Here is a 57671-nt window from a genome sequence, read left to right as displayed (position 1 = left end):
TTCCACGACGAGAAAACTCAAGGCTGTTCATCTCTGTCTGGTGGCATTTGCGGGCGGGCCAGATTACCCTTGGAGAAAGTATAGCCTGTTTCGACAACACTCACCCCGAACTTGTTCCTCAACCGGTCGATGGCATTCTCGGCGACGGCGCGTTTGGTGGCCTGTGTGTCCACAAGATCGGGCGGATCGGCCCGGTCGCTTGAAGAAAGTTCGCTAACGCCAATTCCAAGCAGACGAAATTTCGTTCCATCCAGCTCTTTTTCAAGAAGCTGCAATCCATGGCGAAAGATTCTATCTGCAAGTTGGGTGGGGTCGGAAAGCTGGCGATTGCGGGTACGCAATTTGAAATCGCGGGTTTTCAGCTTCAGGACGACGGTGCGTCCGGCTATGTCACCAGCTTTTAGTCGCCGGGATACTTTTTCGGCAAGTGCGCGAAGCACCGGAACGAGATCATTTGCGTCCGACAGGTCGTTGTTGAAGGTCGTCTCGGCCGAGACGCTTTTCATGTCGTGATCAGGCTCGACCTTGCGGCTATCCTGTCCTCGCGACAGTCGGTACAGACGCTGGCCCATGGTGCCATAGGCTTTCATGAGCGTTCCTTCCTCCATCGTCTGGAGTTGGCCAATGGATCGGATTCCGTCACTTTCCAGTTTGGCTGCAAAGGCCTTGCCGACGCCCCAGATCGTGCTGACCGATCGGTCCCGCAGAAAGGTTAATGCCTCCGCTTCGCCGATAACAGAAAAACCGCGGGGCTTTTCGATGTCTGATGCAACCTTGGCCAGAAATTTGCAGTAGGAAAGTCCTATTGAGGCGGAGATGCCTATTTCGTCCTCAACCCTTTTGGCAAAGCGCGCCAGAACGATTGCGGGCGGCGCTTTGTGCAGTCGCTCGGTGCCGCTCAAATCCAGGAATGCCTCATCGATAGAGAGTGGCTCGACGAGGGGCGTCAGGTCACGCATCATCTGCCGTACGTCGCGACCGACGCGCACGTATTTTTCCATATTGGGTTTGATGACAACTGCGTCCGGACAGGCTTCCAACGCCTTGAACATGGGCATGGCGGACCGCACACCATGAATACGGGCGAGATAGCAGGCAGTCGATACGACGCCGCGCTTCCCCCCGCCGATGATGAGGGGTTTGTCCCGTAACTCCGGATTGTCGCGCTTTTCGACCGAGGCGTAAAATGCATCGCAATCAATATGGGCGAGGGAGAGCCTGTAAAGCTCGCGATGGCGAAGAAGACGCGGACTGCCGCATGCATGGCAACGCCTGCCTGTATCCGTCTTTTGCGGCGCAAGGCAATCGCGGCATACACCTTTTTCCGGACTGTTAGGGGCAGTGGTGTCAGCCATGAGGACGAACCGTCTGATGAACATAAAAGGAACATCCTTTTATAGCATCGAAAGGCTGAAGCGCCAACGGCATATAGGTCCTGCAGGTTCTTACACTTGACATTGCCGGGAATATCACCAAGTTTAGTGCCATGAACAACCGTTTTGCATCCATACTCCATCGGGTTCATCCGATCACGGGATAGCTACCCTCGAGTTCTGCCTAGCGCAGGGGAACTCCGGGGGACGGTACGCCGCTTGTCCAAAGCGGATTTCGAATAAGCGCTTTCTCCAAAATCAATCTGAACAGCTTCGTGCATAACAGCACGGAGATTTATTACCTTTCAACAGCAGTGAGCACTCGCCATGAGCGGAAAGAATCGCAAGAAGCCCAATATCGTCGTCAGCGAAATCGACTATGAACGCCTGATGGGGTTGGCCACCAATGTTTCGGAACGTCTCGAGGAGATTGCCGAGGAACTGATGGCCGAGCTCGACCGTGCAAAAGTCGTGCCTGCAAAGCGCTTGCCGCAGGATGTGATCCACATGGGCTCTACTGTCGAGTTTCGCTCCAATGACGGACAGCAGCGCCGGGTGACGCTCGTATATCCTGGCGAAGCGGACATTGCGCAGGGAAAGATTTCCATACTCACGCCAATCGGCACCGCGTTGATTGGCCTTGCACCGGGCCAGTCAATCTCCTGGACGGCGCGCGATGGCAAGCAGCACGAATTGAACGTGTTGTCGGTTTCGAATGAAGTCGAGGTTGCTACAGCAACTCCTGCTGCTGAATGATCAATAAGAAAGCCCGGCTTTGCCGGGCTTTGTCATGCGGTGGTTGAGCACACTCCTAGAGGTGCTGGTTCAGACCGCCAGGCAGGTGCGTGAGGGCTTTGTCTATTGTTGCCGGATCTCGTCCTGCTTCCTCGCAGTAGCGCAACAGTGTCGGTTCATGAGACAGGAAAAATTGCAGTACTCCCGCGAGAAAGCCGGGCTCAAGCGCGGCCTGCCGGATGGACGTCGCTTCGATGCCGGTCAGGGCGAGAAAGCGAGGCAGCAGGTCCTTGTCTTGCGCCAGCCACGCTAAAGCTTCAATAGCGATCGCTTCCGCATCCGCCTGACTCATCAGCGTTTTCATGTGGTTTCTCCGCTTTTTTCGTTGTCTGGCCGAATGTGTAGCTGCCGCTCCGTCGAGGAACAATGGAATTATTTGCCTTTCATCAATGAAATGAGGTTAAACTGATCGTGGTCTGAAAGTGGAGAACTTTCTAGTGGTCTATTTCGGTCCATTGTCAGATAAGAAGATCGAGAAAATGCCGGTTTGCTGCAGGGAATAAGACCAAGGAATATTCGATGCCGAAAAGCGTAATGATTGTCGAAGACAACGAACTCAATATGAAGTTGTTTCGCGATCTAATCGAAGCCAGCGGATACGAGACCATCCGTACGAGAAACGGGCTTGAGGCGCTGGACCTTGCGCGAGAGCATCGACCCGACCTGATTCTGATGGACATACAGCTTCCGGAGGTATCGGGGCTGGAAGTCACGAAATGGCTGAAGGACGATGATGAGTTGCGGCATATTCCGGTGATCGCCGTAACGGCATTTGCCATGAAAGGCGACGAGGAGCGTATACGGCAGGGCGGCTGCGAAGCCTATATATCCAAGCCGATTTCGGTGCCCCGCTTTATAGAAACAATCAAATCCTATATGGGCGACGCTTAGCGGAAATCAGGGCGGGGGCATCATGACTGCAAGAATTCTCGTCGTTGACGATGTGGATTCCAATGTAAAGCTCCTCGAAGCCAGGCTGCTCTCCGAATATTACGAGGTCGTTACGGCCCACAGCGGGCCGGAGGCCATAGAGATTTGTCTGGGCGGACAGATTGATGTCGTCCTGCTCGACATATTAATGCCGGACATGGACGGTTTTGAAGTCTGCCGTCGTTTGAAGGACGATCCCCGCACATCCAACATCCCTGTTGTCATCGTAACGTCGCTTGATGGTGCGGAGGACAAGATCCGCGGTCTCGAAGCTGGTGCCGACGACTTTCTGTTCAAGCCCGTCAGCGATCTTCAGCTTATGTCGCGCGTAAAGAGCCTGGCGCGGCTGAAACTCGTCTCTGACGAGCTCTTCCAGCGAACGGGCACCGTAGCGGACGCAGAGGTGGAGACGCTGCTGGCAAGCAAGATGGGCGGGAATTATGCCGATAAGGATGAGGTGGCTCGCATTCTCATCGTCGATGAGGATGAACTGGCGGCCGCGCGCCTTCGTCTCATTCTTGGAGAGACTTATCGCGTGGACGTGGCCAGCGATGCGAACACAGCCCTGATCCGGGCGATAGATACCGATTACGACAGCATCGTCGTTTCAGCCAATTTCACTTACTATGACCCGCTGCGTCTATGCTCCCAGTTGCGAACTATCGAGCGCACACGGCTGGTGCCGATCATTCTTGTCGTGCGGGAAGATGAAGGGGCGCTGGTGGTGCGCGCACTGGAACTGGGCGTAAACGACTATCTCATGCGTCCGCTTGAGAAGCTGGAGCTATTCGCACGCTTGCGAACGCAGATAAAACGGAAGTGCTATAACGATCTCTTGCGGCAAAGCCTCAATCGCACGATTACCATGGCAGTGACGGACAGCCTGACGGGGCTGCATAATCGCCGCTATCTGGATACGCATATGCCGGTCCTGCTTACACGCGCCATGGGGCGCGAGCGGCCATTGTCCGTCATCATGCTCGACTTCGATCACTTCAAACGGATCAACGACCAGTTTGGGCACGATGCGGGCGACGATGTCCTTCGCGAGTTTGCGGCACGCCTGCGCAAGAATATTCGCGGCATGGATCTTCTATGCCGCTACGGCGGAGAGGAGTTCGTCGTGGTGCTTCCAGACAGCGATGTGGAGGCCGCAAGAGCCGTCGCGGAGCGAATCCGGACGGCCGTATCGGAGGCGCCTTTTTCTGTCGCCAACGGCAAGCACAAGGTCAATTTGACCGTTAGCATGGGCATCGCCGGATTGAGGCTGATAGGGGACAGCGCCGAAGCCCTTTTCTCGCGAACTGATGCGGCGCTCTATCAGGCGAAAAAGGGAGGACGAAATCGCATCGTCTCCTCGGCTGCCTGAAAGTTGAACATGGGCAGAAAACGAAAAAGCCGCCTCGAAGGAGACGGCTTTCTATTTCAATCGTCTTGTCGATGACGACCTGAAACGAATTACTTGATCTTCGTTTCCTTGAACTCGACGTGCTTGCGCGCAATCGGGTCGTACTTGGTCTTTGTCATCTTTTCCGTCATCGTGCGGCTGTTCTTCTTCGTTACGTAGAAGAAGCCGGTGTCAGCGGTCGACAAAAGCTTGATCTTGATCGTCGTAGCCTTGGCCATATCGAATTACCTGCTCTGTATCTTTGCCGGAGCATGATCTTGCCGAAAACCGGTTCCCAATTCTCGGGATCATGCTCAATGGATGGAAACCTCCAGCGATTCCGGTAATCTCATCCGGCAGCGGAAATTTGGCGCGACACTACGTATTGGCGGCGAAAAGTCAAGCCCGCTTCTTCCGCAAAAGCAGCCTTCCTGCTGCAAAGAGTGCATATGCGGCAAAAAACACACCGAGAGTCATCGGGAATCCCTTCGGGCCCATCATGTCCATGCCAACGCCGACGGCCTGCGGTCCGGCAAGCATGCCGATGGCATAGCAGAACACGAAGGCGGCATTGGCGGACGCCAGTTCCCGCCCCGTCAGTTCGGAACCCAGATGCGCGAGGCCGATCGTATAGAGGCCCGCCACCACGCCGCCCCAAAGGAACAGGATACCCGCCATGAGATACCAGTGCTGCATGAGATAGGGCAGTGCGATCATGCCGATGAGGCCGGTGGTGGCGCAGAAAAGCAGAAGCTTGCGGCGGTCTGAAATGCGGTCGCTGACAATGCCAAGCGGAATCTGCATCAGAACATTGCCAAGCCCGATCATCGTAAGCAGCAGGGCCGCATCGGCCTCAGGATAACCTATACGCGCGCCGAAGACTGGAAAGAGGGCGAAGCCACCGGTTTCAACAGCGCCGAACACGAAGACGGCCATGGTCGCTGTCGGTACGGCAAAAATGAAGGGCAGAAACGGGACGTGTTCACCTTCCTCGAAATCGGGGCTGTCACGCCAAGCGATCGCAACCGGTATGAGGGCGATCATGATGATGGCGAAGCCGACATAGAAAGGCAGTCCTCCCGTACTGCCGATCTTCGAGAACAGCCACGGTCCGAGCGCAAAGCCCAGCGAAAGCGATGTGGAGTAGATGCCGAGTACCAGGCCACGTTTTTCAGGCGGCGCCGATGCGTTGATCCAGTATTCCGACAGAACGAAAAGGACGGTCAGCGCGAAATGCAGAACGATGCGCAGCGCAAACCAAGCCCAGAGGGGCTGAAAGAAATGGAAGCCGAGAAATGCCCCGCTTCCAATGACAAGCATAAGGAAAATCGCCTTGACCACACCCAGCCGCGCGGCAATAGGCGCGGCAAGGGGGGCGGCAACGATGGAGGCCAGGCCCGCAACAGCGGTATTGGCTCCAATCAGGCTAGCAGAATGGCCACGGCTTTCCAGAAGAACGCTCAACAGTGGAATGCCCAGGCCGATTGCTGCACCAACCGCGCTGATTGTGGCGATGGCTGCAGCGAGCGAACGCCAGTGCAACTGGCCCTCTGCCGGCCCGCCGCCTGGTTCTTGCGGGACAAGATCGGCGGATTGGATTTCTTGATTCATGGAGTTCAGATCACTTCGCGGACAAAGCGGCCATGCCGCTTGCAATATTGTACCACCGGCAAGGTGGCGGGCAGTTCAGAGTCGGCATTTGTCAGAAGCGCGCGCGCTTCTTTCAGGATTGCCTGGGTGATATGGGCCACATCGAACCTGTCGATTTGATCGATCGAAACCCAGTCCAGATCTTCCAGTTCCCCACTGGGAACGAGCGGTTGTCCATCAAGTTCCGGTATATGATCGCGGAAGGCGATAAAAAAGCGGGTATCGAAACGGCGAACATTGTCTGGCGGCGTAACCGCGCGGGCAAAGTAGCGCAGGCTGCTGAGCGCCGGTATCATGCCATTGTCGAAAAATGCCGACCAGTCGCTATGTGCAGGCAAGGTAACCGGTGTCGATGCCGCTTGCCCTATGCGAAGGCCAGTTTCCTCGAAAGTCTCTCGGATGGCGCATAGGCCGAGTGCCCGGGCGCGGCGCAGCGACGCACGGGCTCCCATGCCGGCAAGCAATTTGGCAACATCATTGTTGTGCAGTTCTGCTGTCGCGCCGATAGCGCCATCTATCGGATCTGCCCGGCCGCCTGGAAAGACGAATTTGCCCGGCATGAAGGCAAGGCTGGCGTGGCGTCGACCCATGAGAATGCGCGGCTTGCCCCCCGACCGGTCGACAAGCAGCAGCGATGCCGCGTCACGCGGCCGCAAAGCTTTTCCGGCTTTGATTGGCGAGGATGGAAGCTGAACCATGGCGGTCACGGTGACGTTTAGGTCACGTCGCCATATTCGCCGTCACCCTTGCCTCCAAAACCGTGCATGTACAGCGCCCATTGCAGCCCGATGGTTGCGCCTTTGATTGGCTGCAAAAGCAGCAGCGACATGATCACGGTCAGGGGGCCCCAGATCGCCATATGAGCCCAAAGCGGAAGATTGGTGGTTGCTTCAACGCCCATGAAGGCACCCACGACCACGTGCCCTACGATCAAGATGGTCAGATAGGCAGGAAGATCGTCAGCACGTTGTTCTGTGTAGTCTTCATCACACACGGAACATTGCGCCACGGGTTTCACAAAGGCCCGGAACAGTTTTCCTTCACCGCAATGCGGGCAACGTCCGCGAAATCCGCGCCACATGGCTTCGCCCAAAGGGCGTTTCGGGTGGGCCGCCTTGGGGCTTTCCCCTCCGAAAACCTGTATATTCTGCGCGGAATTGGCCTCTAGCGTGCTCATCAGCGACCTCTTCTCTTCTGACGCGGGATGCCCGCGGGTTTACCCCTTCGTCCACGCATCGTCCGGCTTGCCTTGTGATGCGAGCGGGTCGCCATCGGCAGAGGATGCGGTTCCGAAACCATCTCAAAACGAAGCGCACCCGCCACGGGGAGCGCTTCCACAAGCCGAACCGTCACTGTATCGCCCAAACGGAAGCCCTTGCCGCTCCGCTCACCGGCAATCGCATGGTTCGCTTCGTCATATAGATAGTATTCATGACCCAAAGTTGAAATGGGCACCAGCCCGTCTGCGCCATATGTCGCAAGGTTCACGAAGAGGCCCGCTCTCGTCACCCCGGTAACGCGTCCCTCATATTCATCACCGAGATGTGCGGCGAGGAAATGAGCGATAAGACGATCCACCGTTTCGCGTTCGGCCAGCATGGCGCGACGCTCGGTCGAGGAAATCAGCGCAGAGATTTCCTCCAGATGCGCTTCTTCATCGGCGGTGAGGCCATCGTTGCCGAGGTTCAGGGCCTTGATCAGAGCGCGATGAACGATAAGGTCGGCGTAGCGGCGGATCGGCGAGGTGAAGTGCGCATAGCGACGCAAATGCAGGCCAAAATGCCCGATATTGTCGGGGTTATATTCTGCCTGGCTCTGTGTGCGCAACACCACCTGGTTGACTAGTTCCTGATGATCAGAGCCCTCGACGGCCTCAAGAATCCGATTGAATTGCGCCGGCTGCAACTCGGCTCCCTTGGCGAGGCTCAGGTCCAGCGTCCTCAGAAATTCACGCAAGGTTTCCTGCTTTGCAAGCGCTGGGGCGTCGTGAATGCGGAAAATAAGCGGCTGGCGGCGCGCTTCCAATGTTTCAGCGGCGGCAACGTTCGCCTGAATCATGAACTCTTCGATGAGCTTGTGCGCATCGAGCCGTTCGGGAACGATGACCTTGTCGACCTTGCCGTCGGGCGTGAGCAGGATTTTCTTTTCCGGCAGATCGAGTTCCAGCGGTTCGCGCGCGTCACGCCCCCGCTTCAGCACGGCATAGGCGTTCCACAGCGGTTTCAGTATGCTGTCGAGAATAGGCGAAGTCTTGTCATCCGGCGCACCGTCGATCGCGGCCTGCGCCTGCGAATAGGCCAGCTTCGCCGCCGATTTCATCATGATGCGGTGAAATTTGTGCGATTTCTTGCGTCCGTCGGCCGCAAAAACCATACGGACCGCAAGGGCAGGGCGGTCTTCCAGTTCACGAAGCGAACAGAGATTGTTTGAAATCCGCTCTGGCAGCATCGGCACGACGCGGTCCGGGAAGTAGACCGAGTTACCGCGTTTTTGGGCTTCGCGGTCGAGCGCAGAATCGGGACGGACATAGGCGGCGACGTCCGCTATAGCCACAATGACGATCTGGCCTCCCGGATTCTCGGGGTCCTGGTCCGGCTCGGCGTAAACAGCATCATCATGATCCTTGGCATCCGCCGGATCGATGGTGAGAAGTGGAATATCGCGCCAGTCTTCGCGGCCATCCATCGTGGCTGCGGTCGCAGCTTCTGCTTCGCTCAGCGCTTCAGCCGGGAAAACATGCGGGATTTCATGCTCGTGGATGGCAATCATCGACAGGGCTTTTTCGCTGTCGATCGAGCCTACCACCTGCCGAACCTTGCCGCGCGGCAATCCCTGACGCCGGGAGGAAATCAGGTCGACTTCAACAAGATCACCGGCTTCCGCATTTTCCAGATGGCCCGGATCGAGCTGCACTTCCGGCTGCTTGCGGTTTACCGGGTCAAGCCGCCATTCACCATTGCCGAGCTTGCGCACAATACCGAGCACCGCATTTGTTCGGTGCTCGAGACGCTTCATCACTCGCGCGGTATAGTCCGGCCCGTCACGATCTTCATTGCGGAATATTTTGGCTAGAACGCGATCCCCAACGCCGACGGCCGGGCCGCCTTCAGACGCTTTGTTGAGCCGGGTGCGGCGGATCAGGATGGCGGGTGGCTTGCCATAACCTGCTTCATCCCATTCCGACGGGCGTGCGAGCAAACCGCCATCTTCGTCGCGTCCGGTAATATCAAGCACAGTGACGGCAGGTAGCGCACCGGGGCGAGATAGCCTGCGGGCGCGTTTTTCAACAAGGCCCTCGTCAGAAAGTTCGCGCAGAAGGTCTTTCAGATAGACCCGCGCATCGCCCTTGATGTTGAAGGCTTTCGCCAGTTCCCGCTTTCCCGCCCTGTCGGGATTCTCCTCAATATATTTGAGAACCTCTTCGCGGGTCGGCAGAAACGCGTGGGGATCGCTCTTGCCCTCGGCGGATTTTGCTTTGGCTGCACGCCGTTCGGTCCGCGCGGAACGACCGGTATCGGATTTGGAAAAACGGCGTGCCAATTGTTACTCCTCTGCCGCCTCGGCCTTGGATTTGGCTTTCGGCTTGGCTGTCGACTTGGCTTTTGCTGGCGCTTTCTTGGCCGCAGGCTTCTTTGCAGCAGCTTTCTTTTCCGTGCTGGCCGAAGCTTTGCGGGCAGGGGCTTTCTTGCTCTTGGAAGAGCCGGCTTTTTCCGTAATCAGCGCCAGTGCTTCTTCCAGCGTAACGCTCGCCGGGTCCTTGCCCTTCGGCAAGGTGGCGTTGACCTTACCCCAATTGACATAAGGTCCATAGCGCCCGTCGCGAACAGTGATTGACCCGCCGTCTGGATGGTCGCCAAGCGTCGCCAATGCTGCCGGAGTAGAACGGCCACGACCGCCACCCTTCGATTGCTTGTCGGCCAAAACCGATACCGCACGGTTAAGACCGACAGAGAAAACCTCTTCGGCATTTTCCAGATTGGCGAAAGTGCCATCGTGGCTGACATAGGGCCCATAGCGACCAATCCCGGCGGAGATCATCTTGCCGGTCTCAGGATGCTGACCAATATCACGCGGCAGCGACAGAAGCGCAACGGCTTTCTCATGATCGAGCGCATCGACGGTCCAGCCTTTCGGGAGGCTGGCGCGCTTGGCTTCCTTGCCTTCGCCGCGCTGGACATAGGGGCCGAAACGGCCTGTCCGTGCAGTGATTTCCTCACCGGTGAACGGATCTTTGCCGAGCGATTTCGGTTCATCCGCAGCCGCGGCTTCGCCATTGGCGTCACCGCCGAGCTGGCGCGTATATTTGCATTCCGGATAATTGGAACAGCCGACGAAAGCACCGTATTTACCGAGTTTCAACGACAGGGTGCCCGTGCCGCAGGTCGGGCATGAGCGAGGGTCACTGCCGTCTTCGCGCGCCGGAAACACCAGCGGTGCCAGCTCTTCGTTCAGCGCATCGAGAACATTGGTAACGCGCAGTTCCTTGATGTCATCGACGGAGCCGGAGAAATCGCGCCAGAAATCGCGCAGCACATCTTTCCACGAAAGCTTGCCGTCGGAAATGAGATCGAGCTTTTCCTCAAGGTCAGCCGTGAAATCATATTCCACATAACGCTCGAAGAAGCTTTCGAGGAAGGCCGTAACCAGACGCCCCTTGGGCTCTGGAATAAGCTTGCGCTTGTCGATCGTGATATATTCACGGTCACGCAGCGTGGCCAGCGTGGCGGCATAGGTCGAAGGACGGCCGATGCCCAGTTCTTCCATCTTCTTGATGAGCGAAGCTTCCGAATAGCGCGGGGGAGGCTCGGTCGAATGCTGCGTCGCATCGATCTTTTCGCGTGCCAGGGCTTCGCCTGAACGAATTTCCGGCAGCTTTGCGCTATCCTCCTCGTCGTCTTCTTCCTCGCGGTGATCCATATAGGCAGCGAGAAAGCCATCGAACCTGGTGACCGATCCATTGGCCCGCAGGAGGGCCGAACGCGAGCCATTGACCGCCTCGATGTCGACCGTGGTACGCTCGATATCGGCGGCCTGCATCTGGCTTGCGATGGCGCGCTTCCAGATCAATTCATAAAGCCGTGCCTGATCGTCGTCGAGATAGCGGCGCACGTCCTTCGGATGGCGGGAGAAATCCGTCGGGCGGATGGCTTCGTGCGCTTCCTGCGCGTTCTTGGCCTTGCTGGAATAATAGCGAGGCTTTTCCGGCACATATTTCGCGCCGAAGCTCTTGCCGATTGCATCGCGGGCCGCATTGATGGCTTCCGGCGCCATCTGCACACCGTCGGTACGCATATAGGTGATCAGGCCGGCAGTTTCGCCACCGACATCGACGCCTTCATAAAGCCGCTGCGCCACCTGCATCGTGCGCGATGCGGAGAAACCGAGCTGGCCGGATGCCGCCTGCTGCAAGGTTGACGTGGTGAATGGCGGTCCGGGATTGCGCTTGGTCGGCTTTGCCTCAACGGACAGCGCCTTGAAGCTTGCGCCTTCAAGCATGGTGCGAATGGCGGTTGCCTGTTCGCCATTCTTGATATCGAGCTTGCCGAGCTTCTTGCCGTCAACAGCCGTCAGGCGGGCAGTAAAACTGTCATTGCGCGGTGTCTTCAACAGCGCGGCAATGTTCCAGTACTCCTCCCGAATGAAGCGCTCGATCTCGGATTCGCGATCCGCGACGAGACGCAGCGCTACTGACTGAACGCGGCCAGCCGAACGCGCGCCCGGCAGTTTGCGCCATAGCACGGGCGAAAGCGTGAAACCGACGAGATAGTCCAGTGCGCGGCGCGCCAGATAGGCGTCAACCAGAGGCTCATCAATATCGCGTGGATTGGCAATGGCATCGAGAACAGCTTTCTTGGTAATGGCATTGAATGCCACACGCTTGACCGTCTTGCCTTTGAGCGCCTTCTTCTGGTTCAGTACTTCGAGCACATGCCAGGAAATGGCCTCACCTTCGCGATCCGGATCGGTTGCGAGAATGATGCCGTCGCTGTCTTTCAACGCTTTGACAATATCTGCAAGACGTTTGGAGGAATTGCTATCCACCTCCCACGACATTGCAAAATCTTCATCGGGGCGAACCGAGCCGTCTTTAGCTGGCAAGTCTCGCACATGACCGAACGAGGCCAGAACCTTATAGTTCGAACCAAGATATTTATTGATGGTTTTTGCCTTGGCAGGCGATTCGACAACAACGACGTTCATTTAAAGCAGCCCAGATTCGCGTCCCATGGAGACAAAATATCTCCTCTCCGCGAGAAATTCGTTGCCTTCACATGAACAGCAGGCAGCGTTTGGTCAAGAGCAGGACGACAAAAATAACGAAATACAACTTAAGATTGCTGTTAAGTTGAGTGTAACCAGTAGTAGCATGAAATGAAACAAAGAGCGATTTATCTCGCGGGGAGATAGGTATGGGTGATACAACGAGTTTTCCAGATATGGAAGACGATGACGATGTACAGAGCGCGACTCGGCACGAGACGCTGACATATATCGAGCAGATGCTGGAGCAGCTCAATTTAATGGCAAAGAATACAGATTATCTGTTGCTGTCCTATATGATCGAGATGGCTCTTGTCGAAGCGCGAGAGGCACTTCACAACGAAGCCAAGACATAAGAGGCTATTCCAGAGGGACAAGGGCGGCCTGATTACGGGCATATCGGTGCAGCCTCCCGGCCAGGTCCAGCTCCAGAAGAATGAGCTGGATAGCACCGGTATCCAGACCCGTATGGCGAACCAGCGTGTCGATATCGGTCGGCACGGGGCCAAGTGCATCAATAACAATGTCCCGTTGTTCCTCCGTCGCAATCGGTTGATAAGATTCTGGTTCTTCCATGGCCGGAGACAAAAGATCCGGTTGTGTCGGCATATCCGTTGGATACGCACTTGAACCGGCCAGCGGCCGGAGCATCTCGATAACGTCGTTTGCTTCCGTTACCAATGTTGCGCCTTGTTTGAGAAGCAGGTTCGTGCCGCGCGCACGAGGATCGAGCGGTGAGCCCGGCACAGCGAATACTGTACGCCCCATGTCGCCGGCCATGCGTGCGCTGATAAGCGAACCGGATCGTTCGGCAGCTTCGACGACGATCAATCCCAGCGAGAGCCCTGCAATGATGCGATTGCGACGGGGAAAATCGCGCGAGCGAGGCTCCGCGCCCATCGGCATTTCGCTTATGAGTACGCCACCCTCTTCCGGTATGGCGCGATAAAGGGGCAGGTTTTCGGGTGGGTAGGGGCGATCAAGCCCGCCTGCCAACACGGCGACGGTTCCTGTCTTCAAGCTTGCGCGGTGGGCAGCGGCATCGATGCCGCGGGCAAGTCCGGAAATAACAGCAAACCCGGCTTCGCCAAGATCATTCGCCAAGCGTTCGGTGAAACGCGCGCCAATTACCGAGGCGTTCCGGGAACCGACAATTGCAACGGGAGGCTTGTTGAAAACAGCGGCGTTTCCCTTAATCGTGACCAGCGGGGGTGGGGCCTCACAATTTTTCAGCTGTGGCGGATAATCCGGTTCGCCCATTCCAACAAGGCGGGCACCGGCTCGATCGATGGTTTCAAGCTCGCGCTCTGCATCGTCCATGGACATGACGCGGATGGGGCGTGCGCTGCCGCCCCGGATGTTGAGATCGGGCAGCATTTCTATCGCGCTTGAAGCTGAACCGCAAAACAGAATCAGGTCGCGAAACGTGACAGGGCCGATATTGTCGGTTCGGATGAGGCGCAGCCAGTTGAGACGCTGGCGGTCGGAGAGGCGAATTCCAGTTTTCGAATTCGCGCTTCCCTTCACCCCTTGGCTCCGATCTTGTTTTCGGTGCCGTTTATCAGGCGCCCTATATTCGTCTTGTGTTTGTAGAAGACAAAGACTGTCATGATCGCGAAGAGGACCGCGATTGCGGGACTGCCCTGGAAGTAAAGCGCGATTGGAACAATGATGCTGGCGACAAGCGCTGCAAGGGAAGAATACCGCGTGAGAAGTGCGGTTACGATCCATACGGCGGCGAAGACGAGCGCGCCGGGCCATGCCAAACCGATCAGGATACCGAGATAGGTGGCAACGCCTTTACCGCCCTTGAAGCCGATCCATACCGGAAAAAGATGCCCGATGAAGGCACCGAAGCCCGCGCCGATTGCGGCATCGGGCCCGTAGCGTGAAGCGATCAGAACGGCGACCGTGCCTTTGAGGGCGTCGAGGATCAGGGTTGCTGCGGCAAGCTTCTTGTTACCGGTGCGCAGTACATTCGTCGCCCCGATGTTGCCCGAGCCGATGGACCTGACATCACCCAACCCTGCAAGGCGGGTCAGAACCAGGCCAAAAGGAATCGAGCCCAGAAAATAGCCGAAGACAAGCGCTCCTACGAGCGTCATGCTGACAAATCCCGATTCGGCCATGAACATCCCCTGCTGCTTCTTGATTCCGCCTACCCGGAATTTTCGGTTGATTGTTCCGGGTTATGCGGTGTTTTTCAAGCCGAATATACGGTCTTTCCGGCCACTAATGTGTGGACGACGCGGCCTTGAAAACGCGCACTTTCAAAGCAGCTGTTTTTTGAGAGTGAGTGCAGGTCTTCCGCTCGCACGACCCATGGTTCTTCCAGATCGACAATGGCAAGATCGGCCTTGGCGCCCGGTTTGAGCGTACCGGCATCCAGACCGAAAATTTTCGCCGGAGCTGTCGATAGAACCTCCACCAGCCGCAGGAGCGGAATGCTGTCATTGTGATAGAGGCGGAGTGCAGCTCCCAGGAGTGTTTCGAGGCCGATGGCACCGGCTTCGGCATCCGAGAAAGGCAGGCGTTTGGTATCGACGTCCTGCGGGTCGTGAGCCGAAACGACAATGTCGATGGTGCCGTTTTTCACGGCTTCGACCATGGCAAGGCGGTCCTGTTCGCTGCGCAGGGGCGGGGAAAGACGGAAGAAGGTGCGGAATTCTCCAATGTCATTCTCATTGAGCGACAAATGGTTGATCGATACACCTGCCGTCACCTTGGCGCCCAGATCCTTGGCGCGGCGTACGGCCTCCGCCGACATTTCGCAGGAAAGCTGTGCGGCGTGATAGTTGCTGTTGGTCAGCGCTGCCAGACGCAGATCGCGCTCCAGCGGAATCACTTCCGCTTCCCGGGGACTGCCGGAAAGTCCAAGCCAGCTTGCAAACAGACCTTCGTTCATCACGCCGTTTGCGCCGAGATAAGGATCGCGCGTTTCGCAGGCAATCACGGCATTGAAATCGCGAGCATAGGTCAGCGCGCGCCGCATGAGCTGTGTGTTGGCGATGGTCTGCCTGCCTTCCGTGAAGGCAACCGCACCTGCATCGCGCAAGAGGCCGATTTCGGTCATCTCTTCGCCGCGCAAGCCTTTGGTGATCGCCGCTGCCGGATGCACATTGACGACGGCCGTATCGCGTGCCGTGCGCTTGACGAATTCCACGAGCGCCACGTCATCGATCACCGGATCGGTGTCGGGCATCATGATGATGGAGGTCACGCCGCCCGCAGCTGCCGCACGGCTTGCCGAGGCGATGGTTTCGCGATGTTCTGCGCCGGGTTCACCGATAAAGACACGCGCATCCACCATGCCGGGTAACACTGCCTTGCCGTTCAGGTCGACGATTTCGGCACCTTCCGGCGCACCCTGATTGCGGGCGTTGGCACCGGCGGCAACGATCTTTCCATCGCGGATCAAAACGCTGCCGGTTTCATCGAGACCACGCGACGGATCGACGATGCGCGCGTTTTCAAAGAGGATCGCGCTCATGCATTTTCTCCATTGCCCAGGTTGCGTCGCGGGTCGAGCAGGGCTTCCATTACGGCCATGCGCATGGCAACCCCCATTTCAACCTGTTGCTGGATGACGCTTTGCGGCCCGTCGGCAACGTCAGATGCGATCTCAACGCCGCGATTCATCGGGCCGGGATGCATGACAAGGGCGTCCGGCTTGGCGTGTTTCAGCTTTTCCTTGTCGAGGCCATAGAAGCGGAAATATTCGCGTACCGAAGGCACAAATGAACCGGCCATGCGCTCACGCTGAAGCCGCAGCATCATGACGACATCCGCGTCCTTCAAGCCTTCTTCCATCGAGTTGAAGACCTCGACGCTCATGTCCGCCATGCCGGAGGGCAGGAGCGTGGATGGCGCGACGACACGCACCCGCGCGCCAAGAGCATTGAGAAGAAGAATGTTGGAGCGTGCCACGCGGGAATGCAGTACATCGCCGCATATGGCGACGATCAGATTTTCGATCTGGCCTTTGGCGCGGCGGATAGTGAGAGCGTCAAGAAGTGCTTGTGTTGGATGTTCATGCGCGCCATCACCGGCGTTGACGACCGAACAGCCGACTTTCTGCGCGAGCAGGGCGGCAGCGCCTGCCGAGGCGTGACGGATGACCAGTATATCCGGCTGCATGGCGTTCAGCGTCATCGCGGTATCGATGAGCGTTTCGCCTTTCTTGACCGATGAATTACCGACCGACATATTCATGACGTCCGCACCGAGCCGTTTTCCGGCCAGCTCAAACGATGATTGCGTTCGTGTCGATGCTTCAAAGAAGAGATTGATTTGCGTGCGACCTCGCAGCACGGACTTTTTCTTCTCGGGCTGTCGGGAAACAGCGATTTCCTGATCGGCGAGATCAAGAAGGCAGAGAATGTCCAGGGGCGAAAGCCCCTTGATGCCCAGCAGGTGGCGGTGAGGGAAAAGCGGAGGGACCGTTTGATTTGTCATGGCAAGTCACCCGTATAGGACCATGAGGCAGGTCCCGCAACCGTCCTTATAATGGCTATGGGCGATTCACCAAGAAAAACCTGTGCTGTCCTGACGACAAATTGCGTTCGGGATGGCAAAATTTTAGCAAATGCGATGCAAGAACCCTAAATAGAACTGAATCGCACAAGACGGAACGAGCTTTTGAAAACGCACGACGTGACCAACCAGACACCGCCCATGACGGGCAACAATGCCTATCTGGGCGATCCGCTTCTGATGCAGATTGCGGCACGTTTCCCGAAGGAACTGCATACGGATCTGGAGCAGACGGGCCGTTTCGTCATGTCGGCTGAAGCACAGGACCTTGCGCGTCTCGCCAACACCGAGCTGCCGAAATTGCGCACCCATGACCGGCAGGGCAACCGTATCGACCTGGTTGAATATCATCCAGCCTATCATGCGCTGATGCGCCGCTCTATCGCGGCTGGCCTGCATTGTTCCATCTGGGAGGGCAACCCGCTGGAAACCGGTCGCCGTCATCAGGCACGCGCCTCGCGCTTTTTCCTGACGGCGCAGCTTGAGGCGGGGCATCTTTGCCCGCTGACCATGACGAGCGCATCGCTTGCCGCGCTCATGGCCTCGCCGGAAATTTACAAGGAATGGTCGCCGGTCATTCTTTCAAGAAAGTACGATTTTTCGCAGAAGCCAGCATTTGCCAAACAGGGCATTACGCTTGGCATGGGTATGACCGAAAAGCAGGGCGGAACCGATGTGCGGGCCAATACGACCCGCGCCATCCGCAACGAAGACGGCACCTATGCCATTACTGGCCACAAGTGGTTCATGTCCGCTCCTATGTCGGATGCGTTCCTGACGCTGGCGCAGGCAGAAGACGGTCTTTCCTGTTTTCTGCTTCCGCGCCTCACTTCGCAGGGAAGCGGGAACGGGTTCTTTTTCCAGCGATTGAAAGACAAGCTCGGCAACAAGTCCAACGCCTCATCGGAGGTGGAATTTGACGGCGCGGTCGGTCATCTGATCGGTAATCCGGGCGAGGGCGTCAAGACCATCATGGATATGGTCACGCTGACGCGGCTCGATTGCGCAGTGGCATCGGCTGGACTTATGCGATCTGGCCTCGCCGAAGCCGTGCATCATAGTCGTCACCGGCAGGTGTTTGGCAAGGCTCTTATCGAACAGCCATTGATGCAGCGTGTACTCGCCGATATGGCGCTCGATGTCGCCGGCGCGACCGCGCTTTCCATGCGGCTGGCACGCGCCTTTGATATGGCTGCAAGTGATCGCGCAGAGGCGGCGTTTGCCCGCTGCATGACGCCGGTGGTGAAATACTGGGTTTGCAAGATCGCGCCTGCCTTACTCTATGAGGCAATGGAGTGCCTTGGCGGCAACGGCTATATCGAGGAAGGCAATCTTGCGCGCGCCTATCGCGAAGCGCCGGTCAACGCGATCTGGGAAGGGTCCGGAAATGTCATGGCGCTGGATGTCGCGCGTGTGCTGTCCCGCGCGCCGGCGCTTTTCGATGAAGTACTGGAGTGGATCGGCGGACAGCTTGGCCCGCGCGGGCAGGGAACGCTTGATGTGCTGCGTGCTGCATTGCAGCTCACTGAAACCGATCCGGGTGTTGCACGCCTTCTGACCGAGCAATTGGCCTATGCCGCCGCCGCCGCAGAACTGCGCCAGCTTGGTGCCGACGATGTGGCTGACGCATTCATTGAAACCCGCCTCGGCGGACAGTGGCGGTCGACCTATGGCATGCTGGATGCACGCCACAATGCGGAACGCATTCTCGACCAGCTTTATCCGGCGTCGTAATCGTCGGATACCGACCGCCTGATGCTGTGCAGGCGGTCGAGCGCCCCTTGAAGAATGAAAGCTGCGGCCGCCGAATCGATACGTTCGGCCCGCTTGCCTCGAGAGACGTCCATGCCGATAAGCGCCCGTTCGGCGGCGACCGTCGACAGGCGCTCGTCCCAGAACACAAAGGGCAAGTCGGTGAGCGGCTGCATGGTGCGCACAAATGCCCGCGTGGCCTGAACGCGGGGACCCGATGTTCCATCCATATTCATAGGCAAACCGATGACGATAACGCCGACCTTGTCGGCGTCGAGAGCTTTCAGAAGCACTTGTGCGTCGATCGAAAACTTCACCCGTTTGATGACCGGGCGCGGATGGGCGAAGGAAAGACCGAGGTCCGATACCGCAAGGCCGATGGTCTTGGTTCCCAAGTCCAGTCCGGCAATGGTCTTTCCGGGCTGAAGCAGCGCCGGAATTTCCTCGATTTCAACGACAGCCATCGGTCCTCATCGGATTTTGAAGTGGTTTCTATTGCCTTCAACTTTATTGGCGTCATATCTGTTCGCAAACTGGAAATCGAGCCGGAAACACAGATTGAGGAGAGAGTTTATGAAACTTACATGGCTTGGCCACGCCGCCTTCCGCGTTGAAACTGCAAGGGCCGTCATTCTCATCGATCCGTTTCTCAACGGAAATCCCGGTGCGAAGGGCATAGATTTCAAGGAAGTAACCAGCGGTGTGACCCACATCGCGCTGACGCACGGCCACGGCGATCACGTCGGCGATACGGTAGCAATTGCAAGGGAACATGGTGCGACGGTTATCGCCAACGCCGATCTTGCAAGCTGGCTCGGCAGTCAGGGCGTGGAAAAGGTCGATCCCGGCAATACGGGCGGCACGGTGGCGCATGACGGCTTTACCATTACATTCGTCAACGCACTTCATTCCTCGGCAATGCTGACGGAAAACGGCGTATCGCAGGCATTGGGCAATCCGAACGGTCTGGTGTTCCATTTCGAGGATGCGCCGACGCTTTATCATATGGGAGACACGGATATCTTTTCCGATATGGGGCTTATCAACGAGCTTCATCAGCCAGAGATCGGGATCGTTCCCATTGGCGATCGCTTTACGATGGGCGGTGCGGTTGCGGCTCTCGCCTGCCAGCGTTACTTCAATTTCAAAACCGTGCTGCCGTGCCATTACGGCTCGTTCCCCATCATCGATCAGACGGCGGACAAGTTCGCTGAAGGAATGGCAGACCATCGCGAGACAAAAGTGCTGACCGATCCGGCTGGAACTGTCCACAGCTTCTAAAGGCCTTTTGAGGCGCAAGAAATGTTGCGCTTCAACAGTCGCGCCGTTATAGCCGGTAGGAAACCTTTTCAGGGGTGGCGGGTCGCCGCCCGATCTGAAGCACAACCCGGAACACGCAATGCGGTTTTCGGACAAGATGTGCGTGGGTACAAAGTTAGTGCATTTGCGGAGAACAGGATGTCCGTCGATATTTCCACCGTCAAGCGCGTCGCGCATCTGGCGCGTATCGCTGTCAGCGACGACGATGCCGAACGCATGACCGGCGAACTCAATGCTATTCTGGGCTTTGTCGAACAATTGAACGAAGTCGATGTCGACGGTATCGAGCCGATGACTTCCGTTACGCCAATGGACATGCGCATGCGCGAAGACAAGGTGACCGATGGCGGCATTGCTGCCGCAGTGGTCGCCAACGCACCGGTTACGGAAGACAATTTCTTCGTCGTCCCAAAGGTCGTGGAGTAGGTCATGGCCATTCGGGTTTCAGTCGAGACCCCTTTGCAGGACGATGTGCGCGTGCTGGTCGACGGCCTGAATGCGCATCTCCTGCCGCTGTCGCCGCTGGAATTCCAGTTCAAGATGACGGTGGAGCAGATGGCGGGGCCGGATACGTCGGTCTTTGTAGCGCGCGACGAAAACGGCAAGGCTGTCGGCTGCGGTGCCTTGAAGATGCATGGAGATGGCATCGCCGAGGTGAAGCGCATGTTTACCCTCCCGGAAGTGCGCGGCAAGCGCGTTGGCTCGGTTCTGGTCGATGCGATTGTCGATCTGGCGAGGGCGAGGAGCGTGACCCGTCTGGTACTCGAAACGGGAACTGGTCCCGGTTTTGCCGGGGCATGGCGACTTTATGAGAATTCAGGTTTTACGCGCTGCGGTGTGGTTCTGGACTATCCCGAATCTGAATACAGCGCCTTTTTTGAAAAGCGTCTCACTGAGGCGCACTGACAGGATTTGACGATGAGCGAACTGACCGCACTGACCATTGCCGAGGCGCGCGACAAGCTGAAGGCCAAAGCCATCACAGCGACCGAACTGACCGACGCCTATCTTTCAGCTATCGACTCTGCGAATGACACCATCAACGCTTACGTGAAGGTGACACACGATCAGGCGCGTTCGATGGCGAAGGCTTCGGATGAGCGCATCGCCAAGGGCGAGGCGGGCGCATTGGAAGGCATTCCGCTGGGCGTGAAGGACTTGTTTGCGACCAAGGGTGTGCATACGCAGGCCTGCTCCCACATTCTCGACGGTTTCAAGCCGGAATATGAATCGACCGTCACCGCCAATTTGTGGTCGGATGGCGCGGTTATGCTCGGCAAGCTCAATATGGACGAATTCGCCATGGGCTCGTCCAACGAAACGTCCTATTATGGCGCGGTCAAGAATCCATGGCGGGCCAAGGGTTCCAATGCCGACCTGGTACCGGGTGGTTCGTCGGGCGGTTCGGCTGCCGCGGTTGCAGCGCAGCTTTGCGCTGGCGCGACTGCAACCGACACAGGCGGCTCGATCCGTCAGCCAGCGGCTTTCACCGGCACGGTTGGCATCAAGCCGACTTATGGCCGCGTGTCGCGTTGGGGCACGGTGGCCTTCGCATCCTCGCTCGATCAGGCCGGGCCGATCGCCCGCGACGTGCGCGATGCGGCTATCCTGCTGAAATCGATGGCTTCGCTTGATCTCAAGGACACCACGTCCGTCGATCTGCCTGTTCCGGATTACGAAGCTGCCCTCGGCAAATCGCTCAAGGGCATGAAGATCGGCATTCCGAAGGAATATCGCGTCGATGGCATGCCTGGCGAAATCGAGGAACTCTGGCAGAAGGGCATTCAGTATCTGAAGGATGCTGGTGCGGAAATTGTCGATATTTCGCTGCCGCACACGAAATATGCGCTGGCCGCCTATTATATAGTCGCGCCTGCGGAGGCGTCCTCGAACCTCGCCCGTTATGACGGTGTGCGTTATGGTCTGCGTGTGCCAGGCAAGGACATTGCCGACATGTACGAACAGACCCGCGCGGCGGGCTTCGGCAAGGAAGTTAAGCGCCGCATCATGATTGGCACTTACGTTCTCTCGGCTGGCTATTACGATGCCTACTATCTGCGTGCGCAGAAGGTACGGACATTGATCAAGAAGGACTTCGAGGACGCATTCGCCAAGGGCGTCCACGCGATCCTGACGCCAGCGACGCCATCGGCTGCTTTTGGCCTAGCCGATGAGGATCTCGCCAACGATCCGGTAAAGATGTACCTCAATGACATCTTCACGGTGACTGTCAACATGGCCGGCCTGCCGGGCATTGCCGTGCCTGCGGGCGTCAATGACCACGGCCTGCCACTTGGCCTTCAGCTCATCGGACGCCCGTTCGAGGAAGAGACGCTGTTCCAGGCGGCGCACGCCATCGAACAGGCAGCCGGACGGTTTACTCCGGCAAAATGGTGGTAAAATCCGATCTTCTTATTCGCCGGGGCTTCCCCGGCGAATTTGCTTCTATGGCCGCCTTGGCAGTCAGGGCGTGGCGGATTGCGGCTCGTGGCGTGGAACTTACCGCTGATCGGCAGCACGCGCTGGAAGCCAAATTCCTGCACGACCTTCAAGAGAATGCGGATGGTGTGTTGACTGCCGAAAAGGGCGGAACTATTGCGGGCTGGGGTGCGAGAGTGCCGCGAAGCAATTACATTTCCGACCTATGGGTCGATCCGCCCTGCCACGGGCAGGGAATTGGCGGACAGCTTCTTGATGCCCTGATGGCGCAACTCCTGTTCGACGGCTTCGATGAAGCAGTGATCGGGACGCATGCGGATAATCTCCCCGCGATCTATCTTTATGAAAAGGTTGGTTTCCGGATCGAGTGGCAGGGAGAGGAGTGGTCGGAAAGCTTCAGGAAACAGGTTGAAAAGGTGAGAATGCGCGCAAAGCTTTGAAGCCAGCTTGTCGCAACCATTGCCGAACGTTCTGTCGCGCCTATCCTTCTTGAGAGTGAATACACTAGGAGGAGGGCAAGCGATGTGGATCATGCTGACGGAAGTAAACGGGGAGAAGCTCGCCGTGAATTTCAATCATGTTTTGTGCTACAATACTTATGGAACCGGCACGCGTATTGTGACGCTGAGCACGGACCAGACATTCTTCGTCAAGGAATCGATTGAGGAAATTGAAGCCAAGCTCGGCATCGATGTGAAAGTTTGAAGCTTCATTTTAACAATGGCTTAAACAGTTTTATTGAAAAAGAGAATGAACGGCATCGCGCTTGCGGGTTGCCGTTCATGGGACGCGAGCAGTTCAGGCTTTCTGGAAACGTGCTCTAAATATCCAACTCTTCGACAAAAGCCGCACGGTCCTGAATGAAACGGAAACGAGCTTCCGGCTTGGTGCCCATCAGTTCATCGACCGTGTTGCGGGTTTCATCGACATATTCTTCGTCCACCTGGACACGCAAAAGCGTTCGCTTCTTAGGGTCCATGGTCGTTTCCTTGAGCTGTTCGGCGCGCATTTCGCCAAGGCCTTTGAAACGGCCTATTTCCACCTTGCCCCGTCCGGTAAACATGGTGCGCAGAAGCTCATCCTTATGCGCTTCATCACGCGCATAGGCGACCTTTCCGCCCTGGCTCAAGCGGAAAAGCGGAGGCACTGCCAGATAGAGGTGGCCGTTGCGGATCAGGTCCGGCATTTCCTGATAGAAGAATGTGATGAGCAGGGATGCAATATGCGCACCGTCGACGTCAGCATCGGTCATGACGATGACGCGATCATAGCGCAGATCGTCTTCCCGATAGTTCTTGCGTGTGCCGCAACCAAGAGCCTGAATGAGATCTGCAATCTGCTGGTTCGCCGTCAGCTTCTCGCGTCCTGCGCTGGCAACGTTCAGAATCTTGCCGCGCAACGGCAAAATGGCCTGGTTGGCGCGATTGCGTGCCTGCTTGGCCGAACCGCCTGCCGAGTCACCTTCGACGATGAACAGTTCCGCCCCGGCGGCCGCGTTCTGGGTGCAATCGGCGAGCTTGCCCGGCAGGCGCAGCTTGCGCGTCGCGCTTTTGCGGACAGTTTCCTTTTCCTGACGGCGGCGCAAACGCTCATCCGCGCGGTCGATCACCCATTCCAGGAGGCGGGACGCCTCCTGCGGAGAAGCCGTCAGCCAGTGATCGAACGGATCACGGATTGCATTTTCCACGATGCGCTGCGCTTCGACGGTGGCAAGCTTGTCCTTGGTCTGGCCGACAAATTCCGGCTCGCGGATGAAGACCGACAGCATTCCCGCCGCCGACACCATCACGTCGTCAGTGGTGATGATCGAGGCGCGTTTATTGTTGGTCAGTTCCGCATAGGCTTTCAGGCCGCGTGTCAGCGCAATGCGCAAGCCTGCCTCATGGGTGCCGCCATCGCCGGTTGGGATGGTGTTGCAATAGGAATGGACGAAACCGTCGCCGCCAAACCATGAAACGGCCCATTCAACCGCGCCGTGGCCACCCTGCTTTTCGGTCTTGCCTGCGAAAACCTCGCGCGTGACCTGATGTTCCTTGCCAAGCGATGCCTCGAGATAGTCTTTCAGGCCGCCGGGGAAGTGGAACACCGCCTTCTCCGGCGTTTCCTTCTTCGGGTCGAGGAGGGAAGGATCGCAGTTCCAGCGGATTTCAACCCCGCCGAACAGATAGGCCTTCGAGCGCGCCATGCGATAGAGACGATGCGGATCGAACTGCGCCGTTTTCCCGAAGATATCAGGGTCCGGGTGGAAACGGACACGGGTGCCGCGACGGTTATGCACTTCGCCGACATCTTCCAGTCCGCCCTGCGGAATACCGCGCGAGAAACGCTGCCGATAAAGACGGCGATTGCGCGCCACTTCCACTTCAAGCACGTCCGAAAGGGCATTCACCACCGAAACACCCACGCCATGCAGGCCGCCTGACGTTTCATAAGCCTTGCCGTCGAATTTGCCGCCAGCATGCAGCTTGGTCATGATGACTTCGAGCGTGGATTTTCCCGGCACCTGGGGATGTTCGTCCACTGGAATGCCGCGCCCATTGTCCGAAACGGTGACAAATCCGTCGGCGTCGAAACTGACTTCGATGAAATTGGCGTGTCCCGCCACCGCCTCGTCCATCGAGTTGTCGATGACTTCGGCGAAGAGGTGATGCAGCGCCTTTTCGTCCGTGCCGCCAATATACATGCCGGGGCGCAGGCGTACGGGTTCCAGACCCTCCAGAACACGGATGGACGAAGCATTATAGTCATCGCCTGCCGATGAAGCAGGCGGCGCCTTGGCGGTTACCGGCTTTGGAACAGAGAGCGACGGCGCTGCCACCGGCTGCGCAACAGGTTGCGGCGCCACAGGTTTTTCGCTCTGTCGCCCCTGTTCCTGTTCTCGGGCCCGGGCATTGTTGACCACTCTCGAGAAGAGATCGTTGCTATCGTCCATTTGTTCCGAAAAGCTCTCTATCTGAATTTCAGGAGGCCGCTGTCGAGCCTGCTCGCCAAAGACCGGAAAATACTGTTCGCGAATCACTTGAATGATGCCACGCGCGCTCGCGAAAGGCGACTAAAGTTCGCCTTACGTTCCGTTTGCGCACGGCTTTTTCAAAGGGTTTTGTCCAGAACGGAACTGATTTGCACCAGAAAGCGGTCGAAAGTCAAACAAGCGGGGCAATTCCGGTCAAATTGGATGGAAACGCTGCGGCAGTTCGCATAGAGCCATAGCGGGGACATTCCAGATACCGAGAGTTTGAAATGCAGAGCAGCGCGACAGGCGGCATGGAAGCGCACGTAAAAGGCATGGCGATCATGGTGCTCTCGGTGCTTCTGCTGCCGCTGATGGATGCCATCGGCAAGTGGCTCGCCATGGCAGACCATATGCCTCCGGCAACCGTGACCTTCATGCGCTTCTTCGTTCAGTGCTGGCTGATGTTCTTCATCCTGCTCATGGTCGGCGGCTTTGCAGCGTTGCGAACGCAGCATCTGGCAGGCAACCTCATTCGCGGTGCGCTGATGGGGTTTGGCGGGCTCTGCTTCTTTACGGCAGTCAAGTATATGCCGCTGGCCGATGCGATGGCCGTCTTCTTTGCCGAGCCTCTTATTCTGACGCTGTTTTCGGCCATTTTCCTGAAGGAGAAAGTGGGCTGGAGAAGATTCAGTGCTGTCGGTATCGGTCTCATCGGGACGATGATAGTAATCCAGCCGAGTTTCGAGATTTTCGGCGCGGTCTCGCTTCTGCCGCTCGCGACCGCCGTAACTTTTGCGATCTATCTCATTTTGAATCGCAAATACGGTGCGAAGGAAAGCCCGCTTGTCATGCAGTTTTATGCCGGTGTGGGCGGCTGGATGTTTGCGGGGCTCGCCATGATCTATGGAACTGCGGCGGGGCTTGGCGATCTGAGTTTCGGGCTGCCGCAGGGCATCCAGCCCTGGCTGCTCCTGCTGCTTCTTGGAACAATCGGCACTGTCAGTCACCTCATGGTCGTGCAGGCGTTCAAGCTCGCACCAGCATCCATGCTGGCGCCGTTCCAGTATCTTGAAATCGTCAATGCGGTTCTGGTTGGCCTGATAGTATTCGGCGATTTCCCGACGCCATCGAAATGGCTCGGTATCGCAATCATCGTCGGATCGGGTTTTTATGTTTTCATGCGCGAGCGCCGGGTGAAGGCCGACGCAGTGGCGTGAGCAGAACTATTTGAGCTGACGCGGACCGAATACCGTCTCGAACGCCTTTCCCAAAGCGACGTCCATGTCGCCCATCGTCACCGGCAAGCCCAGATCGACAAGGCTGGTAACGCCATGTTCGGAGATGCCGCAAGGCACGATGCCGGAATAATGGTTGAGATCCGGTTCGACATTGATGGCTATGCCGTGGAAGCTCACCCAGCGCCGCAGACGGATGCCGATAGCCGCGATCTTGTCTTCGCACATGCCGCCATTGGCCAGGCGGGGCTTTTCAGGCCGCGTTACCCATACGCCAACGCGATCCTCACGCCGTTCGCCTTTGATGTTGAACTCGGCCAGGCTCTCGATGATCCATTGTTCGAGCGCCGTCACGAAGGCACGCACATCCTCGCGGCGGCGTTTCAGGTCCAGCATCACATAGGCAACACGCTGGCCTGGCCCGTGATAGGTATATTCCCCGCCGCGCCCCGTGTTGAACACGGGCAGGCTGTCGGGCGCCAGCAGGTCGCTTGCATTGGCGCTTGTTCCTGCCGTGTAAAGCGAAGGATGTTCGACCAGCCATACGAGTTCGTTAGCGGTGCCTTCCCGAATGGCCTGCACACGCGCTTCCATGAAGGCAAGTGCTTCCTCGTAGTCCGTCAGCCCGTCTGCGACAACCCAGTCCACCGGCGGTGCATCTGCCTGTTGCGGCAGAAAACGCGTCTCCAGCGCGTTGCGCTCGCGCGGCTTTGGTGAGGCAATATCGGAAACGGGGGAAACGGAGCTATTCGTCATGATGGGAGCATATGGCGGTTTTGCAGCGTAATCGCCAGATGTCAAAATGCCTCTGCAATCAATCAATCGCGAGCGGTACTTCCTTTTCACAGCGATTGCGACCGGCTTGCTTGGCGCGATAGAGCGCCCGGTCAGCAGCGTTCACGAGGTGGCTGTAATCCGGATGACCATTGAATGCCGCAACACCGATGGACAGGGTGACAGACTGACGCGCGCCATCGGGTAGGTTCATAGGTTGTTGGGCTATCTGTCTGCGCAGTTCCTCGCCGATTGCAAATGCCTTGTCCTCGTCGGCTTCGACAAGCGCGACCAGAAATTCCTCGCCGCCATAGCGGAACACGAAATCGCTTGGGCGGCAGAGCGAAAGGATCGTTTCGGCCACCTGCTGAAGAACCGCATCGCCACTGCTGTGCCCGTAGGTGTCATTGATGTTCTTGAAGTGATCGATATCGATCATCAGAACGCTTAAATCCATTGCCTTTTGGGACGCCATGCGCACTTCGCGGGTCAGGATCGAGGGCATGAAACGACGATTGAGCGCGCGGGTCAGAGGATCGCGGCCCGTTTCCATGGCCGCAGCCGCCTGAAAAAGTTCGGATAGCAGAAACTTCACTTCCCCGATCTTTGTCTGGAACAGTGACAGGGAGGCAGCGAGTTCAGTCGGGTTATCTTTGCGGGCGCCGTTGATGGCCGGAAGGAGCACATTGTCTATATGTTCTACATTCCGGCGGATATTTTCCAGCGTCGAGGAATTGGAGAACATGAGATCGGCCTTATGCTGCAACCATAATCCGAAGTCCGAGCTGGCCAGCGTGTGAAGCGGGCTGTCGGGATTGCCATAGAGATTGAAAAGGAGCGACTGGCTCCATTCCATGAGTGCGGCACGTTGCGATTCTCGCTCAAGCGGAAAATCATGGCTCAGCGTAAAGGCCCGATAGGCTTCGTCGGTCTGGGCGCTTTCGCGCGCGTCTTTCACGAAGGACTGGCTCATGATTTCAATCGCAATGTCGATTGCATTGCTGACATGCACGATCAGACGCGCCAGACCCTCGCGTGTGGCAACTTCCAGCTTCAGCTGACGGACGATCTCGTTCTTGAGCAGGCGCGCGCCCTGCATGACGACATGGATCGGTACGTCGATGCGGGCGTGGACTTCGCCGACCTTGCGCTGCTCACGGATGAATGCGTCAACATCGCCGGCGGTTCTCTCGAACATTTTCAGGAGCCAATCGCTCAGCGAGTTGTGCAGGCGCTCCTGGACCATTTTCTGGGACAGAAAAGTTGCCGCATCACGATTGCTCATCAGACGATCATAGAACACACCAACGAACTGCTCACGGTGCCGCCCGATCAGGTCGCGAAGGAAGAGCGAATCTTGCTCCGGCAAGCCGCCGACCAGTTCGATCCATTCGATCTGGGTCGTAACCAGACCGGTTTTCTCGCCCCTTATGGCGCCGATTTTAGAGGCCGAATGATCCATGTTCCTGCTCCTTGCGACAGCCGCAAAGCTCCGCCCGCTACCGGACGTGAACCGGCGCAGGATCGGCTTTGCGGATTGGAGATTCTGCAGCTCTTCCCTTGCTTCAAGGGATAGCATGCGAATTCAATTGGCTTCTGATATCCAGATTCTCTTAAAAATACCCCAGCAAAATTGCAGGTGGTGTGCGGCGTCCCGTTTGATGGGGCGGGGTCGAGATTGATAGCTCGCCGTAAGATTAAGTGACTTTACCACTCGCCTGTCTGACCTAGGTATTTGTGGGCAAGATATTCCAATTCTGGACAGCTCTGAAAAGGAAAATGGAATGAAATTCAAGTTGGTTTCTGCGGCTCTCGCGCTTTTCGCGCTAACTGCTGTTGCTGAAGCGGCCACGCCTGTTGCTCCGGCCGCACTACCGGCTGTCGGTGCCCATGGCGCTGGTTCTGCCATTCAGGTTGATTATCGCTGCCCTCGTGGTGCGGTTCGTACGCGAAGCGGTCGCTGCGTCTGGGATCGCCGCTGGCGCGATGACCGTCGCGGGTGGGATCGTCATTCACCCCGCTATTATCGCGAACGCGACCGTGCTCGCTGGCGCCATGATCGCCACCGTCATCGTGACCGCGTATATATCGAGCCGCGCCGTCGCGGCCCGCACAACTAAAGAAGAAAAGAGCAGCGTTTTCGCTGCTCTTTTTCATCAGACGGACTCAGCCTGCGAACGTGAAATGCCCTCGAGTTGCGGAAACACATCCGCTGTCATGGGAGCGAGGACATCAATTACCAGTCCGCCCGGCGCGAAGTCGATATCGCATTTTGCCTTCAACTCGCCTGCGAGAACGGAGTAGAGCAGCCGCTGGCCAAAGCCTCGCCGGGCAGGACGTTCGACTGGAGGTCCGCCGCTTTCGATCCAGCGCATATGAAGTTTCTGCTCGCCCTGCCTTTGAACGACATTCCAGTCGAATTGGACGGTGCCGCTTTCGTTGGACAGCGCGCCGTATTTCACCGCGTTGGTTGCCAGTTCATACAGGCCCAGTGAAAGGGAGACGGTTACCCGGTCGCTCACCACCAGTGCCGGACCATGGGTACGGATTCGATGACCGAACGTGCTGTTGAAAGGGGCAAGCGCGGTGTCGCAGATCTGGTTGATCGTGGTGCCCGTCCAGTCCTCACGCAGCAGCATGTCGTGGGCTTGGCTAAGTGCGCGCAGCCGCTCGCTGAACAACTCGTTCGCGGTCTGCGGATCGGTGGCGTTCCGCAAGGTCTGGTTGGCGATGGATTGCACCATCGCCATCGAGTTCTTGAACCGATGTGAAATTTCGCGGGTGACCAAAGCCTTGTCAGCTTCGGCTTTCTTGCGCTCCGTGACGTCGATGACGATACCCAGAAGCGTCGGTGACTTGCCCGTCAGTGCCTTGGCTCGGGTTTCAACCCAGCGCACCTGACCCAGCCTGTTCGTGATGCGATATTCCATCCGGAAAGACTTGCCGGTCGCGAAAGATTCCTGCGACCGCTGGATCAGTGCAATCCGGTCTTCCAGCACCACCATTTCGATGATCTTGTCATAGTTGACCGGCTCATCCGGCGTCAGCCCGAAAATACGCCTGTATTCCGATGAACAGCTGATTTCGCCCGTATGATAATCCCGCGTCCAGAAGCCAACATTCGCCACTTCGATGATATATTGCAGCTGATCGTTGCTGCGCTCTTTTTCAAGCGAAAGCGTTTCGCGTTCTTTTTCCAGCTCGACCAGCTTGCCGAGTTCCAGGGTCACATCGAGCTGTGATGAAACGAAGTGATGGAGTTCGCCTGCTTCGGTCTTGACAGGGGAGATGTGAAGCCGGTTCCAGAATGGTTCGCCTGACTTCTTGTAATTGAGAATATCGATATCGATCGACTGTTCCGTTTCGATTGCCGCGCGGATCATCTCGACATGTTTCGGGTCCGTGCCGGGGCCTTGCAGGAAACGGCAATTCTTCCCAATGATTTCATCGGCTTCATAGCCTGTCAGGTTCTGGAAGGCCTTGTTGGCAAAGACGATGGGGTTATCGGGCAGGCGGGGATTGGTGATGAGCATCGGCATGGGCGTCAGTTGAACTGCCGCCGTGAAAGGATCCGCTTCCTGGGAAAAAGATGTTCCCAAAATTTTTACGGACGGCCCTGCTTTTGTTGCCAATGCAAACCCCACTCCCTGAAAACGCTTACAAGCTGCCCTACTTCACGCAAGTTATCCGATTGTCTCGCAATTTGCTAACGAAAATAATGGAATAGCGAGAACCAATTGTCGTCTCCTCCGTTAGAAGCCGCATGAAACATGCCGCGTTGCGGGGAGAAAACAGGGAGCCGGCAGATTTTCCCCGCAACGTTCAGCGGACATTCATAAACAGACGGCAATGATGGCATCATTGAAATGGAGAAGCACAGGATGAACACCTTCAAAAAGATGATGGTCGGCCTTGTCGGTGCGAGCTTTTTGATCGGCGCGATAGTCCCGGTCTCGGCTGCGCCCGTCATGCCAACTGCGCCTGCGGCGAGCAACGAGCATGTTCAACAGGTTCGGGATGACCGCTGGCGTCGCGGACCGGGCCATGGGCACTGGGGCGGCTATCGGCCGGGGCCTCGTCCGGGCTGGCATGGCCGGCCATACCGCCCGGGGCCGGGTTACTGGAATGGTTATCGCGGTGACCGCTATTATCGCCACGGCTATCGCCGGCATAATGACGGTTGGTGGTATCCGCTCGCTGCGTTCGGCGCCGGTGCAATCATCGGTGGTGCGATTGCCGCTCCGCCGCCACCGCCCCCGCCAGTCTATCGCGCACCGGCTTATGGTTACAGCAATTCACATGTACAGTGGTGCTATAATCGTTATCGCTCATATAGGGCCTCGGATAATACTTTTCAGCCGTATAACGGCCCCCGCCAGCAGTGTTATTCGCCATATTGATAGTTGAAAACTGCTGAACACAATGAAGCCGCCCTTCAAGGGCGGCTTTGTTTTTGTGGACTAGCTTCATCATCTGTACCACCAGTAATTGTCATTCACGGCGGTGCACCCTAAAAGGCGGTCGGGGTGAGTTCCGGCAGCGCGCTTGTTGAAAAGCTTTCGGTTCCCCTCTGTTACAACAGAGCGCCAAAGGAGACAGGATGCGCGCGATTTTACCCAAAGCAATAGCCGGTGTAATTTTACTCGGTATATTGAGCGTAGTACTTGGTTCCTGGTACACGATTGATGAAGGCGAGCGTGGCGTTGTTTTGCGCTACGGTGCTGTTTCCGGCGTTGCACAACCCGGCCTCGGTTTCAAAATTCCGGTGATCGATTCTATCGTACGAATATCGGTGCAATCCAAAGCTGCGATCTATAACAGCATGGAAGCCTATAGCCGCGACCAGCAACCAGCCACGATGAACCTGTCGGTCAACTATCGCATTCCGCCAGACCGCGTGGAAGAAGTCTACGCGACCTATGGCGGTGAAGACGGGCTCCTGTCCCGCCTTGTAGAGCGGCGCGTTTTCGAGGAAAGCAAGACGGTTTTCGGCAAATTCAATGCCGTGGAGGCTATTCAGGAACGAAGCCGTCTCAATCAGGAAATTGCGCAGGCCATTCAGAACAGTGTGCGCGGTCCGGTTATCATCGACACGGTGCAGATCGAGAATATCGACTTTTCGGACTCTTATGAGCAGTCCATCGAACAGCGCATGTTGGCCGAAGTTGAAGTGCAGCGGCTTCGTCAGAATGCAGAGCGCGAAAAGGTGCAGGCTGAAATCACCGTGACGCAGGCAAAAGCGCAGGCAGATGCTCGCCGCGCCGAAGCAGAGGCGCAGGCGGATGCCGTTCGTCTTCAGGCGGAAGCCGAGGCTGACGCGATCAGGCTGAAGGGCGAGGCGGAGGCAACCGCCATCAAGGCGCGTGGCGATGCACTTCGCGACAATCCGGGTCTCGTTGCATTGACGCAGGCCGAGAAATGGGATGGTCAACTGCCGACCACAATGCTGCCCAACGGAGCGATTCCGATGCTGAATCTGAACAGTTCCCAGACGCCGCAGAAATCGCCCGATTACTGACCGGTGAATAAAGAACAGCGGGGCTCCGACTATCCGGTGGGGCGCGCATCCTGTTGAATGGGTTTCACGCCTTTCGGGATGCGCTCTTATCCGCCGCGCTGTTCATAGCCCTCGATGTTTGTCCCATCCATTTTCTGGCGCAGATACTGCTTGAGCCTTGCGATATTGTGCGCATCCCAGCCAGTTACGCCGGTAACTTCCAGCCACGCGTCGACATAGTGCTCAGGAGCATATACATGCCCGTGCCCGATCGGTGTGGCCGTTCCAAAGGCCATGTCGAGGGCGAGTTGAAGCATGGTTACCACCGGATACCATCGCAGATCGGGTGACACATCGGGCCCGCGCGGTGCCTGCATCCAATCAGGCTGGCGGTAGAAGGACAGCGTGTCGAAGAAAGTGACCGGGTCGCTGGCATATTGCAGATAAACCACACGCATTGGGCCCCACCGCGTTCCATTTCCCGGGGCTTCACCATACTGGTTCATGAAACGCGCAAAGGAGCCGTCCCTGAACACCGGCAACCATTCCGGCGTTCCCGGATTTCGCCGTCTGGTCATGGCTTTCCAGTCGCGGCTGGGGAAAGGAGGGCCGCTCCATAGCGCGCCGTTGATGGGGTCATCAAGCATTTCGAAAAGCTCGGACGAAATTTCCGAGTTCATCGCACCGAGGCTCAAGCCATAAAGATACAGGCGAGGTCGGCTGTCCCGCGGCAGGTTTTTCCAGTAGTTGTAGACGGCGATGAACAACGCCCGCGATGCTTCCGCTCCATATTCGGGCTGAAAGAGCAGCGACAATGGGCTGGAAAGATAGGAATACTGCACGGCGACGCTGGCCACATCACCATGGTGCAGAAACTCAAGACCGTCCATTGCTGCAGGGTCAACCCATCCTGTTCCGGTGGGCGTGATGACGACCAGTACCGAACGGTCAAAGCCGCGTTGCCGCTTCAGCTCTTCCAGTGCAAGCTCCGCGCGTTGTTCCGGCGTGTCGGCGACTTGCAGACCCGCATAGACCCGTATGGGGTCGATTGCCCTTTCTCCGGTCATCGCCGTGATGTCGGAAGCGGCAGGGCCCGAGGAGACAAATTCGCGTCCAGCCCGCCCAAGTTCGTTCCAATGCAAAAGCGAGGCAGCACTGCCGGTTTTGCCCGGTGCCGTCGGTTGTGGGCGATCCGGCTCGATCAGAGCGTCGTACTCGCGAAAGGAACGATCCAGAACCCTGAACGCGGACTGGATGAGCAGCCCGTTGGCAATCGTCCAGACAAGGATCACGGTAATCGTGACGCCGAGGACGTTGGCTACCCGGCGAGGCATGACGAGTTGCACTTTCCCGGAGACGAATCGCCCTAGCCGGATGAGAAGGCGAACAAGTACCAACAGAATGAGGAATGTCAGTACTGCCAAAGCCGAAACGCTCATCGGATAGGCGCTGGGCACCGGTTCCATGTCCATGACGGCTCGAACCGAATTCTGCCAGCTTGCCGCAAAATAAAGGGCTACGACAGCCACCGCGAGACAGACCACGCCGACGGCAAGATTGGCTCTGCTGCGCAGGCGGTCTTGGGGTTCGGGCAATTCCAGGTAATGCCAGAGCCAGCGCCATAGCACGCCAATGCCATAACCTGATCCGAACGCGACGCCACCGAGAATGCCCTGCATGACGTAGGTGCGTGGAACGAGGCTCGGCGTGAGCGCCGCAGCAAAAAACAGGGTGCCTAGCGCTATGCCAACGCCGGATAAGGAGCGCCGGAAATGGAAGAATGCCTTGGTGGTCAGAGACATGAAATACCGTGCCGTTAGTTCATTCCGATGAAGCTAGGGCAGAACCTGTTAATTTGGTGAAAATGGCACGAGGCTGGCTGTTTGGATGTAGTCGCCCTTCGCCGCTCCAGCAGCTCTTGTCATTTCAGGCGCCACTTCCAACAAATTAACAGGTCCCGACCCTAGCTGTAGCATGGCCACGCGGCAAGGTCCGGCCCGGAAGGCCCGGCAGTCGTCGTTCTATCACCATACGGTTCAGAATCGCTGTTCTGTTGAAGCTGCTAAGCCCTCAGAAAAACGTGAAAATGACCTATTTACCGGCATCTGGAAGCTGTTGCGCGAGATAGAGTATCCCTGACCTGTTATTTTTTTGAATTTATGTTGGAGAAACCTGACTTTATGGTGTTGACCAATCCGTAAGCCACCCTTATGTTCCGCCGCACTTCCGGGGGCGATTTGCTCCAACAGGGAGCGCGTAGCTCAGCTGGTAGAGCAACTGACTTTTAATCAGTAGGTCCAGGGTTCGAATCCCTGCGCGCTCACCAACACATTCAAATACTTAGATGTCACCGTTTGATCCCCGATTTGCGGTTGGGCGATTTTTTATACCTGATCTCTGGCGATGACCTGTCGGCGGCCTATCAACTGGCTGGTCGCGGCGGCAATCCGGCACGGCTGCGCATCTTTTCCAGAAGGCTGGCGGCAATCGGCTCATAATTTTCATCGAAATGGTGGCCGCCAGCCAGTTTCATGACTTCCATGCCCTTCAGTTCCGGAGCAGTGCAGGCGGTATCCTCTTCTTCCTGTCCATAGACACAGACGACCCGGTCGAGCGGGATTGTCGAAATGGCCGGAATGACGTCCTTGTCACCATCCATTCCGAGCCAGCCTTCAATCGAAACCTGAAATGTGGTCGTCGTTTCGACCCCGAGAAGGCCGATCATTTTCGTCCGGTCCTGTATGGCCGCAGGCAGGTATTTCCAGGCAAACGGAAATGTATCAGCGCCAAACGAATAGCCGAGAACAGCTACCGGCAATTTATTTGTCGGATCAGCTTTTTTGATCATCGCCGTCGTGTCGTTGGCGATTTCCTCCGGCGTGCGTTCCGACCAGAAATAGCGTAGCGAATCCACGCCGATCACGTGGACGCCGTGTGCCTGCAGCCACTCGCCGATGGATTTGTCGAGGTCGCGCCAGCCACCATCACCGGAATAGAAGACCGCAATCATATCGGCCTTTCCGTCCTTCGCAGGAAGGTCGACGATCGGCAGGGCTTCGTTCTTGGCGTCCTGATCCGCCATGGCCACGACATTGTCGACAGCCATTTTGAGTCTTGCCGGAAATGCAGGAGCAGATTGAAGCACGGCTAAATTTTCCTGCCGGGCAGTAACGGGATTATTCGTCGGTGATCCGGCCGGCCCGATCACCAGGGCAGGGGCGGGAATTGCCACATTGAACCCATAGGTGAAGCCTCCATCCGGGGCCTTGGTTGCTGCGGCTTTTTCCGTGCAAGAAGGAAGACGGGTCCTGGCAGGAACCGGATCAAGCGCGACAGCGCCTGCAATCGTTGCATCCGGAGAATCCGAGGCCGCCGCATAAGCGATGGTCGCGCCTTGTCCGACACCCGTCAGGACGGGGTGAAAATAGACCCCGAGATCCAGCCCGCGCAAGGCTTCCTTGGCGATGGCTTCGAAATCGGAGTCCAGATAGTTGCATTCGCCGCCCTCCTTATCGAGCGCCGCGCGCCACGGACCAAGCTCGACCGGCAGAACGATCATATTCCGGGCAAGCATGGCATCCATGAATTGTTTTTCCCGGTCGCCTATGCCGCCGTCATCACTCAGCAGGATGGCAAGTCCGACAGGATCGTTCTCTGGCATATAGACAGGAATGTTGGACAGTCTTTCGGCACTGGCATGGATAACCGGCTCGTCGGAATCGATGACTTTTGTCCAGAGCCGCGCGATTTTACCAGTATGCATTGTGCCGTACACGCCCGCTGCTGCCACCAGCGCCAATCCGAGCACAATAAAGAGAACGCGTCTTTTCGTCATTTGCGGATGAACTCCAGTGGGCTGCCATTGATGAGGGTCGTGGCATCGAGAAGGGCGCGCGGCGTCTCAAGGCCGCCCGGGCAAACCATGTAATGCGGCGTCCAGACAGGATCGAATTTTTCCTTGAAGGCTTTCAATCCGCCAAAGTGATAGAGATCGGCGCCGCGCTTGTAGATGAACGAGCCGAAGCGGTTCCAACGGGAGGCCAGCCTGCTGCCGCTCAGGCCCGATAGCGGGGCGGCGCCCAGGTTGAACCACTTGTAGCCTTCTTCCTTGCCGGCCATCAGCAGCTTCGCGAAAAGCGCGTCCATAAGGAGCTTATGCACATTCGGCATGTAGCGCATGAGGTCGACAGTGATTTCATATTTGTCCGCGCCGCGCCATATGTTGGCAAAAGCCACGATTTCTCCGTCGCGTTTCAGCACTGCAACGTCAAAGCGTTTCATATATTCTTCATCGAAATATCCGAGCGAAAACCCTTTCTCGCTGCCCGACTTGAAATCCAGCCAGGCATCCGAAATCTCCTGCAGGCGTGGGATGAGCGGAGGCACATCGGCGGACGGAATGATTTCAAACGTCAGTCCATCCTTGTCGATCTTTCTGTCGGCATAGCGGAACGGCTGGCGACGCGGTCCTTCCAGCGAGAATTCGGCGAGATCAACGCGGGCGACTTCACCGAGTTTCAGGGCGACAAGGCCCATATCCAGAAACAGGGGCAGGCTTTGCGGACCAACACCGTAAAATACGGTGCGCAGGGCAAGCTTGTCGGCCAGCCCGTGAAAGGACCATGCAAGCTCTTTGCCGGTTTGTTCATTACCGATGGGTTCGCCAAGCGCGATCAGACTGCCCCCGGACTGGGAATACATGATGAAGGAGCTGTTGTCGGGGGCCAGAAGAAATTGCTTGTCGCCAAGCAGCGCCAGGGCGGCATCCGTGTGCGGCCATTGGGCGACGAGGGCGGGCACGGCGGGGGGTATTGAATAATCCACCTTTCGCCTGCGATGACCGTTCCGGTTGATGATGGAGTAAAGGCCAACTGCGGCGACCACGGCAAAGACCAACACGGTTGCCCGCAGGAAGCGTGGGGCATTGCCGTTCCAGGCGAAATCCCACCAGAGCGTGTTGGAATATTCCACGTGGCGATAAACGAAAAATCCAAGCCATGTGGAAACGAGCACAGTTGTGCCGACGGTCGCGATCCAGTTCCAGCTCAGGTCAAACGGCCCCGAAATAGGGCGGCGATAGAACGAATCCCGGAACCCCCACAGTGTGAAAGCGAAAAGACAGAGAGTAATGGCTTCTTCCCAGTCGAGACCTTTTGCCAGAGAAAAGGCCGCGCCGCAGAGAAGCAGGATTTGCGCAGCCACCCATGCTCGCGCAAGCCTCTTTGAGAGACCGCGAGCAACGATGAGCAGCGCCACGCCGACCAGACTGGCGGCGAGGTGCGACATTTCCATGAAGGATTCCGGAACGATGTCGGAGAGCACTTCGACGCGGTAGCGAAGGTCCGGCGTGGCCCCGGAAACGAGAAGCATGATCCCGCCCAGAAAGATGATGCTGGCAGACAGACCGGGGACGAGCGGCTCGACCAGCCGCTTGGCGAAGCGTGCCTGCTTGCCGAGCATATGGCGGCGGCGCATGATCTCCCATATGAGAATGCCTGCGGTCGCCACGACAAGCGGCATAATCGTATAGATAAGCCGGTAGGCGAGAAGCGCCGCAATCGCATCCGGTTTTCCGCCAAGGCCGAGACCTGCAATAATTGTCGCTTCAAAGGCGCCGAGGCCGCCGGGCGCATGGCTGGCAATGCCCAGCACGATGGCGATCACATAGACGAGTGCGAAAACGGCGAAGCTAGGCACAGCATCGGCGGGCATGAGGACATAGAGCGTAGCCGCTGCGGCGCCCACATCCACGAGCCCGGCAAATATCTGGAGCAGCGCTCCCTTTGAGTTGGGCAGGCGCAGGCTGAATGAGCCTATCGTGAAACTGCGCTGCCCATGCGACAGCCAGTAGATCAGCCAGCCGATACCGCCCAGAATAGCGATGCCGGCAACGATATCGATGCGGGAATCGATGGCAGAGAGCCAGGGAACATCCCGTGGATCGATGAGAAGAGCGGCGCCCACCATTATGATCAGCGCGAACCAGATCGCGAACCATGACGTGCCGACGATCTTGCCGATGTCAGCAAGACTCACGCCCTCCGCGGCATAGATGCGATAACGCAGGGCACCGCCGGTCAGCAGGGAAAAGCCAAGCGCGTTGGAAATCGCGTAGCCAGCGGCGCCTGCAACGGCTGCAAGGCGGCGCGGTATCTGGTTTGGCGCGATCGTATCGACGGCCACGACATCGTAAAGTGCGACAGCGGCATAGCTCAGAGCCGTGAAAAACACTGCCAGCGCAAGCGTTGCCCACGATATATTATGCAGTGCGGCGAGCGTTTCCGTGCGCGATGTATGCTGGAGAAGATTCTCCAGCACATAGATTGCAAGCAACGCAATGGCGATACCGGCTATCGGAAACAGAAAATGTTGGTAGCGGGTGAACCAGCCATGATGTCTTGCTGACGTTTCGGATGGCATGGAAGGCACTTCGTCATCATCAATAAGGCTCATAGGAACATCGTCCGGTTGGAGCAACATATATAAATTGCGCAATGATCTCGATTTAGGGCGAACTTGTGTTCGAGCGAGATGCCGCATTGAAAATATTCAAAGTAGAGCAGAAGTTGGTCTATATAAGCCTGCGGTTGGGTCAGGCTGCAAGTGATTTGATGAATTGAAAGAGGTCTTGGTGCTCGATATTTCATACATGACCGCTGCCGGAGCCGGTGCGTTGTCTTTTCTGTCACCCTGCGTTCTTCCGCTTGTGCCGCCTTATCTGTGCTATATGGCTGGCGTGAGCGTCGAGGATTTCCGTGCAGAGAAGGCGACAACCGTTGCAGCAGCGCCTTCGGCGCGCCGTTCGCTGGCGTTTGCCGCAATTTGCTTTGTTCTCGGTTTTACCACTGTTTTTGTGGCGCTTGGCGCTGGCGCCTCTTCGATTGGCGCCTTCCTGCGCGCCTGGCAGCAGGAAATTGCAATCGTCGCGGGCGTGGTCATCATATTGATGGGATTGAACTTCCTCGGCGTCCTGCGCCTGTCGTTCCTGTCTCGCGAAGCCCGGTTCCAGGCCCGCAACGCTCCGGCGTCGCCGCTCGGAGCCTATGTCATGGGGCTGGCATTTGCATTTGGCTGGACGCCATGCATCGGGCCAGTTCTTGGGCCGATCCTGACGCTTGCGGGCGGTAGCAGCACGGTGGGCGAGGGTGCGCTGTTGCTGGCAACCTATTCGCTTGGCCTTGGCATTCCTTTTTTGATCGCCGCCCTTTTTTCCGGCGCATTCATGCGGTTTCTTTCGCGTTTCCGGGTGCATCTGGGCAAGGTGGAGAAAGCGATGGGCGCGCTTTTGGTGGTAGCAGGAGTTTTGTTCCTGACGGGCGGCATGCAATCATTCTCGTACTGGATGCTTGAAACCTTTCCTGCACTTGGGCAAATCGAAGGTCTTTTCCTGAAGACTGGCGCGTAAGTTTTCATAGACGCTTTGATGTTATGAGCGAAGATCATCTCAATTTTCTGGACGACACAATGACAGACCGTACCTGCCTTTCCATCGTGCTAGCTGCTGGCGAAGGCACACGCATGAAATCCAGCCTGCCCAAAGTGTTGCATCAGGTGGCGGGATTGCCGCTGGTTTCGCACGTGGTCAAGGCCGTTCAGGGCACCGGCAAAAGCGATGTTGCGCTGGTCGTGGGGCGCGGCGCCGACGAAGTGCGCGCGGCGGTGGAAAAGAATGCAGGGCCTGTCTCGGCCTTCGAGCAGAAGGAACGTCTCGGTACAGCGCATGCAGTTCTGGCCGCGCGCGAGGCAATCGAACGCGGTTATGATGATCTGCTTATCGTTTTTGGTGATACGCCGCTGATCGAGGCACAATCCCTGCAAAAGGCCCGCGAGCGGCTGGCCGGAGGCGCAGACGTTGTCGTTATCGGTTTCCGCCCGGAGAATCCGCACGGCTATGGCCGTCTGATCGAAGAGGGCGACAAGCTTGTCGCCATCGTTGAAGAAAAGGAAGCAAGCGAAGCGCAGAAGCAGATCGGTTTCTGCAATGGCGGGCTGATGGCTGTCCGTGGCCAACATGCTCTGGCGCTTCTGGATGCCGTCGATAATAACAACGCCAAGGGCGAATATTATCTGACCGATATTGTCGCCATCGCCCATGGCAGGGACATGAATGTGACGGCCATCGAAGTGCCGGTCGATAATGTCATCGGCATCAACAATCGTGTCGAACTGGCTGAAGCCGAAGCCATCTGGCAGGATCGCAAGCGCCGCGAGATGATGCTGGCAGGCGTGACGCTTATTGCGCCCGGAACCGTGTTCTTCTCGCATGACACGCTGATCGAGGCCGACGTTATTGTTGAGCCGAATGTATTCTTCGGCCCGCATGTGCATGTTGCGTCGGGAGCCTTGATACATTCCTTCTCGCATCTGGAAGGTGCGGAGGTCGGTCCCAAGGCAGAGATCGGGCCGTTTGCCCGCCTGCGCCCCGGTGCAAATCTGGGAGAAAAGACCAAGGTCGGCAATTTCTGCGAAGTGAAGAATGCCACCTTGCATAAAGGCGCGAAAATCAATCACCTGACCTATATCGGCGACGCGATAGTCGGCGCATCGAGCAATATCGGCGCGGGCACCATCACCTGCAATTACGACGGGTACAACAAGTACAAGACGGTGATCGGCGAAAACGCGTTCGTCGGCTCGAACAGTTCTCTGGTTGCGCCGGTAGAAATCGGCGACAATGCCTATATCGCATCGGGCAGCACGATTACCGACAATGTTCCTGCCGATGCGCTGGCCTTCGGTCGTGCCCGGCAGGAAACGAAGGAAGGCCGGGGGAAAATCCTGCGAGAGAAGTATGCCGCCATCAAAGCGGCTAAAACCGCGGCGAAATAAATCGTCCAATAGCTTAAGTGAGCGGCAATCCATTGGGTTGCCGTTCTGCGTTAGAATCTTTAAACCGCGAAACATTACGTCTCGACGTCGGATCTGGAGCAGCCCATGTGTGGAATTATCGGCATTATCGGAAATAACGAAGTCGCTCCGCTTCTCGTGGATGCACTGAAGCGGCTTGAATATCGCGGCTACGATTCTGCCGGTATCGCCACCTTGCAGAACGGCAAGCTCGATCGCCGCCGTGCCGAAGGCAAGCTGGTCAATCTGGAGAAGCGACTGGCTGGAGAACCGCTTCCTGGTGTCATCGGTATTGGCCATACCCGCTGGGCGACGCACGGCAAGCCTGTGGAGCGTAACGCCCATCCGCACATCACCGAGCGCCTTGCGGTTGTTCATAACGGCATCATCGAGAATTTCGCCGAACTTCGCGCCATGCTTGAGGCGGAAGGCTACAAGTTCCAGACCGAAACCGACACTGAAGCTGTCGCGCATCTTGTGACCCGCGAACTGGCAAAGGGCAAGTCTCCGGTCGAGGCTGTCCGCGACAGCCTGCCGATGCTGCATGGCGCTTTCGCGCTTGCTTTCCTGTTCGAGGGCGACGAAGAGCTTTTGATCGGCGCTCGCCAGGGGCCGCCGCTTGCCGTCGGTTATGGCGAAGGTGAAATGTTCCTCGGTTCGGATGCCATCGCCCTTTCGCCTTTCACGGATACCATCGCCTATCTCGAAGATGGCGATTGGGCCGTTCTGACGCGCAAGGGTGTGACCGTTTACGACGAGAACAACAGCGAAGTCGAGCGGCCGATCCAGAAGACGCAGACGGCTAACATGCTTGTCTCCAAGGGCAATCATCGTCACTTCATGCAGAAAGAGATGTTCGAGCAGCCGGAAGTGATCTCTCACACGCTGGCGAACTATCTCGACTTCACCACCGGCAAGGTGCGTCAGGAAGCAATCGGCATCGATTTCAGCAAGATCGACCGCCTGACGATATCTGCCTGCGGCACGGCTTATTATGCTGCGTCCGTCGGCAAATACTGGTTCGAGCAGATTGCGCGCCTGCCGGTCGATAGCGATATCGCGTCTGAATTCCGTTATCGCGAAATGCCGCTTTCGAAAGATTCGCTGGCGATGTTCGTATCGCAGTCCGGCGAAACGGCTGATACGCTGGCATCGCTGCGCTACTGCAAATCGCAGGGGCTGAAAATCGCCGCTGTCGTCAACGTGACGGGCTCGACCATTGCGCGTGAATCCGATGCCGTTTTCCCGACGCTTGCCGGGCCGGAAATCGGGGTTGCCTCGACCAAGGCCTTTACCTGCCAGCTCTCGGCCATGGCCTCGCTTGTTATCGCGGCTGCGAAATCGCGTGGCGCAATCGATGACAAGCGCGAACAGGAACTGGTGCGCCAGCTTTCCGAAGCGCCGCGTTTCATCAATCAGGTTCTGAAGCTGGAAGACCAGATCGCCGCAGTCTGCCATGAACTGGCCAAGGTCAATCATGTGCTTTATCTCGGTCGCGGCACTTCCTTCCCGCTTGCCATGGAAGGCGCGCTGAAGCTCAAGGAAATTTCCTATATCCACGCCGAAGGCTACGCCGCCGGTGAGTTGAAGCACGGCCCAATTGCGCTGATCGATGAAACCATGCCGGTAATCGTCATCGCGCCGTCGGATCGCCTTTTTGAGAAGACCGTTTCCAACATGCAGGAAGTGGCGGCGCGCGGGGGTCGGATCATTCTTATCACCGACAAAAAAGGCGCAGAAGCTGCCAGCATCGACACGATGGCAACCATCGTTCTGCCGGACGTTCCGGAATTCATCACTCCGCTTGTCTATGCGCTGCCGATCCAGATGCTGGCCTATCACACCGCTGTTCTGATGGGCACCGATGTCGACCAGCCGCGCAATCTGGCGAAGTCGGTGACTGTCGAGTAATCGGGAAAAGCAGCTGTTACGGCTTTTATAAAGCGTTGAAGGTGATTTCACTCCCCAATGCCTCATCCTGAGGAGGTGCGCAGCACCGTCTCGAAGGGTGAGGCATCGCTTCGCTCCGCACCTCAGGCTAAGGGGCGAGATTATTATCCCGCCCGCAGGAGCCTGATCGCTTCGTCACGCCCAAAGAGATAGAGCAATATCCGCAGCGCCTGTCCGCGTTCGGATTCCAGGTCTGGATCGCTCGTCAGAATGTAACGCGCGTCCTTGCGGGCGATTTCCAGAAGATCGCCATGCGCTTCGATGGAAGCCAGGCGGAAACCCGGCGTTCCGGACTGCCGCGTGCCAAGCAGTTCACCTTCGCCACGCAGTTTCAAGTCTTCCTCGGCGATGCGAAAACCGTCTTCCGTCTCACGCATCACTTTCAGCCGGGCTTGCGCGATTTCACCGAGCGGCCCCTTGTAAAGCAGCAGGCAGGTCGAAGGTTTGTCGCCGCGCCCCACACGCCCGCGCAGCTGATGCAATTGCGACAGACCGAACCGTTCTGCATGCTCGATGACGATGATCGTGGCATCGGGCACATCCACGCCGACTTCGATCACTGTGGTGGCAACCAGAACACGGGTTTCGCCCTGTTTGAACGCCCGCATGGCCTCGTCTTTTTCAGCACCGTTCATGCGGCCATGGATAAGGCCGATGCGGTCTCCAAAGACGGGTTTGAGGCTTTCAAAGCGTTCTTCCGCTGATGTCAGTTCAACGACTTCGGATTCTTCGACCAGCGGGCAGATCCAGTAGATTTTCTGTCCTTCTCCGACAGCCTTTCGGATGCGCTCGACAAGTTCGCCCATGCGCTCCATCGGCACGATAGCCGTTGTGATCGGCTGGCGTCCGGCTGGCTTCTCGGTCAGTTTCGAAACGTCCATATCGCCAAAGGCGGTAAGCACAAGGGTGCGCGGAATGGGGGTCGCTGTCATGACCAGCATATCCGGTGCCGAACCCTTGGCCGTTAGCATCAGGCGCTGATGCACGCCGAAGCGATGCTGTTCATCAATGATGACCAGGACGAGGTCGTGGTACTCGACCTTTTCCTGAAAAAGCGCGTGCGTGCCGATCACAATATCGATCTCGCCGCTTTTCAATCCTTCAAGCACTGCATTCCGGTCGCGTCCTTTTTCACGGCCGGTCAGGAGCGCGGCCTTCAATCCCGCTTTCTCCGCAAGCGGCGCAATAGTCGCAAAATGCTGGCGGGCGAGAACTTCCGTTGGCGCCATCAGCGCGGATTGACCACCGGATTCAGCGGCATGCGCCATGGAAAGCAGCCCCACCACCGTCTTGCCCGAGCCGACATCACCCTGCAAAAGCCGCAACATGCGTTCAGGCGATTTGAGGTCTGTGATGATCTCGCGAACGGCCTGATCCTGCCCCTTCGTCAAGCGATAGGGCAGGTGGCGCATGATTTCGGCGACGATGCGTCCTGTTCCTTCCAATGGGCGACCGGAAAGACGTCGGGTCTTGGCGCGAACAAGGGCGAGCGCCAGTTGTCCGGCGAGAAACTCGTCATAGGCGAGCCTGCGTCGCGAAATACTTTCAAGCCCAATATCGGAGGGGTCTTCCGGCAGATGAAGCGTATTGAGCGATTGCTGGAAACTGGTAAAGCGCTCCCGCGCCAGCAGGGGAGCGTCGACCCATTCCGGCATTGTTGGAACACGGCTCAAAGCTTCCTTGACGGCGCGCGCCAGCGTCTTCGGCGACAGGCCAGCCGTCAGCGGGTAAACCGGCTCGACCATCGGCAAATTGGCCGCATCTTCCAGGCTCGCAATGTAGTCCGGATGGACCATGGAGGCGCGGCCGTTGAACCATTCCACCTTCCCAGACACGATGACGGTCTCGCCTTCGGGCAGCATTTTTTGCAACCATGGCAATTGTGCATGGAAGAAGGTCAGCGCGATTTCGCCGGTATCGTCATGCGCGAAGACGCGATGCGGAACATTGCCGCGTCCGGGCGGCGCTGGCTGGTGCTGGTCTACCGTTACTTCCAGCGTGACGATTGCGCCTTCAGGCGCGTTAACGATGCCGGGGCGGTTGCGCCGGTCGATCACGCTATGCGGCGCCAGAAACAGAAGCTGGCCGACTTTCGGCTCCGCGCCCGGTATGTCGGTGCCGAGCAGTTTGCCAAGCAGGGCGGCGACCTTCGGGCCAATGCCTGAAAGCGAACGAACGGAGGCGAAAAATGGGTCGAGAACGGATGGACGCATGGCGGGAGCATTAACTGCTTCTGGCTGCCGTGCAAGGGCGGCGTGCAATCTTTCTGTGCTCTTTTTGTTCCTGTTGGATAAACGGGTTCCCGTTTGCGGCGCAGATGCTATATACCAGCAGCAATTTGGAACTGACTGGAGCTTACCAAGGATGACTGGCAGCACATTGGCGACGGAAAATCTGGATGTACGGCGCCGCAAGCTTCTGTTTCGCGCGTGGCATCGCGGTATGCGCGAGATGGATCTGATCCTTGGACAATATGCGGACGCGTATATTGTGGGCTTCACCGATCCGCAGCTTGATGAGTTCGAGCATATTCTCGAAGTGCTCGACCGCGATCTTCTCAAATGGGTGACGGGCGAGAGCCCGATCCCCGCAGACTACGACACGCCGCTGTTTCGCGATATTGTCGCTTTCCGCGACCGCATAGAATTCTGAGTTCAAGGTTCCCATGCCCGTTTTCAGCAAACTAGGTCTCAAGTCCTCCAGCGCATCCGGGGCAAATCGTCATATCGTGATCGACGGCGTCGCCGACGGTTATGAGGCGTTCTGTCTTATCCGTCTGGTGGAAGAGATCGGCGAACGCGGGCCGATCATGTATATCGTGCGCGACGGGCAGCGCATTGCGGATCTGGAACAGGTCTTGAGTTTCGTGGCGCCGGACATGCCGGTACTGCATCTGCCTGCATGGGATTGCCTGCCTTATGATCGCGTGTCGCCGGGAGCGGACGCCGCCGCGCGCAGGCTCACAGCGCTTGGCGCCCTGGCCGCGCTCAGGAAAGCGCCGCATCCGGCAATCATTCTGACCACAGCCAATGCCGTGCTGCAAAAACTGCCGCCACAGGCTGCAATTGCCGAGCAGGTGATTTCTGCGCGCCCCGGCAACCAGCTGGACATGAACGATCTGGCATCCCGGTTGGAGCGCAACGGCTTCGAGCGCGTTTCCACCGTGCGCGACATCGGCGAATTTGCGGTGCGTGGCGGTATTCTCGATCTTTATGCGCCGGGCGCGGAAGAGCCGCTCAGGCTCGATTTCTTCGGGGATACGCTGGAGACGATTCGCGCTTTCGATCCGGCCTCGCAGCGCACCACCGGCACGCGGAAGGAATTCGTGCTTCAGCCGATGAGCGAAATTACGCTCTCGCCTGACATGATCAGCCGTTTCCGCAAGAATTACGTCGCGATGTTCGGTGCGCCGCAGCGCGATGACGCGCTCTATCAGGCTATCAGCGAAGGCCGCCGCTTTGCCGGGATGGAACACTGGCTGCCGCTGTTCTATGACAGGCTCGACACCGTATTCGATCATGCGGACGATATGCCGGTGGTCTTCGATCATCTTGTCCATGAGGCGCTGACCGAACGCCACACCATGGTTGTCGATCATTACGAGGCGCGGCTGAGGCAGGCTGAAGGCAAGGAACCGGGCAGTGACGCCGTGCCTTACAAGCCGGTGAAGCCGGAAACGCTTTATCTCACGCCATCAGAGGTCGAGAAGCACGCGGAAGCCGGGGGCATGCGCATCGACCTGACGCCGTTCGGTGCGCCGGAAGTTACGGGTCGGACGATTGTTCATGCCGATGTGCATAAGGGCCGCAGCTTTGCCGAGGAGCGCGCCGCCACCGATGTGAACCTGTTCGAGGCGGTGGTGAAGCATATTGCCGAACTGCGGGCGTCGGGCAAGAAGGTGCTGGTTGCTGCCTGGACCGAAGGCTCGCTCGACCGTCTTTTGCAGGTGCTCGACGAACATGGGCTGGAAAAGATCGAATCCGTCGACAGGCTTTCTACCGTCAAGGCGCTGTCCCGCGACAAGGTGACGGCGGCGGTGCTGGCCGTCGAGAGCGGCTTCGATGCGGGCGATCTCGTCATCGTGGCCGAGCAGGATATTCTGGGCGACCGCCTCATCCGCCGCTCCAAGCGCCGCAAGCGGGATCAGGACTTTATCTCGGAGGTTGCCTCACTCAGCGCTGGCGACATTGTCGTCCACGTCGATCACGGTATCGGTCGCTTCATTGGCCTCAAGACGATCACGGCGGCAGGTGCGCCGCATGACTGCCTTGAAATCCATTATGCAGGCGACGACCGGCTGTTCCTGCCGGTTGAAAATATCGAGCTTCTGTCGCGCTATGGTTCGGAAGGCTCGGATGCGGTTCTCGACAAACTTGGCGGCGGCGCATGGCAGATGCGCAAGGCGAAGCTCAAGAAACGCCTGCTTGAGATTGCCGGTCAGCTGATCCAGATCGCTGCCGAACGCCAGATGCGCGGCGCGCCGGTCATGACGCCGCCCGATGGTCTCTATGCGGAGTTTGCAGCTCGCTTTCCGTATGATGAGACCGACGATCAGTTGACGGCCATTGAATCCGTCGCGGACGATCTGGCTGCTGGCAAGCCGATGGATCGCCTGATTTGCGGCGATGTCGGTTTCGGCAAGACAGAAGTGGCGCTGCGCGCTGCCTTCATTGCGGCGATGAGCGGCGTTCAGGTTGCGGTCGTCGTGCCGACGACGCTTCTGTCTCGCCAGCATTTCAAGACCTTCTCGAAACGTTTCCACGGTCTGCCCATCAACGTCGCGCATGCATCGCGGCTCGTGGGGACGAAGGAGCTTGCGGCTGCCAAGAAGGGGCTGGAGGATGGAACCGTCGATATCGTCGTCGGCACCCATGCGCTGCTCGGCAACTCCATCAAGTTCAAGAATCTCGGACTGCTCATCATCGACGAGGAGCAGCATTTCGGCGTCAAGCACAAGGAACGGCTGAAAGAGCTGAAGTCGGATGTGCATGTGCTGACATTGTCCGCCACGCCGATCCCGCGCACCTTGCAGCTTGCGCTGACCGGGGTGCGCGAACTCTCGCTCATCACCACGCCGCCGGTCGATCGCATGGCAGTCCGCACCTTCGTGTCGCCGTTCGATCCGCTCGTCATTCGCGAAACGCTGTTGCGCGAACGCTATCGCGGCGGCCAGAGCTTCTATGTCTGCCCGCGTATTTCCGATCTTGGCGAGATCGAAGAATTCCTGAAAACCCATGTGCCTGAGCTAAAAGTCGCCGTAGCCCACGGCCAGATGGCGCCGGGCGTGCTGGATGACATCATGAACGCCTTCTATGACGGCCAATATGATGTGCTTCTGTCCACGACCATCGTGGAATCCGGCCTCGATATTCCGACGGCCAACACGATGATCGTGCATCGCGCCGATATGTTCGGCTTGGCGCAGCTCTACCAGTTGCGGGGTCGTGTCGGTCGCTCCAAGCAACGCGCCTTCGCGCTGTTCACGCTCCCTGCGGGCAAGATGCTGACGCAGATGGCGGAACGCCGCCTCAAGGTTCTGCAGTCGCTCGACACGCTGGGCGCGGGCTTCCAGCTTGCAAGCCACGACATGGATATTCGCGGGGCAGGCAATCTGCTCGGCGAGGAACAATCCGGCCATATCAAGGAAGTCGGTTTCGAGCTCTACCAGCAAATGCTGGAAGAAGCCGTGGCGACACTCAAGGGCACAATCGAGGTTGAAGACAGCCAGTGGTCGCCGCAGATTGCGATCGGCACGGCGGTAATGATTCCGGAAGCCTATGTGCCCGATCTTCAGCTCCGCCTCGGCCTTTATCGTCGCCTTGCCGATCTGGAAGAGCCGCAGGATATCGATGCCTTTGGTGCGGAACTTATCGACCGTTTTGGCCCGATGCCGGAAGAAGTGCAGCATCTGCTCAAGATCGTTTACATCAAGGCGCTCTGCCGCCGTGCGAATGTCGAGAAGCTCGACGCCGGTCCGAAGGGCGTGGTCATCCAGTTCCGCAATGCCACTTTTGCAAATCCCGTCGGGCTTGTGAAAATGATCGGGGAACAGGGTTCTATGGCCAAGATCAGGCCAGATCAGAGCATTGTTTTCATCCGCGACTGGGCAACACCGGAGAAGCGCCTCAACGGCTCGGCAGTCATCATGACTCAGCTCGCAAAAATTGCTACAGGCGGCTGAGGCACACGGGGATAAAAATTGAGGGTTCGGAGCCGCCTGTTGGTCCCGAGATTTTAGAACGGAGAGAACTTTGATGCTAAAGAATGCTTTGCGCATTTTCTGCACTGCGGGTGCACTTGTGTTGGCTTCTCAATCGGCTTTTGCTCTGACCACACTCAACTGCAAGGTTGAAGGTATCGAGAATTTTGTCACGCGTTTCAGCCATAACATTGCGATTCAGGAAGCTCAGACCGCCAAGACAGTCATCTTTGAAGGCCTCGACATGGAAGCTGACCCGGAGCCAAAAAAGACAAGCAAGGAAGTTCCACTCGCTGACGTTGAATGGCCTGTGATGCCAGATATGGCGACGCTGGAACGTCAGAAGCTGCAGGCCGAATACAAAGATGCTGCCAATGGCAATAAGATCGTTGTCATCAAGGGCACGGACGGTGGCGAATATATGGAATATGAATTTGCCAAGCAGCCATGCTGGACTCTGGTTCGCGTGTCCGATCAGAGCATGTAGGCATTCAATTATTCAAAGAAAAAGCCCGCGCGTCCAGATGGAGCGCGGGCTATTTTATAGCTTTTCTTTCAGCGATCCTCGGCAATACCCGGTTCAAAACCTTCCGCCGTCTGGCGGATGGCGTCGGCAAGAACATCGGCCGTCTGTGCGCCCATGACGGCGTATTTCTGGTCGATGATGAAACAGGGCACGCCGCGCACACCAATGCGGCTGGCCGTATCTATCTCCTCGCGAATTGTCGCCTTGTCGGCATCGCTTTGGAGAAGCCGGGCGACTACTGCCGCGTCCATGCCGACGCTTGCCGCCGCATCAACCAGCACTTCATGGTCGCCAATATCCTGTCCCTGCTCGAAATAGAGCGAAAACAACAGGCCGACCATCCGATCCTGCGTATCGGGTGCAGCCTGTGCCGCCCAATGGATGACGCGATGTGCGTCGAGCGTATTCGGCGCGCGGGCGATGGCGTCGAAATCGAAGACGATGCCGTTTTCCTCGCCAAGCTCGGTCAACTGTTTGTGGATGTCATCGATCTTTCCGCCTGTGCCGAATTTCTCCCGCATATAGGCCTGGCGATCCTTGCCTTGTGGCGGCAGGGTAGGGTCCAACTGGAAGGGACGCCAGCGCACTTCCGCCTCCACATCCGGCACCATGGCAAGAGCCGCCTCGAGGCGCTTGCGCCCCAGAAAGCACCATGGGCAGACGACGTCCGAGACCACATCGATAGTTATCTTTCTGGCGGCCATGGTTCAATCTCCGTGCAGGAACCGGAGGCTCGGCCTCCCGTTGAATACTCATCATATATTGGGTGGATGTAGGGCGAATTACACTGACGTTAAAGCCCGGTCATTGTTTTGCGCGCCACCATGTCGGCAGTTGATAACCGTAGAGCGAAGTCTTCTGCGGATGTTCGATGCGGTCCCACCGGGCCACCCATTGATAGGGCAGGTAGTAGAGCGGAACGTAATAGTCGCCGGAGATAAGCACACGATCAAGCGCGCGGACCGCACTGACGAAATCTGCACGGGTCCTTGCGGCCAGAAGCGCTTCGATCATCGCATCGACCGCCGGATCGGCAACACCGGGATAGTTGAAGCTTCCCTGCACATCCCGCGAGGCCGCACCCCAGCGCATCCATTGTTCATTGCCGGGCGAAAGCGAACCGGTCAGCGCGCCGAGGATCATGTCGTAGTCGAACGTTTGCAGGCGTTGCTGATACTGGGCATCATCTGCGGTGCGGATTTCTGCCGTAATGCCGAGTCGCGCGAGATTGCGCTTGTAAGCAAGCGCGACCTTTTCTTCGTCGGGCGAGCGCGTCATGATTTCGAACGTGAGCGGTTTGCCCGAAGGATCGACCGCAAGACCGTGTTCAAACTGGAAGCCTGCCTCCGTCAGCAGATCATAGGCCTTCTTTGCAGGCGTGCGATCATGGCCGCTGCCGTCCGTTACCGGCGGATGCCATGTGCCATTCATGACATCCTCGCGAACAGCGTCGGGGAAAGGCGCAAGCAATTGCTTCTCGCGGTCGTCTGCAGGTTTGCCCACCGAAGAAAGCTCCGATCCTTCCCAGTAACTCTGCGTGCGCCGGTACTGATCGGCAAAGAGATTGCGGTTGGCCCATTCAAAGTCGAACAGCAGCCCCAGCGCCTGCCGGATGCGCCGATCGGCGAAGATCGGGCGGCGCGTATTGAACACGAATCCCAGCAGATTGGCTGGCGTGCCTTTTTCAAAGTTGTCCTTGATAACCCGTCCCTGTTTGACCGCCGGGAAATCATAGAGCTTTTGCCAGCGGGTCGGGTTTGCTTCGATAAAGACGTCGAGCAACCCCTTCTTGAAGGACTCGAAAAGGGAAGTTTCGTTGCGATAATATTCGACTGTCAAAGTGTCGAAATTGTTGAGGCCGCGCTGGGAGGGTAAATCCTTGCCCCAATAATCAGGGTTGCGCTTGTAGACGATCCGCTGCCCGGGCTGCACGCCGGAAACAAGGTACGGGCCGCTGCCAACAGGTGGTTTAAGGGACGAATTGCCAAAAGTTTCGCGATCGATGGCGTGCCTTGGCAGCACGGGCATAACGGACGCGATAAGCATGGGAAACTCACGGTCCGACTTGTCGTTGAAGGTGAAGCGAACGGAGCGTTCGCCCGTCTTCTCGATCTTTTCGACACGGCTCATCCGGTTATTGTAGGGAGGGCGTCCCTTTTCCGTCAGGATGTCGTAGGTGAAGAGCACATCGTCCACCGTCACCGGTTGGCCGTCAGACCATCTCGCTTTCGGGTTCAACGTGAACTCGACCCATTTGCGATCCGGATCGGTAGAGACTTTCTCCGCAAGGAGAGGATAGAGCGTAAAAGGTTCGTTTCGCGAACGCTGCATCAATGGTTCGAAAACCAGATTTCCCAGATCGCTGTCAAGAAACAGGCCGCGCGCCGTTGTACGCATGCTTTTCAGCACAAATGGATTGAGACTGTCGAAAGTGCCGACAACGCCCATTGTGAGCGCGCCGCCCTTCGGTGCGTCGGCATTTGCGTAAGGAAAATGGGTGAAGTCGGCTGGTAGCGCCACGTCTCCATGCATGGAGAGCGCGTAGTCCGGCTGGGTTTCCGCTACCGCCTGCACCGGCATTGCGGCGACAACCGCTCCGGTAAAGCTCGCAAGAACCGCTTTGCGGAGATAGGCAATCAATCCGTTCAACTTCAATCGTCCATTGTAAACAAGTTTGATGGTCGCCGCCGGGAAACGCCGATTCGGAACCGAAAACTAGCATGATCGTACATTAAGTGCGGAATTAGGGCGTGTCCGCCGCGTGACAGTAGGAGCTAAAACAAAGATTTTGGCGGATTCCGAGCATGGAATGTCGAAACTCATCTGGATTCATGCCCCTAGTCGTTGTAACACGGCTCCGGATTGGGCCCGGATAGGGCCTGAATGGGGGCTAAAACCCTCAAGGTCACGCTGTTGCCGCATTTTCAAATCAGTGACGGTCTATCGCTGACTTAACTACAGAACGGGAACTATAGATCAGAGTGTTGAAAGGAACCTGTTGATCATGTCCAGCACGAAGACAATCGCTGCCGCATCTGCCATTGCTGGCGCGTTCGCCCTGCTTGCCTCCGCGACGATGCCTGCATCGGCGCAGCAGCCGCCACAGGGCTGGTTCAAGGTCTGCTCGAAGCAGGAAGACAATGACATCTGCAACACGCAGAACATCGTCACCGCGGATTCCGGCCAGCTCCTGACCGCCGTCAACCTCATCGAGATCAAGGGCAAGATCAACCGCAAGATCTTTCAGGTGACCGTTCCTATCGGCCGTCTGATTCCTGCTGGTGTCGGCCTCCAGATCGACAACAACAAGCCGGTCAAGCTTGAATACGGCATCTGCTTCCCGGATCGCTGCATCGCCGAAGCTCCGCTGACCGACGATCTCATCAACGCGCTCAAGAAGGGCGGCAAGCTGACCCTGACTTCGGTCAACTATCAGAACAAGCCGAACCCGATTCCGGTTGCACTCACCGGCTTCTCCGGCGCTCTGACTGGCCCGGCTCTCAAGCAGTCGGAACTGGAAGAACGCCAGAAGGAACTTCAGGACGCCGTCCAGAAGAAGCAGAAAGACTTTGAAGCCAAGATGAAGGCTGAACAGGACAAGGCAAAGGGCGCAGCAAACTAAGCTGCATCCAGTCTGTCACGAGAAAGGGGCGCTTCGAGCGCCCCTTTTCTTTTCAACTATCGCTTTAAAAGACGCTTCTATCTTAATGATTATATTTCAAATAAAAGAGATTAGAGCGCCGGTTCCATTCATTGGATCGAAACGCGCCCTAGTTCGAGTGCTGCGCTTTTACGCGATATGAACCGTTATCCAGCCGGTCGAACATTTCTTCTATCTGCGGATGGCGCAGGGGCTCGCCGCTCAAATCCGGCACGAGGTTCTGTTCCGAAACGTAGGCGACATATTCGGATTCCGCGTTTTCAGCGAGCAGATGATAGAATGGCTGATCGCGATGCGGGCGCGCTTCCTCGGGAATGGATTCATACCATTCTTCCGTATTCGCGAATTCTGGATCCACGTCGAAGATGACCCCGCGGAAGGGGAATAGCCGGTGCTTGACCACCTGGCCGATCTGGAATTTCGCGTGCTTTATCTGTGTCATACCCATGCAACATTATTTAGTTCACCGCGCGACAAATTAAAGTCGGCAGCGACCGGCAATTCTGTCAGTTTGATGTGTCAGGTGGTCCGAAAATCAGGTTAGCTGGAGCGTTTTCCGTCGTCTCGGTGTGGAAGCCTCGGCAGTTTCGGAAGAAGATGCGAGAAGCCGCTGCCGGGGCGAAGCCCTTCACGCATGAAGAACGCGCGCAGCGGCGCAAAGGAGCGAAGCATTTCCAGGCCCACGCCGCGCACGATCTGCGCCGGAAGCATGCCGGACAAAAGCGAACGATTGAGTGCATCGACGGAGCCGGTGCGGGCCAGAATATCCGGGCGTCTCGCGCGGTCATAAGCGCGAATGACCCGATCCGAACCGGGATCTGCCGGATCGCTTTCTACGGCCTTGACCAGCGTTTCGACATCGCGCGATCCCAGATTGAGGCCTTGTGCGCCGATTGGCGGAAAAACGTGCGCGGCTTCGCCGATAAGAATCGTGCGTCTGGCTGCAAAAACATGAGGCACGAGGCCGGAAAGCGGCCAGGCCTGCGGCTTTATTTCGAGTTCGATCTTGCCGAGCATGGATTGCATCATGTCCTCGATGCGCCTGGCGAGCGTGGCGTCATCAAGTGCAAGAAGCGCTTCGGCGCGACCCGGATTCACAACCCAGACAAGGCTCGAGCGTTTGCCTTTGAGGGGAACCTGGGTGAAAGGGCCTTCCTCGGTGTGGAACTCCGTCGAAATGTTTTCATGATCGACAGTGTGTGAAAAGGAAAGCACAACGGCCGTCTGCGGATAGCTCCAGCGGCGTGTGCGGATGCCGGCGGCTTCGCGAGCCATCGAATTGCGTCCATCGGCTGCAACGACCAGCCGCGTATGCAGCGTGTCGCCGCCCGACAGGGTGACGGTCACGTGGTCGCCATTGTGGCGATATTCGATGACGGGTGCATTGATGCGTTGAATATTCGGATTGCGTGCGACGGCTTCAGAAAGTTTCTCGTTCAATACGGCATTGGGGATGTTGTAGCCGAACGCGGCCTCGTCGATTTCACCGGCGCGGAAGGTCACGACGGGGCTTCTCACAAGCCGCCGTGTCGCATCCACGATGCGCATGGAGGCGAGGGCTGCTGCTTCCGGCTCGATACCCGGCCAGACGCCCAGTCCCTCCAGCAATCTGATGGCCGGCATCATGAGCGCTGTCGTGCGACGGTCTCCCTTGTCGGTCTCCGGTCCGAGCAGGACGGTGCGATAGCCTTTCGCGCCGAGCGCCAGCGCAGCCATCATGCCGGCGGGTCCGCTGCCGCTGATGACAATGTCGGTGAGTGGCTTGTTCACAACAAGATCGTTCATCGTGTTTCATCCCCGGCCCGACATTGCGGGCCTCGTGCATCGTCTGATGATTCCAGCCGCACTTAAACCGAAATACAGCCAAAAGGCCATTCTTCCGTGGGATTATGGCGGATTTGCCTCACGCCTTACTTGCTCTTTTGCGCTTATTCAGGGAAAGCTGCTGCAGGATCATGGCTTTTTCCCGAGGGAAAAGGTTTCGATGATCATTAGTTTTGGGGATGTCAGTTTGTGTAGTGTACGCGTTCCCCGATAGATTAAATATACTCGCCGCCTCGGGGATTGTCTTGGGCGGGATAAGCGCGGCGACAAACTGAAATGGCGGACGGCGTGAAAACCAAACTGACCGGAAAACTCAAAGCCAAGAAAGTCACCGCGCCGCAAGCCAAGGCGTTTTCGGTTCACCTTCTGACGGCATCGGGTTCGTTTCTGGCATTCCTTTCCATCGTGGCGGCCAGCGACGGGCGCTACACGGCAATGTGGTGGTGGCTGGGGCTGGCGCTTTTCGTCGATGGCATCGATGGACCCATCGCGCGCAAGCTCGAGGTGAAATATGTTCTTCCGAACTGGTCCGGCGAGCTTCTCGACAACATCATCGATTATGTCACCTATGTTCTGATACCTGCCTTCGCGCTTTATCAAAGCGGGTTCATGGGCACCTATCTGTCGTTCATATCCGGTGCCATAATCGTGGTTTCGAGCGCGATCTATTATGCCGATACCGGCATGAAGACGAAGGAAAACTTCTTCAAGGGTTTCCCGGTCGTCTGGAACATGGTCGTCTTTACGCTTTTCATCGTCAGGCCGGGCGAGTGGGTCGCATTTGCGACTGTCGTCGTGTCGGCAATCCTTTCGTTCCTGCCGATCAACTTCCTGCATCCGGTGCGCGTCGTGCGCCTGCGCCCGCTCAACCTGACTGTTTTCCTGCTCTGGTGTGCCTTTGGCGCGGCTGCGCTCTATTATACTCTGGATGCGCCGTTGTGGGTCCGCGTCGGCGTTTCCGTGACAGGGCTTTACATCTATTTCATCGGGGCGATCATGCAGCTTTTCCCGAGTCTGGGCCGTGAAGCGGCACTTGCGAAGGCCAGAAAGGTTGTCGAAAAGAAGCAGAAGAGCGGAGAAGCACCATGATCAATGCCATTCGCGTCCACCAGACCGGTGGTCCGGACGTCATGAAGTATGAGCAGATCGAGATCGGTGAACCCGGTCCGGGCGAAGCGAAGGTGCGCCATGAAGCCGTCGGTCTCAACTTCATCGATGTCTATTTCCGCACGGGGCTTTACAAGGCGGCGCAGATGCCGTTCACGCCTGGAAATGAAGGTGCGGGCACGGTCGTGGCGGTTGGTCCGGGCGTGAGCGATGTTCGCGTTGGCGATCGTGTTGCCTATGTCGCCACACCGGGCTCCTATGCAGACGAGCGCATTCTGCCAGCCGAACGGCTGGTCAGGGTTCCCGATAATGTCGATCTGAAGACCGCCGCCTCGATGATGCTGAAAGGCATGACGGCGCAGTATCTTCTGCGGCGCACGTTCAGGGTCGAGCCGGGACAGACGATCCTTTTCCATGCTGCTGCCGGTGGTGTGGGGCTCATTGCCGGGCAATGGGCGAAGCACCTCGGGGCTACCGTCATCGGCACGGCAGGATCGGAAGAAAAGATCGCGCTCGCCAGAAAGCACGGCTACGACCACGTCATCAATTACCGCACTGAAAACTTCGCCGAAAAGGTGAAGGAGCTGACGGACGGAGCGGGCGTCGATGTGGTTTATGATTCCGTTGGACGCGATACCTATATGGGCTCACTGGATGT

At 57.5% G+C, this 57671-nt stretch carries 49 protein-coding genes and 1 tRNA gene (1 of these 50 cut by a window edge); 25 read left to right on the top strand and 25 right to left on the bottom strand.

Annotated features, from left to right (window positions below):
- Positions 1-17 precede the first annotated feature (17 nt).
- Positions 18-1355, bottom strand: a complete 1338-nt coding sequence (locus JNC63_RS19450; protein ID WP_031346955.1) for a DNA polymerase IV — start codon at positions 1353-1355, stop codon at positions 18-20.
- A gap of 345 nt (positions 1356-1700) precedes the next feature.
- Here JNC63_RS19450 and rnk point away from each other — a divergent pair, with 345 nt between their 5' ends.
- Positions 1701-2129, top strand: coding sequence for a nucleoside diphosphate kinase regulator (rnk, locus tag JNC63_RS19445; protein WP_021587251.1), 429 nt, complete (start codon positions 1701-1703; stop codon positions 2127-2129).
- Between the two features lie 55 nt (positions 2130-2184).
- Here the strand turns inward: rnk and JNC63_RS19440 are convergent, their stop codons facing one another.
- The gene (locus tag JNC63_RS19440) at positions 2185-2472 is read right to left on the bottom strand and encodes a DUF3572 domain-containing protein (protein ID WP_006471395.1); all 288 of its coding nucleotides are present in this window, start codon (positions 2470-2472) and stop codon (positions 2185-2187) included.
- 215 nt (positions 2473-2687) lie between these two features.
- Here JNC63_RS19440 and JNC63_RS19435 point away from each other — a divergent pair, with 215 nt between their 5' ends.
- Positions 2688-3059, top strand: a complete 372-nt coding sequence (locus tag JNC63_RS19435) for a response regulator (protein ID WP_006468945.1) — start codon at positions 2688-2690, stop codon at positions 3057-3059.
- Between the two features lie 22 nt (positions 3060-3081).
- Positions 3082-4467, top strand: a complete 1386-nt coding sequence (locus JNC63_RS19430) for a PleD family two-component system response regulator (protein ID WP_006468944.1) — start codon at positions 3082-3084, stop codon at positions 4465-4467.
- An 89-nt stretch (positions 4468-4556) separates the two neighbouring features.
- On the opposite strand, the gene rpmG is transcribed toward JNC63_RS19430, so the two are convergent.
- The 6 genes from rpmG to topA all read right to left on the bottom strand — a co-directional run bounded on the left by rpmG (position 4557) and on the right by topA (position 12336).
- Positions 4557-4724 (bottom strand): 50S ribosomal protein L33, encoded by a 168-nt coding sequence (rpmG, locus tag JNC63_RS19425; RefSeq protein ID WP_002966024.1) that lies wholly within the window; start codon positions 4722-4724, stop codon positions 4557-4559.
- A gap of 160 nt (positions 4725-4884) precedes the next feature.
- Positions 4885-6027, bottom strand: a complete 1143-nt coding sequence (locus tag JNC63_RS19420; RefSeq protein ID WP_006471394.1) for an MFS transporter — start codon at positions 6025-6027, stop codon at positions 4885-4887.
- A 74-nt stretch (positions 6028-6101) separates the two neighbouring features.
- On the bottom strand, positions 6102-6833 hold the full coding sequence (locus JNC63_RS19415) for an NUDIX hydrolase (RefSeq protein ID WP_021587248.1): 732 nt from the start codon (positions 6831-6833) through the stop codon (positions 6102-6104).
- A 17-nt stretch (positions 6834-6850) separates the two neighbouring features.
- Positions 6851-7312 (bottom strand): DUF983 domain-containing protein, encoded by a 462-nt coding sequence (locus tag JNC63_RS19410; protein WP_006468941.1) that lies wholly within the window; start codon positions 7310-7312, stop codon positions 6851-6853.
- Entirely contained in the window at positions 7312-9675 is a 2364-nt protein-coding gene (gene rnr, locus JNC63_RS19405; RefSeq protein WP_006468940.1) for a ribonuclease R, read from the bottom strand. Before rnr ends, JNC63_RS19410 begins: the two co-directional genes overlap by 1 nt.
- A gap of 3 nt (positions 9676-9678) precedes the next feature.
- Positions 9679-12336, bottom strand: a complete 2658-nt coding sequence (gene topA / locus JNC63_RS19400) for a type I DNA topoisomerase (protein WP_063621057.1) — start codon at positions 12334-12336, stop codon at positions 9679-9681.
- A 209-nt stretch (positions 12337-12545) separates the two neighbouring features.
- On the opposite strand from topA, the gene JNC63_RS19395 reads away from it, so the two are divergent.
- The gene (locus JNC63_RS19395) at positions 12546-12752 is read left to right on the top strand and encodes a hypothetical protein (RefSeq protein ID WP_006468937.1); all 207 of its coding nucleotides are present in this window, start codon (positions 12546-12548) and stop codon (positions 12750-12752) included.
- Between the two features lie 4 nt (positions 12753-12756).
- Here JNC63_RS19395 and dprA read toward each other — a convergent pair whose 3' ends face one another.
- From dprA to JNC63_RS19375, 4 genes are all read right to left on the bottom strand, one after another.
- Positions 12757-13923: a DNA-processing protein DprA gene (dprA, locus tag JNC63_RS19390; RefSeq protein WP_063621055.1), complete on the bottom strand. Its 1167-nt coding sequence runs from the start codon at positions 13921-13923 to the stop codon at positions 12757-12759.
- On the bottom strand, positions 13920-14525 hold the full coding sequence (gene plsY / locus JNC63_RS19385; protein WP_006471392.1) for a glycerol-3-phosphate 1-O-acyltransferase PlsY: 606 nt from the start codon (positions 14523-14525) through the stop codon (positions 13920-13922). The genes dprA and plsY overlap by 4 nt, the downstream gene beginning before the upstream one ends.
- 74 nt (positions 14526-14599) lie before the next feature.
- Entirely contained in the window at positions 14600-15886 is a 1287-nt protein-coding gene (locus tag JNC63_RS19380; RefSeq protein WP_006468935.1) for a dihydroorotase, read from the bottom strand.
- A complete protein-coding gene (locus tag JNC63_RS19375; RefSeq protein WP_063621053.1) occupies positions 15883-16851 on the bottom strand; it encodes an aspartate carbamoyltransferase catalytic subunit in 969 nt (322 codons plus the stop codon). The genes JNC63_RS19380 and JNC63_RS19375 overlap by 4 nt, the downstream gene beginning before the upstream one ends.
- A gap of 183 nt (positions 16852-17034) precedes the next feature.
- Between JNC63_RS19375 and JNC63_RS19370 the strand changes: the two genes are divergently transcribed.
- Positions 17035-18663 carry an acyl-CoA dehydrogenase family protein gene (locus JNC63_RS19370; protein ID WP_031346952.1) on the top strand — a complete coding sequence of 543 codons (1629 nt, stop codon included), beginning with the start codon at positions 17035-17037 and terminating at the stop codon, positions 18661-18663.
- On the opposite strand, the gene ruvX is transcribed toward JNC63_RS19370, so the two are convergent.
- Positions 18648-19145 (bottom strand): Holliday junction resolvase RuvX, encoded by a 498-nt coding sequence (ruvX, locus tag JNC63_RS19365; protein ID WP_006468933.1) that lies wholly within the window; start codon positions 19143-19145, stop codon positions 18648-18650. The two genes, JNC63_RS19370 and ruvX, sit on opposite strands and share 16 nt — an antisense overlap.
- A gap of 109 nt (positions 19146-19254) precedes the next feature.
- On the opposite strand from ruvX, the gene JNC63_RS19360 reads away from it, so the two are divergent.
- From JNC63_RS19360 to JNC63_RS19335, 6 genes are all read left to right on the top strand, one after another.
- The gene (locus JNC63_RS19360) at positions 19255-19962 is read left to right on the top strand and encodes a metal-dependent hydrolase (protein ID WP_006471390.1); all 708 of its coding nucleotides are present in this window, start codon (positions 19255-19257) and stop codon (positions 19960-19962) included.
- Between the two features lie 177 nt (positions 19963-20139).
- The gene (gene gatC / locus JNC63_RS19355; protein ID WP_006471389.1) at positions 20140-20427 is read left to right on the top strand and encodes an Asp-tRNA(Asn)/Glu-tRNA(Gln) amidotransferase subunit GatC; all 288 of its coding nucleotides are present in this window, start codon (positions 20140-20142) and stop codon (positions 20425-20427) included.
- A 3-nt stretch (positions 20428-20430) separates the two neighbouring features.
- The gene (locus JNC63_RS19350) at positions 20431-20907 is read left to right on the top strand and encodes a GNAT family N-acetyltransferase (RefSeq protein WP_063621051.1); all 477 of its coding nucleotides are present in this window, start codon (positions 20431-20433) and stop codon (positions 20905-20907) included.
- Between the two features lie 12 nt (positions 20908-20919).
- A complete protein-coding gene (gatA, locus tag JNC63_RS19345) occupies positions 20920-22401 on the top strand; it encodes an Asp-tRNA(Asn)/Glu-tRNA(Gln) amidotransferase subunit GatA (RefSeq protein ID WP_006471388.1) in 1482 nt (493 codons plus the stop codon).
- A 47-nt stretch (positions 22402-22448) separates the two neighbouring features.
- Positions 22449-22880, top strand: coding sequence for a GNAT family N-acetyltransferase (locus JNC63_RS19340; RefSeq protein ID WP_235691677.1), 432 nt, complete (start codon positions 22449-22451; stop codon positions 22878-22880).
- Positions 22881-22962: 82 nt separating this feature from the next.
- On the top strand, positions 22963-23145 hold the full coding sequence (locus JNC63_RS19335) for a hypothetical protein (RefSeq protein WP_063621049.1): 183 nt from the start codon (positions 22963-22965) through the stop codon (positions 23143-23145).
- A 115-nt stretch (positions 23146-23260) separates the two neighbouring features.
- On the opposite strand, the gene parE is transcribed toward JNC63_RS19335, so the two are convergent.
- Positions 23261-25372 (bottom strand): DNA topoisomerase IV subunit B, encoded by a 2112-nt coding sequence (gene parE, locus JNC63_RS19330; RefSeq protein WP_006471386.1) that lies wholly within the window; start codon positions 25370-25372, stop codon positions 23261-23263.
- Between the two features lie 308 nt (positions 25373-25680).
- Between parE and JNC63_RS19325 the strand changes: the two genes are divergently transcribed.
- Positions 25681-26610, top strand: a complete 930-nt coding sequence (locus JNC63_RS19325) for a DMT family transporter (protein ID WP_006468924.1) — start codon at positions 25681-25683, stop codon at positions 26608-26610.
- 6 nt (positions 26611-26616) lie between these two features.
- Here the strand turns inward: JNC63_RS19325 and lipB are convergent, their stop codons facing one another.
- Together lipB and JNC63_RS19315 are read right to left on the bottom strand one after the other, a co-directional pair.
- Positions 26617-27384: a lipoyl(octanoyl) transferase LipB gene (gene lipB, locus JNC63_RS19320; RefSeq protein ID WP_050791023.1), complete on the bottom strand. Its 768-nt coding sequence runs from the start codon at positions 27382-27384 to the stop codon at positions 26617-26619.
- 58 nt (positions 27385-27442) lie between these two features.
- On the bottom strand, positions 27443-28864 hold the full coding sequence (locus JNC63_RS19315) for a GGDEF domain-containing protein (protein ID WP_006471384.1): 1422 nt from the start codon (positions 28862-28864) through the stop codon (positions 27443-27445).
- A 322-nt stretch (positions 28865-29186) separates the two neighbouring features.
- Here JNC63_RS19315 and JNC63_RS19310 point away from each other — a divergent pair, with 322 nt between their 5' ends.
- Positions 29187-29522, top strand: coding sequence for a hypothetical protein (locus tag JNC63_RS19310; RefSeq protein ID WP_006468922.1), 336 nt, complete (start codon positions 29187-29189; stop codon positions 29520-29522).
- Between the two features lie 36 nt (positions 29523-29558).
- Here the strand turns inward: JNC63_RS19310 and JNC63_RS19305 are convergent, their stop codons facing one another.
- Positions 29559-31001 carry a PAS domain S-box protein gene (locus tag JNC63_RS19305; protein WP_036565014.1) on the bottom strand — a complete coding sequence of 481 codons (1443 nt, stop codon included), beginning with the start codon at positions 30999-31001 and terminating at the stop codon, positions 29559-29561.
- A 282-nt stretch (positions 31002-31283) separates the two neighbouring features.
- Here JNC63_RS19305 and JNC63_RS19300 point away from each other — a divergent pair, with 282 nt between their 5' ends.
- Positions 31284-31802 (top strand): BA14K family protein, encoded by a 519-nt coding sequence (locus JNC63_RS19300; RefSeq protein WP_006471381.1) that lies wholly within the window; start codon positions 31284-31286, stop codon positions 31800-31802.
- Between the two features lie 200 nt (positions 31803-32002).
- Positions 32003-32920, top strand: a complete 918-nt coding sequence (locus tag JNC63_RS19295) for a prohibitin family protein (protein WP_006468919.1) — start codon at positions 32003-32005, stop codon at positions 32918-32920.
- An 86-nt stretch (positions 32921-33006) separates the two neighbouring features.
- On the opposite strand, the gene JNC63_RS19290 is transcribed toward JNC63_RS19295, so the two are convergent.
- The gene (locus JNC63_RS19290; RefSeq protein ID WP_006468918.1) at positions 33007-34701 is read right to left on the bottom strand and encodes an alpha/beta hydrolase; all 1695 of its coding nucleotides are present in this window, start codon (positions 34699-34701) and stop codon (positions 33007-33009) included.
- A gap of 448 nt (positions 34702-35149) precedes the next feature.
- Here JNC63_RS19290 and JNC63_RS19285 point away from each other — a divergent pair.
- Positions 35150-35225 (top strand) — tRNA-Lys (locus JNC63_RS19285).
- A 96-nt stretch (positions 35226-35321) separates the two neighbouring features.
- Here JNC63_RS19285 and JNC63_RS19280 read toward each other — a convergent pair.
- Both JNC63_RS19280 and mprF read right to left on the bottom strand, forming a co-directional pair.
- Positions 35322-36734, bottom strand: coding sequence for an AcvB/VirJ family lysyl-phosphatidylglycerol hydrolase (locus JNC63_RS19280; protein ID WP_021586020.1), 1413 nt, complete (start codon positions 36732-36734; stop codon positions 35322-35324).
- Complete coding sequence (mprF, locus tag JNC63_RS19275; protein ID WP_031346387.1) at positions 36731-39352, bottom strand: bifunctional lysylphosphatidylglycerol flippase/synthetase MprF; 2622 nt, start codon at positions 39350-39352, stop codon at positions 36731-36733. Before mprF ends, JNC63_RS19280 begins: the two co-directional genes overlap by 4 nt.
- 196 nt (positions 39353-39548) lie before the next feature.
- On the opposite strand from mprF, the gene JNC63_RS19270 reads away from it, so the two are divergent.
- From JNC63_RS19270 to glmS, 3 genes are all read left to right on the top strand, one after another.
- On the top strand, positions 39549-40304 hold the full coding sequence (locus JNC63_RS19270) for a cytochrome c biogenesis CcdA family protein (RefSeq protein ID WP_210272944.1): 756 nt from the start codon (positions 39549-39551) through the stop codon (positions 40302-40304).
- Positions 40305-40363: 59 nt separating this feature from the next.
- A complete protein-coding gene (glmU, locus tag JNC63_RS19265) occupies positions 40364-41728 on the top strand; it encodes a bifunctional UDP-N-acetylglucosamine diphosphorylase/glucosamine-1-phosphate N-acetyltransferase GlmU (RefSeq protein WP_031346386.1) in 1365 nt (454 codons plus the stop codon).
- A 105-nt stretch (positions 41729-41833) separates the two neighbouring features.
- Positions 41834-43657, top strand: a complete 1824-nt coding sequence (gene glmS / locus JNC63_RS19260) for a glutamine--fructose-6-phosphate transaminase (isomerizing) (protein WP_006468912.1) — start codon at positions 41834-41836, stop codon at positions 43655-43657.
- A gap of 143 nt (positions 43658-43800) precedes the next feature.
- Here glmS and recG read toward each other — a convergent pair whose 3' ends face one another.
- Positions 43801-45909 carry an ATP-dependent DNA helicase RecG gene (recG, locus tag JNC63_RS19255; protein ID WP_006471375.1) on the bottom strand — a complete coding sequence of 703 codons (2109 nt, stop codon included), beginning with the start codon at positions 45907-45909 and terminating at the stop codon, positions 43801-43803.
- Positions 45910-46060: 151 nt separating this feature from the next.
- Between recG and JNC63_RS19250 the strand changes: the two genes are divergently transcribed.
- From JNC63_RS19250 to JNC63_RS19240, 3 genes are all read left to right on the top strand, one after another.
- On the top strand, positions 46061-46348 hold the full coding sequence (locus tag JNC63_RS19250) for an FAD assembly factor SdhE (RefSeq protein WP_006471374.1): 288 nt from the start codon (positions 46061-46063) through the stop codon (positions 46346-46348).
- Between the two features lie 13 nt (positions 46349-46361).
- Entirely contained in the window at positions 46362-49877 is a 3516-nt protein-coding gene (mfd, locus tag JNC63_RS19245) for a transcription-repair coupling factor (protein WP_006468910.1), read from the top strand.
- A gap of 73 nt (positions 49878-49950) precedes the next feature.
- A complete protein-coding gene (locus tag JNC63_RS19240) occupies positions 49951-50382 on the top strand; it encodes a hypothetical protein (RefSeq protein ID WP_006471373.1) in 432 nt (143 codons plus the stop codon).
- 68 nt (positions 50383-50450) lie between these two features.
- On the opposite strand, the gene JNC63_RS19235 is transcribed toward JNC63_RS19240, so the two are convergent.
- On the bottom strand, positions 50451-51125 hold the full coding sequence (locus tag JNC63_RS19235; RefSeq protein ID WP_006471372.1) for a DsbA family oxidoreductase: 675 nt from the start codon (positions 51123-51125) through the stop codon (positions 50451-50453).
- Between the two features lie 100 nt (positions 51126-51225).
- Entirely contained in the window at positions 51226-53076 is a 1851-nt protein-coding gene (locus JNC63_RS19230; RefSeq protein ID WP_006468908.1) for an extracellular solute-binding protein, read from the bottom strand.
- Between the two features lie 349 nt (positions 53077-53425).
- Between JNC63_RS19230 and JNC63_RS19225 the strand changes: the two genes are divergently transcribed.
- Positions 53426-54043, top strand: a complete 618-nt coding sequence (locus tag JNC63_RS19225; protein ID WP_006471370.1) for an invasion associated locus B family protein — start codon at positions 53426-53428, stop codon at positions 54041-54043.
- 148 nt (positions 54044-54191) lie between these two features.
- On the opposite strand, the gene hspQ is transcribed toward JNC63_RS19225, so the two are convergent.
- Together hspQ and JNC63_RS19215 are read right to left on the bottom strand one after the other, a co-directional pair.
- A complete protein-coding gene (gene hspQ / locus JNC63_RS19220) occupies positions 54192-54530 on the bottom strand; it encodes a heat shock protein HspQ (protein WP_006468906.1) in 339 nt (112 codons plus the stop codon).
- A 92-nt stretch (positions 54531-54622) separates the two neighbouring features.
- Positions 54623-55867 carry a UbiH/UbiF family hydroxylase gene (locus JNC63_RS19215; protein ID WP_006468905.1) on the bottom strand — a complete coding sequence of 415 codons (1245 nt, stop codon included), beginning with the start codon at positions 55865-55867 and terminating at the stop codon, positions 54623-54625.
- Positions 55868-56182: 315 nt separating this feature from the next.
- Between JNC63_RS19215 and pcsA the strand changes: the two genes are divergently transcribed.
- Entirely contained in the window at positions 56183-56995 is an 813-nt protein-coding gene (pcsA, locus tag JNC63_RS19210; RefSeq protein WP_006468904.1) for a phosphatidylcholine synthase, read from the top strand.
- A protein-coding gene (locus JNC63_RS19205; protein ID WP_006468903.1) for a quinone oxidoreductase family protein crosses the window boundary here: on the top strand, positions 56992-57671 show its 5' portion. Its footprint extends 295 nt past the window's final position; only the first 680 of its 975 coding nucleotides appear in the window; it begins with the start codon at positions 56992-56994; the stop codon falls past the right edge of the window. Before pcsA ends, JNC63_RS19205 begins: the two co-directional genes overlap by 4 nt.

This window comes from Brucella ciceri, assembly GCF_041930145.1.
Taxonomy (GTDB): Bacteria; Pseudomonadota; Alphaproteobacteria; order Rhizobiales; family Rhizobiaceae; genus Brucella; species Brucella intermedia.
The sequence above is the reverse complement of the archived record's forward strand: the minus strand, read 5'-3'. Positions and strand labels throughout refer to the sequence as shown.

Bases quoted from the DNA above. Each gene is read 5' to 3' on its own strand.
- rpmG (WP_002966024.1), bottom strand. From the start codon at position 4,724: ATGGCCAAGGCTACGACGATCAAGATCAAGCTTTTGTCGACCGCTGAC.
- parE (WP_006471386.1), bottom strand. From the start codon at position 25,372: ATGGACGATAGCAACGATCTCTTCTCGAGAGTGGTCAACAATGCCCGG.
- gatA (WP_006471388.1), top strand. From the start codon at position 20,920: ATGAGCGAACTGACCGCACTGACCATTGCCGAGGCGCGCGACAAGCTG.
- glmS (WP_006468912.1), top strand. From the start codon at position 41,834: ATGTGTGGAATTATCGGCATTATCGGAAATAACGAAGTCGCTCCGCTT.
- gatC (WP_006471389.1), top strand. From the start codon at position 20,140: ATGTCCGTCGATATTTCCACCGTCAAGCGCGTCGCGCATCTGGCGCGT.
- JNC63_RS19335 (WP_063621049.1), top strand. From the start codon at position 22,963: ATGTGGATCATGCTGACGGAAGTAAACGGGGAGAAGCTCGCCGTGAAT.
- JNC63_RS19440 (WP_006471395.1), bottom strand. From the start codon at position 2,472: ATGAAAACGCTGATGAGTCAGGCGGATGCGGAAGCGATCGCTATTGAA.
- JNC63_RS19280 (WP_021586020.1), bottom strand. From the start codon at position 36,734: ATGACGAAAAGACGCGTTCTCTTTATTGTGCTCGGATTGGCGCTGGTG.
- mfd (WP_006468910.1), top strand. From the start codon at position 46,362: ATGCCCGTTTTCAGCAAACTAGGTCTCAAGTCCTCCAGCGCATCCGGG.
- JNC63_RS19450 (WP_031346955.1), bottom strand. From the start codon at position 1,355: ATGGCTGACACCACTGCCCCTAACAGTCCGGAAAAAGGTGTATGCCGC.
- JNC63_RS19240 (WP_006471373.1), top strand. From the start codon at position 49,951: ATGCTAAAGAATGCTTTGCGCATTTTCTGCACTGCGGGTGCACTTGTG.
- lipB (WP_050791023.1), bottom strand. From the start codon at position 27,384: ATGACGAATAGCTCCGTTTCCCCCGTTTCCGATATTGCCTCACCAAAG.
- JNC63_RS19380 (WP_006468935.1), bottom strand. From the start codon at position 15,886: ATGAGCGCGATCCTCTTTGAAAACGCGCGCATCGTCGATCCGTCGCGT.
- hspQ (WP_006468906.1), bottom strand. From the start codon at position 54,530: ATGGGTATGACACAGATAAAGCACGCGAAATTCCAGATCGGCCAGGTG.
- JNC63_RS19360 (WP_006471390.1), top strand. From the start codon at position 19,255: ATGAAACTTACATGGCTTGGCCACGCCGCCTTCCGCGTTGAAACTGCA.
- JNC63_RS19235 (WP_006471372.1), bottom strand. From the start codon at position 51,125: ATGGCCGCCAGAAAGATAACTATCGATGTGGTCTCGGACGTCGTCTGC.
- JNC63_RS19350 (WP_063621051.1), top strand. From the start codon at position 20,431: ATGGCCATTCGGGTTTCAGTCGAGACCCCTTTGCAGGACGATGTGCGC.
- JNC63_RS19435 (WP_006468945.1), top strand. From the start codon at position 2,688: ATGCCGAAAAGCGTAATGATTGTCGAAGACAACGAACTCAATATGAAG.
- JNC63_RS19290 (WP_006468918.1), bottom strand. From the start codon at position 34,701: ATGTCTCTGACCACCAAGGCATTCTTCCATTTCCGGCGCTCCTTATCC.
- topA (WP_063621057.1), bottom strand. From the start codon at position 12,336: ATGAACGTCGTTGTTGTCGAATCGCCTGCCAAGGCAAAAACCATCAAT.
- mprF (WP_031346387.1), bottom strand. From the start codon at position 39,352: ATGAGCCTTATTGATGATGACGAAGTGCCTTCCATGCCATCCGAAACG.
- JNC63_RS19375 (WP_063621053.1), bottom strand. From the start codon at position 16,851: ATGACAAATCAAACGGTCCCTCCGCTTTTCCCTCACCGCCACCTGCTG.
- JNC63_RS19430 (WP_006468944.1), top strand. From the start codon at position 3,082: ATGACTGCAAGAATTCTCGTCGTTGACGATGTGGATTCCAATGTAAAG.
- glmU (WP_031346386.1), top strand. From the start codon at position 40,364: ATGACAGACCGTACCTGCCTTTCCATCGTGCTAGCTGCTGGCGAAGGC.
- JNC63_RS19215 (WP_006468905.1), bottom strand. From the start codon at position 55,867: ATGAACGATCTTGTTGTGAACAAGCCACTCACCGACATTGTCATCAGC.
- JNC63_RS19395 (WP_006468937.1), top strand. From the start codon at position 12,546: ATGGGTGATACAACGAGTTTTCCAGATATGGAAGACGATGACGATGTA.
- JNC63_RS19295 (WP_006468919.1), top strand. From the start codon at position 32,003: ATGCGCGCGATTTTACCCAAAGCAATAGCCGGTGTAATTTTACTCGGT.
- JNC63_RS19270 (WP_210272944.1), top strand. From the start codon at position 39,549: ATGACCGCTGCCGGAGCCGGTGCGTTGTCTTTTCTGTCACCCTGCGTT.
- JNC63_RS19310 (WP_006468922.1), top strand. From the start codon at position 29,187: ATGAAATTCAAGTTGGTTTCTGCGGCTCTCGCGCTTTTCGCGCTAACT.
- rnk (WP_021587251.1), top strand. From the start codon at position 1,701: ATGAGCGGAAAGAATCGCAAGAAGCCCAATATCGTCGTCAGCGAAATC.
- JNC63_RS19315 (WP_006471384.1), bottom strand. From the start codon at position 28,864: ATGGATCATTCGGCCTCTAAAATCGGCGCCATAAGGGGCGAGAAAACC.
- JNC63_RS19410 (WP_006468941.1), bottom strand. From the start codon at position 7,312: ATGAGCACGCTAGAGGCCAATTCCGCGCAGAATATACAGGTTTTCGGA.
- plsY (WP_006471392.1), bottom strand. From the start codon at position 14,525: ATGGCCGAATCGGGATTTGTCAGCATGACGCTCGTAGGAGCGCTTGTC.
- pcsA (WP_006468904.1), top strand. From the start codon at position 56,183: ATGGCGGACGGCGTGAAAACCAAACTGACCGGAAAACTCAAAGCCAAG.
- JNC63_RS19415 (WP_021587248.1), bottom strand. From the start codon at position 6,833: ATGGTTCAGCTTCCATCCTCGCCAATCAAAGCCGGAAAAGCTTTGCGG.
- JNC63_RS19225 (WP_006471370.1), top strand. From the start codon at position 53,426: ATGTCCAGCACGAAGACAATCGCTGCCGCATCTGCCATTGCTGGCGCG.
- JNC63_RS19325 (WP_006468924.1), top strand. From the start codon at position 25,681: ATGCAGAGCAGCGCGACAGGCGGCATGGAAGCGCACGTAAAAGGCATG.
- JNC63_RS19340 (WP_235691677.1), top strand. From the start codon at position 22,449: ATGGCCGCCTTGGCAGTCAGGGCGTGGCGGATTGCGGCTCGTGGCGTG.
- recG (WP_006471375.1), bottom strand. From the start codon at position 45,909: ATGCGTCCATCCGTTCTCGACCCATTTTTCGCCTCCGTTCGTTCGCTT.
- ruvX (WP_006468933.1), bottom strand. From the start codon at position 19,145: ATGGCTGTCGTTGAAATCGAGGAAATTCCGGCGCTGCTTCAGCCCGGA.
- JNC63_RS19250 (WP_006471374.1), top strand. From the start codon at position 46,061: ATGACTGGCAGCACATTGGCGACGGAAAATCTGGATGTACGGCGCCGC.
- JNC63_RS19300 (WP_006471381.1), top strand. From the start codon at position 31,284: ATGAACACCTTCAAAAAGATGATGGTCGGCCTTGTCGGTGCGAGCTTT.